Source organism: Psychrobacter arcticus 273-4 (assembly GCF_000012305.1).
Classification (GTDB): Bacteria; Pseudomonadota; Gammaproteobacteria; order Pseudomonadales; family Moraxellaceae; genus Psychrobacter; species Psychrobacter arcticus.
In genome coordinates this window covers 634,388-692,058 of sequence record NC_007204.1, presented here as the reverse complement: position 1 = coordinate 692,058, position 57,671 = coordinate 634,388, and the positions used below count along the sequence as shown (strand labels likewise).

At 42.7% G+C, this 57,671-nt stretch carries 42 protein-coding genes, 4 tRNA genes and 3 rRNA genes (2 of these 49 running past the window's edge); 20 read left to right on the top strand and 29 right to left on the bottom strand.

All coding sequences use genetic code 11. The features are described 5' to 3' along the window. The 4 genes from mgtE to argB all read left to right on the top strand — a co-directional run. On the top strand, nucleotides 1-1,351 hold the 3' portion of the coding sequence (gene mgtE, locus PSYC_RS03060; RefSeq protein WP_011279871.1) for a magnesium transporter. Its footprint begins 53 nt before the window's first position; the window shows 1,351 of its 1,404 coding nt (coding positions 54-1,404); the start codon falls outside the window, past its left edge; it ends in the stop codon at nucleotides 1,349-1,351. Between the two features lie 134 nt (nucleotides 1,352-1,485). Continuing rightward, a complete protein-coding gene (gene dut / locus PSYC_RS03055; protein WP_011279870.1) occupies nucleotides 1,486-1,950 on the top strand; it encodes a dUTP diphosphatase in 465 nt (154 codons plus the stop codon). Nucleotides 1,951-2,071: 121 nt separating this feature from the next. After that, entirely contained in the window at nucleotides 2,072-3,979 is a 1,908-nt protein-coding gene (locus PSYC_RS03050) for a phosphomannomutase (protein WP_041757518.1), read from the top strand. 100 nt (nucleotides 3,980-4,079) lie between these two features. Then, nucleotides 4,080-4,991: an acetylglutamate kinase gene (gene argB, locus PSYC_RS03045; RefSeq protein ID WP_011279869.1), complete on the top strand. Its 912-nt coding sequence runs from the start codon at nucleotides 4,080-4,082 to the stop codon at nucleotides 4,989-4,991. A 76-nt stretch (nucleotides 4,992-5,067) separates the two neighbouring features. On the opposite strand, the gene PSYC_RS03040 is transcribed toward argB, so the two are convergent. Together PSYC_RS03040 and PSYC_RS03035 are read right to left on the bottom strand one after the other, a co-directional pair. Next, a complete protein-coding gene (locus PSYC_RS03040) occupies nucleotides 5,068-5,439 on the bottom strand; it encodes a Spx/MgsR family RNA polymerase-binding regulatory protein (protein ID WP_011279868.1) in 372 nt (123 codons plus the stop codon). After that, nucleotides 5,436-8,321, bottom strand: a complete 2,886-nt coding sequence (locus tag PSYC_RS03035; protein ID WP_011279867.1) for a pentapeptide repeat-containing protein — start codon at nucleotides 8,319-8,321, stop codon at nucleotides 5,436-5,438. Before PSYC_RS03035 ends, PSYC_RS03040 begins: the two co-directional genes overlap by 4 nt. Nucleotides 8,322-8,491: 170 nt before the next feature. Between PSYC_RS03035 and leuS the strand changes: the two genes are divergently transcribed. From leuS to PSYC_RS03000, 7 genes are all read left to right on the top strand, one after another. Beyond that, the gene (leuS, locus tag PSYC_RS03030; RefSeq protein ID WP_227500348.1) at nucleotides 8,492-11,197 is read left to right on the top strand and encodes a leucine--tRNA ligase; all 2,706 of its coding nucleotides are present in this window, start codon (nucleotides 8,492-8,494) and stop codon (nucleotides 11,195-11,197) included. 124 nt (nucleotides 11,198-11,321) lie between these two features. Next, nucleotides 11,322-11,981: a hypothetical protein gene (locus PSYC_RS03025; RefSeq protein ID WP_011279865.1), complete on the top strand. Its 660-nt coding sequence runs from the start codon at nucleotides 11,322-11,324 to the stop codon at nucleotides 11,979-11,981. A gap of 72 nt (nucleotides 11,982-12,053) precedes the next feature. After that, nucleotides 12,054-13,130, top strand: a complete 1,077-nt coding sequence (holA, locus tag PSYC_RS03020) for a DNA polymerase III subunit delta (protein WP_011279864.1) — start codon at nucleotides 12,054-12,056, stop codon at nucleotides 13,128-13,130. Nucleotides 13,131-13,475: 345 nt separating this feature from the next. After that, nucleotides 13,476-14,843 carry an efflux RND transporter periplasmic adaptor subunit gene (locus PSYC_RS03015; protein ID WP_011279863.1) on the top strand — a complete coding sequence of 456 codons (1,368 nt, stop codon included), beginning with the start codon at nucleotides 13,476-13,478 and terminating at the stop codon, nucleotides 14,841-14,843. Nucleotides 14,844-14,937: 94 nt separating this feature from the next. Further along, on the top strand, nucleotides 14,938-16,935 hold the full coding sequence (locus PSYC_RS03010; RefSeq protein ID WP_011279862.1) for a MacB family efflux pump subunit: 1,998 nt from the start codon (nucleotides 14,938-14,940) through the stop codon (nucleotides 16,933-16,935). A 340-nt stretch (nucleotides 16,936-17,275) separates the two neighbouring features. Continuing rightward, nucleotides 17,276-17,351, top strand: a tRNA-Lys gene (locus PSYC_RS03005). A 156-nt stretch (nucleotides 17,352-17,507) separates the two neighbouring features. Further along, nucleotides 17,508-17,583 (top strand) — tRNA-Lys (locus tag PSYC_RS03000). Nucleotides 17,584-17,832: 249 nt separating this feature from the next. On the opposite strand, the gene PSYC_RS02995 is transcribed toward PSYC_RS03000, so the two are convergent. Both PSYC_RS02995 and PSYC_RS02990 read right to left on the bottom strand, forming a co-directional pair. Next, the gene (locus tag PSYC_RS02995) at nucleotides 17,833-18,615 is read right to left on the bottom strand and encodes an MBL fold metallo-hydrolase (RefSeq protein ID WP_011279861.1); all 783 of its coding nucleotides are present in this window, start codon (nucleotides 18,613-18,615) and stop codon (nucleotides 17,833-17,835) included. A gap of 431 nt (nucleotides 18,616-19,046) precedes the next feature. Next, complete coding sequence (locus tag PSYC_RS02990; protein WP_011279860.1) at nucleotides 19,047-21,134, bottom strand: catalase; 2,088 nt, start codon at nucleotides 21,132-21,134, stop codon at nucleotides 19,047-19,049. A 431-nt stretch (nucleotides 21,135-21,565) separates the two neighbouring features. Here PSYC_RS02990 and PSYC_RS02985 point away from each other — a divergent pair, with 431 nt between their 5' ends. After that, on the top strand, nucleotides 21,566-22,369 hold the full coding sequence (locus PSYC_RS02985; RefSeq protein WP_011279859.1) for a dienelactone hydrolase family protein: 804 nt from the start codon (nucleotides 21,566-21,568) through the stop codon (nucleotides 22,367-22,369). 240 nt (nucleotides 22,370-22,609) lie between these two features. Here PSYC_RS02985 and PSYC_RS02980 read toward each other — a convergent pair whose 3' ends face one another. The 11 genes from PSYC_RS02980 to PSYC_RS02930 all read right to left on the bottom strand — a co-directional run bounded on the left by PSYC_RS02980 (nucleotide 22,610) and on the right by PSYC_RS02930 (nucleotide 34,347). Then, nucleotides 22,610-23,260 (bottom strand): DUF938 domain-containing protein, encoded by a 651-nt coding sequence (locus PSYC_RS02980; protein ID WP_011279858.1) that lies wholly within the window; start codon nucleotides 23,258-23,260, stop codon nucleotides 22,610-22,612. Between the two features lie 60 nt (nucleotides 23,261-23,320). Continuing rightward, nucleotides 23,321-23,785, bottom strand: a complete 465-nt coding sequence (locus PSYC_RS02975) for a flavodoxin family protein (protein ID WP_011279857.1) — start codon at nucleotides 23,783-23,785, stop codon at nucleotides 23,321-23,323. A gap of 68 nt (nucleotides 23,786-23,853) precedes the next feature. Then, on the bottom strand, nucleotides 23,854-24,264 hold the full coding sequence (locus tag PSYC_RS02970; protein ID WP_011279856.1) for an OsmC family protein: 411 nt from the start codon (nucleotides 24,262-24,264) through the stop codon (nucleotides 23,854-23,856). Nucleotides 24,265-24,419: 155 nt separating this feature from the next. Then, entirely contained in the window at nucleotides 24,420-26,090 is a 1,671-nt protein-coding gene (locus tag PSYC_RS02965) for an ATP-dependent nuclease (protein WP_011279855.1), read from the bottom strand. A gap of 133 nt (nucleotides 26,091-26,223) precedes the next feature. Further along, nucleotides 26,224-26,337, bottom strand: a 5S ribosomal RNA gene (gene rrf / locus PSYC_RS02960). 182 nt (nucleotides 26,338-26,519) lie between these two features. Then, nucleotides 26,520-29,380: ribosomal RNA gene (locus PSYC_RS02955) — 23S ribosomal RNA — on the bottom strand. A 348-nt stretch (nucleotides 29,381-29,728) separates the two neighbouring features. Further along, a tRNA-Ala gene (locus tag PSYC_RS02950) sits at nucleotides 29,729-29,804 on the bottom strand. Nucleotides 29,805-29,810: 6 nt separating this feature from the next. After that, nucleotides 29,811-29,887 (bottom strand) — tRNA-Ile (locus PSYC_RS02945). An 85-nt stretch (nucleotides 29,888-29,972) separates the two neighbouring features. After that, nucleotides 29,973-31,511, bottom strand: a 16S ribosomal RNA gene (locus PSYC_RS02940). The 16S, 23S and 5S rRNA genes sit together here with 2 tRNA genes alongside, the layout of an rRNA operon. Nucleotides 31,512-32,513: 1,002 nt before the next feature. Beyond that, entirely contained in the window at nucleotides 32,514-33,461 is a 948-nt protein-coding gene (gene pssA, locus PSYC_RS02935) for a CDP-diacylglycerol--serine O-phosphatidyltransferase (RefSeq protein ID WP_011279854.1), read from the bottom strand. Nucleotides 33,462-33,471: 10 nt separating this feature from the next. Continuing rightward, entirely contained in the window at nucleotides 33,472-34,347 is an 876-nt protein-coding gene (locus PSYC_RS02930; RefSeq protein WP_011279853.1) for a 23S rRNA (adenine(2030)-N(6))-methyltransferase RlmJ, read from the bottom strand. A 129-nt stretch (nucleotides 34,348-34,476) separates the two neighbouring features. On the opposite strand from PSYC_RS02930, the gene PSYC_RS02925 reads away from it, so the two are divergent. Next, complete coding sequence (locus PSYC_RS02925) at nucleotides 34,477-35,235, top strand: 2OG-Fe(II) oxygenase (RefSeq protein WP_011279852.1); 759 nt, start codon at nucleotides 34,477-34,479, stop codon at nucleotides 35,233-35,235. A gap of 85 nt (nucleotides 35,236-35,320) precedes the next feature. Continuing rightward, on the top strand, nucleotides 35,321-36,544 hold the full coding sequence (dapE, locus tag PSYC_RS02920) for a succinyl-diaminopimelate desuccinylase (RefSeq protein ID WP_011279851.1): 1,224 nt from the start codon (nucleotides 35,321-35,323) through the stop codon (nucleotides 36,542-36,544). A 308-nt stretch (nucleotides 36,545-36,852) separates the two neighbouring features. On the opposite strand, the gene PSYC_RS02915 is transcribed toward dapE, so the two are convergent. The 6 genes from PSYC_RS02915 to PSYC_RS02890 form a co-directional block, all read right to left on the bottom strand. After that, nucleotides 36,853-37,386, bottom strand: a complete 534-nt coding sequence (locus PSYC_RS02915; RefSeq protein ID WP_011279850.1) for a GyrI-like domain-containing protein — start codon at nucleotides 37,384-37,386, stop codon at nucleotides 36,853-36,855. Nucleotides 37,387-37,469: 83 nt separating this feature from the next. After that, nucleotides 37,470-37,679: a Fe-S cluster assembly protein IscX gene (iscX, locus tag PSYC_RS02910; protein WP_011279849.1), complete on the bottom strand. Its 210-nt coding sequence runs from the start codon at nucleotides 37,677-37,679 to the stop codon at nucleotides 37,470-37,472. A 115-nt stretch (nucleotides 37,680-37,794) separates the two neighbouring features. After that, nucleotides 37,795-38,349 (bottom strand): acyl-CoA thioesterase, encoded by a 555-nt coding sequence (locus PSYC_RS02905; protein ID WP_011279848.1) that lies wholly within the window; start codon nucleotides 38,347-38,349, stop codon nucleotides 37,795-37,797. A gap of 152 nt (nucleotides 38,350-38,501) precedes the next feature. Beyond that, nucleotides 38,502-39,902 (bottom strand): NAD(P)(+) transhydrogenase (Re/Si-specific) subunit beta, encoded by a 1,401-nt coding sequence (locus tag PSYC_RS02900; protein WP_011279847.1) that lies wholly within the window; start codon nucleotides 39,900-39,902, stop codon nucleotides 38,502-38,504. Then, nucleotides 39,899-40,234, bottom strand: a complete 336-nt coding sequence (locus tag PSYC_RS02895; RefSeq protein ID WP_201500644.1) for a proton-translocating transhydrogenase family protein — start codon at nucleotides 40,232-40,234, stop codon at nucleotides 39,899-39,901. The genes PSYC_RS02900 and PSYC_RS02895 overlap by 4 nt, the downstream gene beginning before the upstream one ends. A gap of 108 nt (nucleotides 40,235-40,342) precedes the next feature. Further along, nucleotides 40,343-41,500, bottom strand: coding sequence for a Re/Si-specific NAD(P)(+) transhydrogenase subunit alpha (locus PSYC_RS02890; protein ID WP_011279845.1), 1,158 nt, complete (start codon nucleotides 41,498-41,500; stop codon nucleotides 40,343-40,345). Between the two features lie 473 nt (nucleotides 41,501-41,973). Here PSYC_RS02890 and yaaA point away from each other — a divergent pair, with 473 nt between their 5' ends. Then, nucleotides 41,974-42,786, top strand: a complete 813-nt coding sequence (gene yaaA / locus PSYC_RS02885) for a peroxide stress protein YaaA (RefSeq protein ID WP_011279844.1) — start codon at nucleotides 41,974-41,976, stop codon at nucleotides 42,784-42,786. 343 nt (nucleotides 42,787-43,129) lie between these two features. On the opposite strand, the gene groL is transcribed toward yaaA, so the two are convergent. Next, nucleotides 43,130-44,770 (bottom strand): chaperonin GroEL, encoded by a 1,641-nt coding sequence (gene groL, locus PSYC_RS02880; protein WP_011279843.1) that lies wholly within the window; start codon nucleotides 44,768-44,770, stop codon nucleotides 43,130-43,132. A gap of 95 nt (nucleotides 44,771-44,865) precedes the next feature. Further along, nucleotides 44,866-45,159, bottom strand: coding sequence for a co-chaperone GroES (locus PSYC_RS02875; RefSeq protein WP_041757514.1), 294 nt, complete (start codon nucleotides 45,157-45,159; stop codon nucleotides 44,866-44,868). Nucleotides 45,160-45,698: 539 nt separating this feature from the next. Here PSYC_RS02875 and PSYC_RS02870 point away from each other — a divergent pair. Then, on the top strand, nucleotides 45,699-46,469 hold the full coding sequence (locus tag PSYC_RS02870; RefSeq protein ID WP_011279841.1) for a DUF3108 domain-containing protein: 771 nt from the start codon (nucleotides 45,699-45,701) through the stop codon (nucleotides 46,467-46,469). A gap of 119 nt (nucleotides 46,470-46,588) precedes the next feature. On the opposite strand, the gene PSYC_RS02865 is transcribed toward PSYC_RS02870, so the two are convergent. After that, the gene (locus PSYC_RS02865) at nucleotides 46,589-47,068 is read right to left on the bottom strand and encodes a hypothetical protein (protein WP_011279840.1); all 480 of its coding nucleotides are present in this window, start codon (nucleotides 47,066-47,068) and stop codon (nucleotides 46,589-46,591) included. Nucleotides 47,069-47,139: 71 nt separating this feature from the next. Beyond that, nucleotides 47,140-47,757 carry an NAD(P)H:quinone oxidoreductase gene (wrbA, locus tag PSYC_RS02860; protein WP_011279839.1) on the bottom strand — a complete coding sequence of 206 codons (618 nt, stop codon included), beginning with the start codon at nucleotides 47,755-47,757 and terminating at the stop codon, nucleotides 47,140-47,142. A 336-nt stretch (nucleotides 47,758-48,093) separates the two neighbouring features. Between wrbA and PSYC_RS02855 the strand changes: the two genes are divergently transcribed. The 3 genes from PSYC_RS02855 (at nucleotide 48,094) to PSYC_RS02845 (ending at nucleotide 52,794) form a co-directional block, all read left to right on the top strand. Further along, nucleotides 48,094-49,662, top strand: coding sequence for a YihY family inner membrane protein (locus tag PSYC_RS02855; RefSeq protein WP_041757512.1), 1,569 nt, complete (start codon nucleotides 48,094-48,096; stop codon nucleotides 49,660-49,662). A gap of 191 nt (nucleotides 49,663-49,853) precedes the next feature. Further along, a complete protein-coding gene (locus PSYC_RS02850) occupies nucleotides 49,854-51,479 on the top strand; it encodes a DUF2254 domain-containing protein (protein WP_148201649.1) in 1,626 nt (541 codons plus the stop codon). 40 nt (nucleotides 51,480-51,519) lie between these two features. Further along, the gene (locus tag PSYC_RS02845; protein WP_011279836.1) at nucleotides 51,520-52,794 is read left to right on the top strand and encodes a cation:proton antiporter; all 1,275 of its coding nucleotides are present in this window, start codon (nucleotides 51,520-51,522) and stop codon (nucleotides 52,792-52,794) included. 91 nt (nucleotides 52,795-52,885) lie between these two features. On the opposite strand, the gene PSYC_RS02840 is transcribed toward PSYC_RS02845, so the two are convergent. The 4 genes from PSYC_RS02840 to PSYC_RS02825 all read right to left on the bottom strand — a co-directional run bounded on the left by PSYC_RS02840 (nucleotide 52,886) and on the right by PSYC_RS02825 (nucleotide 56,774). Further along, nucleotides 52,886-53,767 (bottom strand): IS982 family transposase, encoded by an 882-nt coding sequence (locus tag PSYC_RS02840; RefSeq protein WP_011279666.1) that lies wholly within the window; start codon nucleotides 53,765-53,767, stop codon nucleotides 52,886-52,888. A 105-nt stretch (nucleotides 53,768-53,872) separates the two neighbouring features. Beyond that, nucleotides 53,873-54,436 carry a DUF2127 domain-containing protein gene (locus PSYC_RS02835; RefSeq protein ID WP_041757509.1) on the bottom strand — a complete coding sequence of 188 codons (564 nt, stop codon included), beginning with the start codon at nucleotides 54,434-54,436 and terminating at the stop codon, nucleotides 53,873-53,875. Beyond that, entirely contained in the window at nucleotides 54,429-55,640 is a 1,212-nt protein-coding gene (locus PSYC_RS02830; RefSeq protein ID WP_011279834.1) for a dihydroorotase, read from the bottom strand. Before PSYC_RS02830 ends, PSYC_RS02835 begins: the two co-directional genes overlap by 8 nt. Before the next feature lie 60 nt (nucleotides 55,641-55,700). Then, the gene (locus tag PSYC_RS02825) at nucleotides 55,701-56,774 is read right to left on the bottom strand and encodes an aspartate carbamoyltransferase catalytic subunit (RefSeq protein WP_011279833.1); all 1,074 of its coding nucleotides are present in this window, start codon (nucleotides 56,772-56,774) and stop codon (nucleotides 55,701-55,703) included. Nucleotides 56,775-57,199: 425 nt separating this feature from the next. Here PSYC_RS02825 and PSYC_RS02820 point away from each other — a divergent pair, with 425 nt between their 5' ends. Further along, nucleotides 57,200-57,671 carry the 5' end (the start) of a class 1 fructose-bisphosphatase gene (locus PSYC_RS02820; RefSeq protein WP_011279832.1) on the top strand. Its footprint extends 512 nt past the window's final position, so the window shows 472 of its 984 coding nt (coding positions 1-472); the start codon lies at nucleotides 57,200-57,202; the stop codon falls past the right edge of the window.

Here is a 57,671-nt window from a genome sequence, read left to right as displayed (position 1 = left end):
TAATCCGGCTGAATCTAACGCTGAGTATAAACTACTCTACTTGCAACAGTTGGTGGCAGATAAAGCGTACGAGGCGATTACTGAGTTTTTAGGGAGGCAGTCAGAATATGAGATTGCCAACTTATTAGAGTCATTCCCGACTCAGAGCCGACTACTGATTTGGGCGCAAGTACCAGACAACATCAAAGGTGAAGTGCTAGCTGAGCTAGAGTTTGATACACGCCAGCCATTGATGGAAAATATCTCTTCCAAAGAGATATCGCTGTTTACCCAAGATCTTGATGCGCAAGATATCTCAGAGATTCTAGACACGGTCACCGAAAGTGTGCGTACTTCGGTGATGGCGACTTTGGATGAAGATATACGCATTCAGGTCAATAAACTCGATACCTATGCCGACTGGGAAGTTGGCAGCTATATGGATCCTGAGCTTATTCAGGTGCGAGAAGATATGACGCTGGCTGACGTGCAGAAATGGTTGCGAGAAAATATTGATTTACTGGATGATGAAAGCCAAGAGCTATTGGTCGTCGATCAAAGCCAGCAATTACTCGGCTTATTAAGTCTGGTTGATTTGATTAAACATAAGCAGAGCACCCTAGTTGCGGATTTGATTGATACCGCAATTACCATCAATGATCGCTTGGACATTCAGGATGCCGCGGCGATTTTTCGCTCAGAGGATATTCGTTTTGCCCCAGTGATTAACAGTCATGGCGAGCTGGTTGGTCAACTAAACGGTGAGGACATCATGGAGATTATCCAAGATGATGTCGACAGCACCATGAAAAACTTGGCTGGCGTCAGTCAAGATGAAGAGCTGTTTGCGCCTATTTTGACCAGCGCCAAAAGCCGTAGTATTTGGCTCGGTATCAATTTATGCACCGCGCTGTTAGCCGCGGCTGTGATTGGACAGTTTGAGGCAGTACTGGCAAAAGTGGTGGCGCTGGCGATACTGATGCCCGTGGTGGCCAGTATGGGCGGTATTGCAGGCTCGCAGACACTTACCGTCGTCATTCGCGGTATGGCAATGGGACAAATCGGTGGCTCTAACCGCGTATGGTTATTAAATAAAGAGCTGTGGGTTGGGGCGATAAACGGTATCATATGGGCGATAATCATGGCGTTTATTGCGCAATTGTGGTTTCATAACATAAAAATCAGTGCAGTTATTGGTCTGGCGATTGCGATTAATATGACTGCCGCCAATGTCTCGGGCATTAGTATTCCGCTGATGCTGAAACGCATGAATATCGATCCGGCATTATCTGCTTCCGTTATCCTGACTACGGTAACGGATATTGTCGGCTTTATGTCATTCTTGGGCTTGGCGAGCGTACTGATTCTTTAGTCAATCGCCTGTTAAAATTTAGAAACTAAAAGTTAAAAACCATCAGTTATTCATTATAATAATTGCTGTTAAGTATATTTAAAAATGTGATTCATTCTGTTTAAAAAACCATTAAATCGTTAAGTGAGTGCGTTATGCAAGCTGTACAAGTTAAAGTATTAAACCCTAAAATTACTGAAGATAAAGCGTTTTCTTTGCCAACTCGTGCTACTGATGGCAGTGCTGGTATTGATTTGCGCGCTTGTATTGATGAGCCTTTGACGATTAAAGCTGGGACAACGCATTTGATTGGTACTGGTCTGGCGATTTATATCCAAGATCCTAACTTTGCAGGGATGATTTTACCGCGTTCAGGTCTTGGTCATAAGCATGGTATTGTTTTAGGTAATTTAGTCGGCTTGATTGATGCGGATTATCAAGGTGAGCTGATGGTCAGTATTTGGAATCGTAGCCTGGAAGACTTTGTCCTCAATCCAGCAGAACGCATGGCACAATATGTGGTTGTCCCTGTTGCCCGTCCTGAATTTGAAGTCGTGACAGAGTTTAGCGATACCAGTGCCCGCGGTGCTGGTGGTTTTGGACATTCCGGTCGTCAATAACCATCATTCAATTTCTATTCACCATGAATAGTCATTTATCATAAATTGCATAAATAATAGTCAGCGATTTATTTTTTATCAACCATTACCATGTTAATCACGACAATAAGGAAAGTAAGCAATGCCGTATTTTGCTGCGCAGCACTCCTTATTTCGTGCTTATGATATTCGCGGTTCGCGCCAGCATTTCACTACTGATTTTATTCAAGCCTTAGGGCATGCTTTTGCTCATCTTTATAATGTGACACATCCCTCTCCAGTAAAGTATAATTTTAATAACAGCAAACTTGCGCCCAGTTTATCTCAGCACACGCCTAGCGAAAAAACGATCGTCGTGATTGGCTATGATGTACGTCGCGATAGTGACGTTATTGCTCAAAAGCTTGCCACTATACTAAGCCAACACGGTCTACAAGTTATCCAGTTGGGACTGATTACCACTCCTATGATGGTTTTTTGGGCTGAGCAATATTATGGTCACGGTATCATTGTGACTGCCAGTCATTCTGCCAAAGATGTTTTAGGCATTAAGTGGTTGGTTAATCATCAATCTCCTAGCGTTGAAGAGATTCAGGCGCTTTATCAGCAAGTAGCCTATCAGCAGTTAACTGAACGTTCTTTAGACAACGGCATGCTTGAGAAAAGTGGCTTGCATAAAAGCTGCCTCCAAAAAACCGATTTTGAAACAATCAATTTTCGAAAAGCGATTGTTAAAGAAGACAATCAAAAAGACTATAAAGCGTCAAACATTTCACTGAATGTAGTGGATAATCATACTAGTAATCAGCAAACGTCTTTATCGCCTGAGCATGTAGCAGCGCATTATATCGATGCTATTGTGCAAGTATTCAAAGAATTCTATCCGCACAACAACCAACCGCATACTAATATTTTCGGTCATAAAAACAATCAATCACTTCTTACAAAGCTGGATTTGGTGGTTGTTATCGATTGTATGCATGGTGCCACCAGTCATATCGCGCCGCCCTTATTTGAGCGTTTTTGCCACCATGTCATCATACTTAATGACACCCCAAATGGAGATTTTCCGGCGGGAAATCCTGATCCTACTGAACCACATCGGCTCAAACAATTGCAGCAAAGCGTACTCAATCATCAAGCAGATATAGGTATCGCCTTTGATGGTGATGGCGACCGATTAATGATTGTCGATAATATGGGCAAAGTGGTCACGCCCGATCACTTGCTTTACTTATTGGCAAAGGTAACACTGACTGAGCGTCCAGTCGCTTTCACCCAGTTACAATCTCCGCCGCAAATTCTCTTTGATATTAAATGCTCGCATCATTTGCCACCGTTACTGACTGAGCTTGGCGCAGAACCTATCATGAGCAAAACTGGTAGCAGTCTAATGCGCCAACAGATGCAGGACTCTGCTGGGAAAATCGTATTTGCTGGCGAGTTATCAGGGCATTTTATCTTTAACGACAGTCGCTTTATTATCTATGATGATGCCATATATGCAGCCTTAAGGCTGCTACATTGGCTAGCGGCTGATACTGCAAGTAGTCTAAATGTTACGACAAATCTTGCTGATATTATTTATAGCTTGCCGGATATAGTCAGTACTGCTGACCATTATTTGCCGCTCCCAGTAAGCGCGTTAACCGATTGCTCAATCGTTGAGCAGCTGACCCGCCTGTGCTTGTATTTGCAACAACTTATTAAAGCAACTGCTGCACCGTCGCCTTACTCTGACCATCAAGTACTCAGCACCTGTCAGCGGGCGCTTTGTAGTTGCTCTACGAAAAACCCACCTATCAGCATAGAGCAAGCCAAACACTTATTGCCAATTGGCACCAAACTGAGCTGTATCGATGGGGTGCGCTTGGATTTTGCCCATGGTTTTGGGGTGCTGCGCCAATCGAATACTAGCCACAATTTAACGGTACGCTTTGCAGGAGATAGCATGGCACATCTACAAGACATTCAAGCAAAATTTGCCGCGCTATGCCGTCCATTTGATGAAAATCTAGCCGCGCAGATTGTGGCGATTTCTCCTCAGTAGCCAGTTATCAAAACTACTTTTTATCACAAGCACAGCTTTGTTATCCATGATTTTTTATAGCAACAACCAACCGCTTAATACCGTATTTTAGGAGTTTATAATGACATTGAATTTAGATGACGCCAAAATCACCGCTGAAGTCTTGACCACCGCCCTGCCCTATATTCAACGCTTTGTCGATAAACTCATCGTGGTCAAATACGGCGGCAATGCCATGACCGATCCTGCGCTTGAAAGCTCGTTTGCCCGCGATATCGTCTTACTCAAAACCGTTGGTATGCACCCTGTCGTCGTACACGGCGGCGGTCCACAAGTGGATAACTTGTTAAAAGAGCTTGGGCGACACTCAGACCGTATCGATGGGATGCGTGTCACTGACAAAAGCACCATGGATATCGTTGAGATGGTGCTGGGTGGTAGCGTCAACAAATCGATTGTCAGCTTAATTAATAAGCATGGTGGCTGTGCCATTGGTTTGACCGGTAAGGATGCCAATTTGATATTGGCCAAGAAACTGATGATGGAAAAAATTGGCACAGACGGTGTTGCTGTGCCAGTAGATTTAGGCTTTGTCGGAGATGTGGTCAGCGTCAATAAAGACGTGATTAATATGCTGATTGCCTCTGACTTTATTCCTGTTATCGCCCCACTTGGCGTCGATGAAGAAGGCAATACTTATAATATCAATGCGGATTTGGTCGCTGGTAAAGTCGCAGAATTCTTGCAGGCAGAGAAACTTATGCTACTAACCAATATCAAAGGGGTATTGGGTCGTGATGGTGAAGTAGTCACTGGCTTGACGCCTAAGACTGTGGACAGTTTAATTGAAGATGGTACGATTTCAGGCGGTATGATTCCTAAAATTCAGTGTGCGCTTGATGCCGTTCGTAGCGGGGTAAAAAGTGCCGTTATTGTCGATGGTCGCGTGCCGCATGCGACGCTCTTAGAGATTTTCACCAACGAAGGCGTGGGTACTTTGATTAGTCGTGATTTAGATTTGCGCTCAAATTAGCCGCTATAATAATTGCTTTAAAAGCCCGAGCTTGCTATTCAAGCTCGGGCTTTTTTAATTCACAAAACAGCTTTTTTTAAGCGAAATTTGTATCGAACTCGGCTTCATCATAACCGCATAATAGTATCGGCTTATTTTTGTTAGTTAGCTCACCTTCAACTATTGGACGCTTAATCATACTGGTGTTTTCGATCAGTAAGTCAATGGCTTTATCCACGTCGCTATCCGCCACTTGCTTTTGCTCATCAGTCAGCTTGCGCCACGTTGTGCCACGCTTGTTTAACACTTTATCAATACCAACATCCTTGACCCAGCGCTGAACGCTCTCTTTATCGACACCTTGTTTTTTATAATCATGAAAATCATAATTGACACCCAGCTCATCAAGCTTAGCAAATGCCTTTTTCATAGTACTACAAGATTTGATACCGTAAATGGTGATGGTCATAATGTCTCCTCTAGCTTATCTTCTGATGAGTATAAACCTTCTAGAATAGTGCCTTTTAAATTTGATCCAGTGAAAATAGCATCCTCATGGTTAGTGCCTTCAAAGTTTGCATTTTCAAGGTTTGAATTAGTAAAATCAGTGCCATTAAGATTAGCCTTTTTAAAATTAGCACCTACGAAATTAGTATTCGTAAAATTTGCTTCACTCAAATTAGCATCCTCAAGGTTGGCAATCATGAAGTCCGCGCCTTCAGCTTGGACTTTAGTAAAATTCGTTCTTTCTAAGTTAGCACCTGAAAGACACACATTTTTTATATTAGCACCTTTCAAGGAAGACTCTATAAGTTTTGCGTTTTCAAAATTTACACCTTCAAAGTCTACATTTTCAAAATTAGTAACGTATAGTTTGGCATTTTTAAGACTTGCATTTTTAAATGTTGACATAAAAAAAGAGGAAAAAATCGAGTTACCATCATCTAGTATTGTGGAGTCAAAATTACAACCTAAAAATATATTTCTTAAGTCACACTTTCTAAGATCTAGATGATTGAATTGCCCTTCAATATTATAATCTAGCCTATGTATCCAGCTATCAAAGGCTTTTTCATCATTATATTTAACGTTTTTAATCACATTATTAGTATATCTGGCACATAGTGAATGTATTATTAACATATCAATTTCAGCTATATTGCTATATGTTAAATCCTCTTTAAAAGAGCTTAAACTAAGGTTTTTTATAGGTGATTGCCCATTTACTGACATTTGTATCAATTCGATCATTAAACTCTGATATTTTTTTATTTTTTCTAGTCCGTTCTGTTTTAACATCATTATTTTAAACTCACCATCTATAAATCGGTTTAATTCATAGGAGATATATTGAGCACCGCAAATTTTTATCCATTTTTCAAATGCATACTCTACTGTCCAGCCAGAGCCTGCACGACTTCTACCACGCTCAACTTCCTCTAGCATTATTTCTAATTCCAGCATTATCCGTTTTGCTGTTAAATACTCTCCAAAACTTTTATGCGTAAATTCAAAAGTTTTTTCACCTTGACTACCGTCAAATTCTCTAAAGTAAAACGCCATTAATAGACGAATAACACCTGATTCTGCATCGCCTTTAAATTCTTCAAAGTAGCTTGCAATTCCAGCCTCTTTACATCGTTCCATGATCTTATCAATACTAGCGGTTCTACCATTCTCATGCCAAACTACTAATGCAATTTCCTCAAGAATTCGTATAAAGTTTTCTTTCTCAATATTGCTTATTCCAGTATGAGTACGGCTACCCGTATACTTCCGTTCATGGACTGAATCTAGTAAATCTGCATATATCTGATTGAGGTTGGTATCTGTCGTAAATTTTATATCTTGTCTCAAATAGCTCAATGATAAAAGATAATTTAGCAAAGGCTCTTTTGTTATAGGCTCCAAATGTTCAGTTGCTAGTATCTCAGGTAATCCATCAAAGCCCTCACTTTTTAGCTCACCAAATTTCTGCCACCAATCATTACGTTGATCTTCCACTAACAAATTACTGGGATCATCAAAACCATCCCTATCATCTTCGTTAATAAAGTATGGTAATAAATGTAGAATAGTCTTCTGCTTTTTTAACTTGTTTTGCTGTTGCTGGATAGACAGCTCTCGACCAGTGATAATGGATTTCCAGTTTAAACTTCTTTTTTCTCTCAATACTTCCTTTAATTCTTCTGTGAAATTGTTCGCTATATCTTTTGAATTAGTACCCTGCATTGACAGTTCATCCAAACCGTCGAATATGAGAAGAAGATTTAATTCATTTAATAGATTCTCTTGACTTAATATATGGTGATTGTCAAGAAACTGCCTAATAGCATCAGGTAGATAACCATTAATTTTAAAACGATGTAAAGGTATAAACAAAACTGGTATATCGGATTTTTCAGCTAATTCTGCCGCTAAAATCTTAGCAAAAGACGATTTACCTGATCCAGGTCCACCACTAATAACTTTCAAGCTATCTTCTACATCAGTCTGATTAAGCCATTTATTAATTTCTTCATACAGATTGCAGACTTTTTTATTGATATTTTTATTATTAAGGTTAAGCACTTCACTACCTTCAGCCTCTATGTTACTTTCATCGACTTTAATACCATCATTATCTGTTTTTTGTGTGTAATAAGCTCTTAAAGGTACATATACTTGTCTAAGTCCAAAGGCTTCTTCGAAGATACGTTCATTAACTTGCTGCTGGAGCCAGTAGCGATATTCGGATGCCTGTCTTTGCAGTCTATTGACAGTGTTAAACGGTGTATCTAGCTTCTCAACTATCAGGGCGTAATAAGATGAATTTGTACCCCATTCATAATGTAATGACATCGGAAATTGAGATTTAAACTGATAAATAAATGACTTAGTTTGACTATCATTTAATCCTAGCTGCTGTAGCCAACTAACTAAAATAAGAGAGAAGTCTTCTAAAAATGCTAATTTATGCGGTTTGCTAAAAAACTCATTTGTTAGCGTAATTTCAACTTCATTGATTTGGTTAGTGATTTGCTCGCTAACTGTATTCAGTTGAGAAGATTCGATACTATTTTCAAATAAATCATTAAAATCTTCTAATATCTTGGCGATAGCATGAGTTAAAGAACTCACAACAAGCAACCAAGCCCTCTCTTCTACTGGAACTTCTTCTAAGTATATTGATTTAGAGGTACTCGCTAAGCCTTTAACGATACTGGTCAACGCACCTACAGGATTTGCAGTAGCGACTTGAATTGCAGTGCCTGCTACAGTGGACGATGCTTGAAGAAAAAAGTCCTTCAAATCGAATTTGACGTTACGGTTAAGTACGTTGACTGGTTTCTTAAGAATAATTTCACTCATGCTTTATCTACTTTATGATTAATAGGATTATCATCTATTTATAACGATTAACCTACTATTTTCGACTATAACAAACCTACAATCAATCGCAATTTTCGCCAAATTACGCTATGCTATGGCATTATAAAATTTCACCCCATTTATCTGTAATAACCAATTCCGAGCCAACTATGAGCAACGCCGTGACAGCAGAAACTGCTAATACTAATAATACTTCTATCGAAAATGCCCAATATCAGCCGCAACTTATCGAAGCCGCGCAGCAAGCCAAATGGGCAACTGACAAACGTTTTGAAGTGAGTAATGAGCCAAGCGATAAGCCTAGTCGTTATATGCTGTCTATGTTCCCTTACCCAAGCGGAAAGCTGCACATGGGTCATGTGCGTAACTATACCATCTCTGATGTGCTGAGCCGTTATTATCGCCTCAAAGGTTATGAAGTCATGCAGCCAATGGGCTGGGACGGTTTTGGCTTGCCAGCAGAAAATGCGGCAATTGCCAATCAGACGCCGCCTGCCAAGTGGACGTTTGAGAACATTGACAGCATGCGCGCCCAGCTAAAACTGCTTGGCTTGTCTATTGATTGGTCACGTGAATTTGCCACTTGTAGCCCTGAATATTATCAGTGGGAACAGTGGTTGTTTTTGCAGTTATATAAAAAAGGTTTGGTCTATAAAAAGCTTGCGACCGTCAACTGGGATCCGATTGACAATACCGTCCTAGCCAATGAGCAAGTCATCGATGGTAAAGGCTGGCGTAGTGGCGCTATGGTCGAAAAGCGCGACATTCCGATGTATTATTTTAATATCACGGATTATGCTGATGAGTTGTTGGATGATTTGGATCAGCTAGAGGGTCACTGGCCATCTGAAGTTATCACCATGCAGCGCAATTGGATTGGTCGTAGCTCAGGTATGGAAGTGCATTTCCCTTATGAGCTTGCTGGCGAAAGCAATAGCTTGGATGTGTTCACTACCCGTCCTGATACTTTGATGGGCGTCACCTATGTGGCAGTTGCCGCAGAGCATCCGCTAGCCCAATATGCTTCTGAGCATAATGAAGCGATTGCGGCGTTTTGTGCCCTTTGTAAAAAAGGCTCTGTCGCTGAAGCAGATTTGGCTAAAGCCGAAAAAGTCGGTATAGATACTGGTCTGACCGTGACCCATCCATTGACTGGCGAAGAAGTACCTGTTTGGGTTGCCAACTACGTGCTCATGAGCTATGGCTCTGGCGCTGTGATGGCAGTACCAGCGCACGATGAGCGTGATTATGAGTTTGCTACTAAGTACAGCCTGCCTATTAAGCAAGTGATTGATATTCCTGCAAGGTATTTCGATGATATAGAAGAAGGTAATGACAATCGTGCTTATACCGAGCGTAATACCTTAGTCAATTCAGGTGAGTTTGATGGCATGGATTTTGAGCAAGCGTTTGCAGCCATGCTTGCTAAGCTTGAGCCACAATCTCTTGCTAAGAAAAAAATTCAATACCGTCTACGTGATTGGGGTGTCTCGCGCCAGCGTTATTGGGGCTGTCCTATCCCAATGGTTAACTGTGAGCATTGCGGCACCGTGCCAGTTGAAGAACAAGATTTGCCGGTTATCCTACCAACTGATGTCGTCCCTGACGGTCGCGGCAATCCGTTAAAAAACATTCCAGAATTTGTAAATACTACTTGTCCTAAATGTGGCAATCCTGCTGAGCGCGAAACCGATACCTTTGATACCTTTGTGGAATCAAGCTGGTACTATGCCCGCTTTGCCAGCCCAAATGATACGACCAATATGGTCAATAAGTCTGCGGCGAATAAATGGTTACCAGTTGACCAATATATCGGCGGTGTAGAGCACGCCGTCATGCATCTTCTTTATGCACGCTTCTTTCATAAGTTGATGCGTGATGAAAACTTGGTATCAGGTGATGAGCCATTTGCCAATTTAATGACCCAAGGTATGGTACTTGCCGGCACTTTTTACCGTGTTAATCCTGATGGCAGTACTACCTATTACTTCACTAAAGACATCGATATTGACTTTAACGAGCGCGGTCAGCCCATTAAAGCCATCTTAAAATCAGATGGTCAGCCAGTGACGATTGGCAAAATCGAAAAAATGTCTAAGTCAAAAAACAATGGCGTCGATCCACAGATAACCATCGATAAATATGGCGCTGATACCGTTCGTCTTTATACCTTATTTACTGCCCCTGCTGACCAAACGCTTGAATGGTCAGATGACGCACTCAAAGGCCCTTATAACTTTGTTAAAAAGGTCTGGCGCATTGCTTCTGAGCATATGCAAGCGTTAACCGCTGCCAATTTAAGCCTTGATACTCTGAATAATGGCACGCTCAACAATGACGCTTTAAATACAGAGGGTTTAAGCAAAGAAGCCAAAGCCTTGCGCCGTAAGACGCATGAAACCATTGGCAAGATTGATAGTGACTTGGGTAAACGCCTAGCACTAAATACCCCTGTCTCTAGCCTGATGGAACTTGCTAATGAGCTGAGTAACTTTAAAGCTAATAGCGAACAAGAGCTACAAGTACAGCATGAAGCCTTGATTGATTTATTGATTATGCTGTCGGTATATGCGCCGCACATTGGCGAGCACTTACTTGAGCAATTAGGACTTGATACCGTCACCTTAAATTACCCTGCGGTCGATGAAAGCGCACTGGTACAAGACATGATTACCATGGTGATTCAGGTCAATGGTAAAATGCGCGGTAAGATGGATGTAGCACCAAATAGCGACCCTGAGGCTCTTAAGGCACAGGCACGCGCGATTGAAGGTGTGGCAAAGTTCCTGACCGGCGAGATCAAAAAAGAGATCGTCGTACCTAATAAACTGGTCAATATTGTGGTTGCAGGCTAGGGCTACAAACAGCTAATGAAACACTGATGTTTTAGGTTTTCTTATCACAATAAGAATGGCGATTATGACGGATAAGCACCGTGCTATGCCGTCATATCAAACAACATGTAAGGAAAAAAAGCACATGCCTAATAAGTCGAATAGACAGAAACTAGCGACCGCATTACTTGCATCTTTGCCAATGCTTGCCATAGTTGGTGCGACTGCCAGTCTGAGCGGTTGCGGCTTTCAGCTACGTGGTTATGATGCGCCAATGCTGTCTAATGTGGCGAAGACCGCGGTAATTACCGAAGACAATCGCACCGCATTCCCACTGAAGCTGCCACTCACAAAGCGCCTAGAGGCATTGGGCGTTGATGTGATTACTAACATGACCTTGGCTGATGTCGCGAATAACAACCAACAGGTTGGTGCTGAAACCATCGCTGCCATTACTGTCAATAACGTACGTTTTAAGCGTTATGAATTGGTCGGCGTATTGACAGAAATTCGCTTGGTGATATCAGCTGATGTCAGCTATCAAAGCATGGATAACGGTAAGCCTGTGACGCTTACCAATCCTATTCAAGTTGAACGTAGCTATCAGTATAACGAAGCCTCAGTGAGTACCGACGATCAGCAAGGCGATCAAATTCGTGAGTGGCTCTATGACAGTTTAGCGCGACGTATCACCGATCAATATGTGGCAATTGCACTGCCAAAAGTAACACCTGCCAGCGCTACCACCTCTGCTCAAATCGGCAAAGGTACAGGCGCTACGGCGATTCTCGTGCCCAAACCTTAATATAGCTCAAATGTAGCTTAGTAAATTTTTAACTTTGCTTTTTTATTCACAACTTTGTGTGCGTCAGCCTTTATGCAAGATACTTTTATACAAGCCTATCCAAAACTACGCCAATCTTCGATCGCAGTAGCAGGCTTGTGGCTGGCACATGGTGATGAGCCATTATTAAGTCAATGGCTCATCGATGCACTGCGACCGCATTGGCGTGCGCAGAATTACGCCATTAAGCGTATAGAGCTTATATCAATTAAGAGCTGGCAAGAAGTATTGTCAGAGCTTGGTAGTCAGTCTTTATTTGATGATGCCAGTGCCTTGATCGTGACCGGCAATCATAAGCCTGATAAAGCAGTCATTACAGAGCTAGAACGCTTTGCCCAAGACGCTCAAACCGGTGCGCACAGTCATAGCTTATTGTGGTTGACCCCAAAACAAGATAAGCGCGCCCAAAGCAGCAAATGGTTTGCGCCATTTGCTCAATACGGGCACCTCATTGATTGTAATTTATATAATGAGCAGCAGCGCCAACAGTTATTGCAAATACAAGCGCAGCAGTTTGGCTTAAAGCTATCGCAAGAAGCTTGGCAGCTGCTAATGTCACATACCGAACATCATTTGCTCAGTGCCTATCAGACCTTATGGCGTTTATCCTATTTGTTTGCGCCGCAGCTAATGGCGAATAATGATGCTGCTATTCAAGAAAATGGAAACTCTAGCGCGCACCTATTACAGGTCGCACTAGATATTAATGACTTACAAGCAGCACTGGTCAGTGACGCGCAATTTAGTGTGTTTGATTTATCCGACGCGATGCTTGCTGGTAATATTGCCCAAGTCGCCAAAATCATATTTCAGCTCAAAGCCACGGATGAGCCAACGACACTGGTGTTATGGGCAATTAGCAAAGACATGCGACAAGTGATGCAACTAATGGACGGGCAAGACCCGCAAGCTCTTGGTATTTGGCGCAGCAAACAAGGCCTATATCAGCAAGCGTGTCGCCGTCAGTCAAAAGCGCAAGTAGCAGCGTGGCCTGCTCTGCTTTATCGCTGTGACCAAGCGATAAAAGGGTTGATTATTCAGCCAGCGTGGGAGCTATTATTACAAGCTGCGTTAGAGTTATCAGGAAAGCGTTTGTTCCCTACGAAATAAGCAGAGTGATGAGTTATTTATCAGTCAATAATAAACACTACCTTTAACCTGCTTTTTCATCGATAAACTTCCTGCACAAATCCAAATCTCCTCTGCAAAACCTGCATCAATATCTGTGCTTAACCTTTCGCAAACTAACTCCCATTCCCTTTTGTCCATTGAGCCTCTATTATAGAGTCGGTGAAAAGCAATATCGATACAACACGTACTACTGGTGCAAATTTTTCTTGCTTGCTGTGCCTACGCAGACAGAGGCTGCAAAAAATTTACACCAGCAATACGGTAGCGACTTTAAAGTATTTCAACTATAGTTACATTTGATTTTATTGTTATTGGATTGTCGTCATGCGCAAAATCAGCAAAAAGCCTGCTATCAAATGGGGCATTATTGCCTTAGTCATTATCGCCTTAGGCGTTTTAGCCTATCAAACCTTAAAACCAAAAGAAGCCACACCCAACTATCTGACAGCGACTGCTGAGATTGGCGATATCGAAAATAACGTTATGGCATCGGGTAAAGTTAAAGCGCTTAATACCGTCGATGTCGGTGCGCAAGTATCTGGTGAGGTGACACGGCTGTTCGTTGAAGTCGGTGATGAAGTGCAAAAAGGCGATTTAATTGCGCAGATTGACCAAGTGACGCAAAAGAATAATTTGAGCAATGAGCAAGCCAGCCTTGAACAAAGCGAAGCGGGTTTACAAAGCGCACGAGCTGAGTCGTTAAGTCGTCAAGCAGGTCTCAAAAGTGCGCAAGCGGATCTTGCCAGCCGTCAAGCTGAGTTAAGACAAGCGCAAGCAGACTTTTCACGCTTGCAAGGTTTACTCGCTATCGATGCGATATCACAGCAAGATTATGATACACAAGGGACAAAGGTACAAACCGCGCAGGCAGCAGTCGCCAATGCACGTGCCTCTATCGACACGGCCAAAGCCGCTATTGCCACTACTGCAGCGAATATTAACAGTCAGCAGGCGGCGTTACGTAAATCTCAGACCAACGTCAGTACTGCGCAGGAAGATTTAAGCTACACTACCATTCGTGCACCGATGTCAGGCACCGTGGTATCTGTAACCACTGAGCAAGGGACGACGGTCAACGCCAATCAAACCGCGCCAACTATTGTCACATTAGCTGATTTATCTACCGTTCGCATCAATGCCCAAATCTCTGAAGCCGACGTCATTAACGTTAAAGCAGGCTTGCCAGTCTATTTTAATATCATCGGTAATCCTGATCAAAAATATGATTCGATCCTTAAAGCGATTGAACCGGCTCCTGAAAAAATCAGCGATACCAGCTCGACCGATGCTGCCATTTATTATGTCGGTTATATCGAAGTGCCCAATATCGAGCGCCGCTTTCGTATCGATATGACCGCGCAAGTTTATATCGTTATTAATCAAGCAAAAGACGCGCTACTTATTCCATCTGCCGCACTGCAACCTGCCGGTCAATCTAAAAAATCTGGAAATGATAAAACAGCGTCTGCCACTTCAGCTAATCCTCATGGCGATTTTGGCACAACTATGGCGAATGTTCGCGTTCTTAAAGCTGATGGCACAGTGGTTGAACAAGCGGTCAAAGTCGGTATCAATAATCGCGTCAATGCTGAGATATTGAGCGGTCTCAAAAAAGGTGATGAGGTTATCTTAAGCGAAGAAGGACCAGATAGTGGCAGTAAAGGCGGTGGCAGAGGCGGTCGACCGTTCTAGCCCTAACTCCGGAATCAAACATAATAAGACTTAAATGAAATTTACAATAGTCACAAATCAGCTTTGATATTGATTGAGATAAGCAGGATAGTAAATGAGCAGCCAAGACCTTTATGCTAACGCCGCCACTGATAAGCCTTTGATGCAAGTCAAAGGCTTGATCAGAGAGTTTAAAGCGGGCGAGCAGACCATTCGTGTATTGCACGATATCAATCTAACCATCCATCAAGGCGAGATGGTGGCTATTATTGGGCAATCAGGCTCAGGCAAGTCAACCTTGATGAATATTTTGGGCTGCTTGGACCAAGCGACTGCCGGTGATTATCAAGTATTTGGGCAATCCGTGAACCGTTTAGCCCCTGATGAGCTGGCAAAACTGCGCCGTGAGCACTTTGGTTTTATTTTTCAGCGTTACCATTTATTGGGTGATATCAGTGCACGTGACAATGTCTCTGTGCCTGCCGTCTATGCAGGGATGGACGGGCAAGCACGTAATGAGCGTGCCGAACAGCTCTTATCAGACTTGGGACTGGCGGACAAAGTCAATAATCGTCCAAGCCAGCTATCGGGTGGTCAGCAGCAGCGTGTGTCTATCGCAAGGGCGCTGATGAATGGCGGCGATATCATCTTAGCCGATGAGCCGACAGGCGCGCTTGATAGCAAATCAGGTAAAGATGTCGTACAAATCTTAAAAAATCTAAATGCGCAAGGTCATACCATTATTATGGTGACGCATGACCCCGGTCTTGCTGCCCAAGCTGAGCGCGTGATTGAAATCAAAGACGGTTATATCATTGCCGATTATAAAAACGAAGACTATCAGCGCCCAGTAGCACAATTTTCGTCGATAATAGACAAGCACCGTAAGAGTGCTTTTGGCAGCTTTATCGACCGCTTGCTTGAATCGTTTAAAATGTCTTTACTTGCCATGCGTGCTCACAAAATGCGCACCCTGCTGACAATGTTGGGTATCATCATTGGTATTGCCTCTGTGGTATCAGTTGTCGGGCTCGGTAAAGGCTCACAAGAGCAGATATTGTCCAATATTAGCTCGCTAGGCACCAATACTATTACCATTACTGACGGCTACCCTTACGGCGATCCTAGACGTCAGTACAATGATGACAATTTGACCCCACAGGATGCCCAAGCGGTTGCTGACCAGCCTTATGTACTCAGTGTCAGTCCGCAGCTTAATAGCAATATGAGCGTCCGCTATCGTAATGTTCAAGAAGCCGCGAGTATCAGCGGGGTTGGTAAAGATTATCTCGATGTCAGTGGTGAAACACTGGCAATGGGTCAAGGCTTTGATGAACAAAGCATCTTACGCCGCACCCAAGATATTATTATCGACAGCAATGCGCATAAAACCTTCTTTCCTACTACAGCAAACCCTATCGGTGAGGTACTGCTGATAGGTAGCGTTCCTGGGCGCGTGATTGGCGTTTTAGAGCCAAACGAGGGCGGCTTTAGTAGAAGTGTCGACTCCCCTACTTTATATATGCCTTACACCACCATGATGTCACGTCTCATAGGTAGCGCTTATATTGAAAGTTTTGTGGCGCTGATTGACAACAATATATCCTCTTCTGCCGCTGAGTCTGCCATCTCAAATCTGATGAAAAGCCGCCACGGTACCGATGACTTTCGTATACGTAATTCTGACTCTATCCGTCAAACCATTGAGTCTACTACGGCAGCAATGACCTTGCTGATTTCATCTATCGCCATTATCTCGCTTATCGTAGGTGGTATTGGCGTCATGAATATCATGCTGGTATCGGTGACCGAACGTACCAATGAGATTGGCGTACGTATGGCTGTCGGCGCACGCCAAAGCGATATCATGCAGCAGTTTTTGATTGAAGCGGTGTTGGTCTGTATATTAGGGGGACTGCTGGGTATTGGCATGGCATTTGCCATTGGTGAGCTAATTAACCGTGTGGGCGGCGACAGTTTTAAAGTCATTTATTCATCGACGTCTATTATTGCCGCCTTTGTGTGCTCAACGCTTATCGGCGTGGTATTTGGTTTTTTACCAGCACGCAATGCTGCCAAACTTGACCCTGTCGAAGCGCTGTCTAGAGATTAGTAAGAGTCTAAGCAGAAAATTTTAAATTATCCTTTTCAAAATAAAAAACTGACTGTGATAATAAGTTACTCGACATCCAAATAAGGCTTAAATTTAAAAATTGCTCATTATTATCTAAGATTTTTCACTTTTTTGCTCATTCGGGGTTGTATTTGTCTTAATTATATATATAATGTGCTCTCACGTTTAGAGATACAAATTATCTAAATATGAAACAAGCTTGATGCCTCTTTTTGATATTGACCAGTCGATAAATAAAGAAGTTAAGCTTACCGAAAATTCTTCTAATAGAATTTTCTCTTGTAGAGTTAAAAAGCACTGCTTTTTAATACACTCTTCAGGGCCGATAGCTCAGTTGGTAGAGCAGTTGACTTTTAATCAATTGGTCCCGCGTTCGAGTCGCGGTCGGCCCACCATTTTTAGTATTATCCTTGTTATGTATGCTACCCTATCCAGTAGTGGCGTAATAAGTTTAAAGACATGCTTTTTGATGTCTAGTTTTAATAAGTTTCCCTTTAAGGAAATTTATCTTGCGAAGCTAAAATTGTAATACAATTTTTTAACGCTTCTCAGGGCCGATAGCTCAGTTGGTAGAGCAGTTGACTTTTAATCAATTGGTCCCGCGTTCGAGTCGCGGTCGGCCCACCATATTTAGGAAAGCCCAATCATTTAATGATTGGGCTTTTTTTTGTTCATATTATTTAATATCTATTTATAGTCAGTGAAAAGTAATATCGATACAACACGTACTATAGTCGATTCCAAATAAAGTAGATACATCATGTTTTGACGCGGCACTGGTATAAATTTTTCTGGCGTGCTGTGCCTGCGCAGACAGAGGCTGCAAAAAATTTACACCAGCAATACTGTCGCGACTTTAAAGTATTTCAACTATAGTTAAGGGATATCCACTCTTCTTCGAGCAAACTTAACTTGTGAAAACATGAGTTTAAAACTATTTTGTAGTGTTGTTTTGCATGGTTCGTTTGGTGTCCGTTTTATTAGTTTTTCAAAGTCTTCTTTACTAATTTCAGCCCTTTTGCCGTGCGCTAGTAACAAAATATCTGGTTGCAGTGCTTTAACTTTGTTCAATGATGCACGGTAAGCATCAGGCAACGTAATCAAATAAGGCGACACAAATTTATTTTTGATGAGTAATATCAGATCTGCGGTATACGCTTGCTTACTTTGCGGATGCCATAAGGACAAGTCTCGATCGGTATGCCCTGGGGTCTCCAAGACGATCCAGTCGTCAAAATTTGGCACACGGTCGCCATCTTGAACATTGATATCCGCTTTTAAAATAGGGTGGTACCAGACGTTGGTGATCGACTTGCCTTGGCGACTGGCGACATAATAAGTCAATCCTAAATCATTCAAATGAGCGATTCTACCCAAAACACCATGATACCAAGGCTTATCAGACATCGCAGTAACTATTTGACAGCCAGTTTTTTGCTGCAACAGCTTAGCACCGCCCGCATGATCGGGATGCATATGCGTGACCATGACTGTCTTAAGTTGCTCAACCGGACGTTTTAGAGTATCGGTAATATACGCTAAAATTTTATCGACATCACATCGACACCCTGAATCTAGCAATAATAACTTGTCAGGATAAACCGCCATATACGTTGTCTGAATATATCCCTCTATTGCAACGATATCTACTAAACTCATAATATCCCTTTATCTAATATAACGCTTATATTAGCCATTTAAATATCCATGTATGAAAGCAAAGGCTATATTTAACCAGCTTATTCATTGCCGTATTCTTGATTTTATTAAGCAATATAGTCGGTGAAAAGTAATATCGATACAACACGTACTACTGGTGCAAATTTTTCTTGCTTGCTGTGCCTACGCAGACAGAGGCTGCAAAAAATTTACACCAGTAGTACTGTAGCGACTTTAAAGTATTTCAACTATATGATTAGTCATTATACCGTTCAATACGGGTTTAAAAGTGATATTAAGTGAACGCTTGTGACTAAAGATTATTTTGATCAAAAAATAAAATTTCTCATAAAAAAACCCAGCACAGTGGCTGAGTTCTTTATTAGAGATTTAAATACGAATATATTAAGCCATATTAGGATTAAGCCATATTAGGCAAGGTCACGAACCTTTGGCTCACGCTCCCATAGACGCGATTTGGCATTTTCAATAAAGACATCCAAATCAGATAATGGCGTGACGAACGCATCTTTTTCAATTGGTAGCTTACTTAAGATAAACTCATCCGTTGCCCCGCAATAAGAAATCGCTTTACAGTGTACATAGGCGTCCGTAAACCAATCTAACGTGGCACTGTCTTTAGCCAGCTTTTTAGCTTGGTCTGGCATAATGATACTGACGACCGCATCGAACATCACGGACGGACCCCCTGCTACGCGCTCATCAGCTTGTATGATAGTATCATCGTCTAATGTGACTTCTTTATTCGGTGCAATAATTTTGACACTGGCACCTTGCGCTTGCGCCGCCTTCTCATACTTTTCTATTTCACTATGCTTTGAGCCTTCCGCCACTAGAATACCAATCATGCGACCCTTTAAGCTCTTAGGTGACAGACCAATCGTTCTTACGGCAGGAGATATTTCCATATCTTGGATAGGTGCGGCAGCATCAGCAGCTTCCGGCAACTCCATACCCAACGCTTTTGCCACACGACTTGCTAAATCTTCATCGATATTACGTAGATGACCGAGCGTACGACTGCGTACATGCGCCGTATCTACTTTACCTAGCTCAAAGGCATAAGCTGAGGCAATGTGTGCTTGCTCAATTGTCGTTTGGCTACGATAGAACATACGCGGCTGACTATAATGATCAGCGAAGCTCTCCGCGCGTATGCGACCTTTAACACCATCATCTAGCGTCTCGGCAAAAGACGCAAAGCCTCTTTTAACACTCTCACGTGGTCTGGTTGGATCTAGACTTTGTGGCTCGTATAGGACACGAGTCTTTGGCACTTGCATCTGCATATGACCATCTTGCTGATTATTGGCAAATGGACATTTCGGTGCATTGATTGGAATCTGAGCAAAGTTCGGTGAGCCCAAACGTGACAGCTGGGTATCTAAGTAGCTGAATAGGCGACCTTGTAATAAGGGGTCGTTACTAAAATCGATACCCGGTGGTACATGCGATGGACAGAAAGCTACTTGCTCCGTTTCAGCAAAGAAATTATCAGGATAACGATTTAACACCATTTTTCCAACGATTTTGACTGGTACCATTTCTTCTGGAATCATCTTGGTGGCATCTAAATGGTCAAACGGAAATTTGCTTGCTTCTTCTTCAGTGAATAATTGCACGCCAAATTCCCATTCAGGAAAATCGCCATTATTAATCGACTCAAACAAGTCGCGGCGATGATAATCTGGATCGGCACCAGAGATTTTTACTGCTTCATCCCATGTCGTTGATTGCACACCAAGCACCGGTTTCCAGTGAAAACGCATAAAGGTACTTTTGCCCGCTTTATTAATCAGACGATAGCTATGAATACCAAAACCTTCGATCATGCGTAAGCTACGCGGTATCCCACGATCACTCATTAACCAAATAACGTTGTGCATGGTTTCAGGACTTAATGACACGAAATCCCAAAAAGTATCGTGAGCAGAAGCGGCTTGCGGGAAACCGCGATCCGGTTCAGGTTTAACCGCATGGACAAGATCTGGGAATTTCATCGCATCTTGGATAAAGAAAATAGGCATGTCATTACCGACCAAATCCCAGTTTCCTTCTTCGGTATAGATTTTGACTGCAAAGCCACGTACATCACGTGGCGTATCTTTTGAGCCTTTACTACCAGCAACAGTCGAAAAACGCGTAAATAAAGGCGTCTGCTTACCGGTCTCAGTCAAAATTTTAGCCGTAGTATATTCTTCTAGTGATTCGGTCAGCTCAAAATAACCGTGTGCAGCACTACCACGCGCATGCACAATACGCTCAGGAATACGCTCATGGTCAAAGTGATGAATCTTTTCACGTAAGACGAAATCCTCTAATAGCGTTGGACCGCGCGGTCCTGCTTTGAGTGAGTTTTGATTGTCCGAAATTGGCACACCCTGCTGGGTAGTCAGTATTTTGGTGTCGTCACCGGCACGTTGATGGGTTTCACCACCATTGCCACGTTCCATATTCATGTCTTTAGCGGGGTCAGTATGATCAATATTCTTATTCATAAAATATCCTAGCTAGCTGATGAGTAAAAATGGGCTATCAATAGACCATTTAATAAGTGCTAACACAGTGTTTATATCCGTAGAGATAATGGCCATTGCAAATGTCCGTTTATTTTCTGTGTTGTAGCACGGTTAAAGATAGAACTTGACTCAAGCAATGATGAGATCAACAATTATCTTACTCAAAAATCTTGGTCAGGTATGTCAACTATATCGTTAAGCGTGTTGATGTTTGGTTAAGAAAAATAGGCATTAGTTAAGCTTAAAAACGATTGTAACACCTATTATTTTTAACAATATAGCGTTGTCATGTAGTTATTCTTTACGCTATTCTGTAATAGGTGTCTGCTCATTTGTGTTGAAAGGGTGGATCGGTTTTGAAATACGCTATTTTTCACTGAAATTTTTTAACTAACATAATGAGGCTACCCATGACCATGACATTTACTTCTATTAAATCATCTAAGCGCTATGGCGAAAAGTTATTGTACAGCGCCTCTTTGGGCTTAGCGGCATTAGCATTACTGCTGAGTCAAACAGCGGCAGCCATTACAACTAAAAACGTCACTTATACGGTAGATAACCAGCCATATGAAGGTTATTACGCCAAAGCTGACAAAGTTAATGCGCCATTTATCTTACTGATTCATGATTGGGATGGGCTAACAGACTATGAGCGTAAGCGAGCTGATATGTTGGCAAGTGAGGGCTATAACGTACTGGCTGCTGATATGTTTGGGCAAGGCATCCGCCCGACGAATATTGAAGACAATAAACGCTTAACCGCAGCACTATATGACGATCGCAGCAAAATGCGCCGCTTACTTCAAGGCGCATTGAGCGCCGGTCAAGAGCAAGGCAATGATGCACGCAAAGGCGTAACGATGGGATACTGTTTTGGCGGTACGGTTGCTTTAGAGCTAGCACGCTCAGGCTTTCCGCAAAAAGCGTTTGTGCCCTTCCATGGTGCCTTTGATACCCCCACGGGTCAAAGTTATGATAAGACTACTGGAGAGATATTGGTATTTCACGGGTCTGCGGATGAATCTGTCTCCCTTGAAAGCTTTGCCACTTTGGGTAAGACGTTAGAAGCTGCCAAGGTACCACATGAGATGCTAACCTATAGTGGTGCACCACATGCCTTTAGCGTGTTCGGCAGCGATAGATATGATGCTCGCGCTGATGAGCGTTCTTGGAAACGTTATTTAGATTTTTTAGCAGAAGCCTATAAATAATCTGACTATATGCAAACCATCTATAGTTGAAATACTTTAAAGTCGCTACCGTATTGCTGGTGTAAATTTTTTGCAGCCTCTGTCTGCGTAGGCACAGCAAGCAAGAAAAATTTGCACCAGTAGTACCTGTTGTATCGATATTACTTTTCACCGACTATAAATAACTTTAAATAAAAAAACCTCTCAATCGATCGTTGTAAGATCTTGATTAAGAGGTCTTTTTTTCAAATATTCGCCGATCTATTGTTTTTGGAATACCAATAGCTGGTTATTAGCCGGCATCGCATACTGAACAGATAGTCTTAGATGATGTGTCTTCGCCAAGGCTATTATATCTTCTAAATGACGAATACCGCTCTTTGGGTCGCGTTGTTGTAGACTGATATCAAACTGCTGATTACCCGCACTGGTGTAATGCCCATTTTCGTTAAACGGTCCATAAACGATTAATTTTCCATTGATAGGTAAAGCATTACCCACTAGTGAAAATAATTGTTCAACCAAAAGCCATGAGATGATATGCAGGGTGTTGGCGGTAAATATCGCATCATAGGGCTGATTGCTAGCAAGACTAATCGGTAATGGATCGACTGCCAGATCAAAAGCCAGTGGCGCATATAGATTGGACGCAGGATAAGCAGTATGCCAAGCATTGATAGTGGCATGATGAGCAACCACATCACTGGTCTGCCATGTTAAATGGGCCAATCTCGGTGCAAAATACACACTATGCTGACCCGTCCCTGAACCCACTTCTAATACACGAGTAAAATCTTGCAACTCTTGCTGTAAAACGTCCAAAATCGGCTGTTTATTATTTTCACACGCTTGAGAAAACGGCAAGGTTGAAGCATCAAAGAGATGATTGCTTGTTGCAGCGTTTTTATTCATAGGCTTTTCTCTCCTCTTTCATCTGACAATAAATATCCCAAATAGCTGATAAATAAACAATTAATAAATACCCGCTTCTAGCCCAGCTGCCAAGGTCATCGCCAGCTCTTCGACTTGTTCGGTAAACGCTTCTTGCCAATCACCTTGTAAAATCAGCGCTTCTTGAATCCATTGCCAACGCAGTCCTGTCGTAATCGTCTTCATAGCAAGCTTGGTGCCCGTACCATCATGCCCTGCACGTATGTATAAGGCAAATGGCATGCCCTGCTTCTCTTCTAGTACAGGATAATAGCAACGATCAAAAAAGTCTTTGGTCAGCCCTGCCATATAAGCCAAGTTCTCAGTCGTGCCTAATAATAATGCATCGGCTGCCAATACATCTTCAGGCTGAGTATCTTGCGGCGACTTTAGCACCACATTGATATCTATATCAGGATGATTGGCACCGTCATAAGCCGCTTGGGCTAATTTTTTGGTATTAGGCGACGGCGCATGGGCAACAATAAGTAAGGTTTTGCTAGCCATATCAATCACCCTTATAGAGGTTACTAGTTTTTGGAATTAGTAATCCTTGGAATCAATAGCTCTCAGAATTAATAGCTCTTAGAATGAATAATCACTTTTTGAAAAATATCAGGATGGATACTTTTCGCAACCGGACAAGTGAGCGCGGTGTTATAGAATATTTTTTGCGTCTTGTCATCTAACTCTTGATTGAAAGTAATAGCGATATGTACTTCACTGACACGTCTTGGATCAGCTGCCATAACTTTCGTCACTTCAGCGGTAGTACCTGCGATATCAATTTCCATATCACGTGCTTTTATGCCGATAATGGTCAACATGCAACTTGCTAAGCTGGTCGCCAATAAATCAGTCGGTGAAAAAGCTTCGCCCTTACCTTGATTATCAACTGGTGCATCAGTAATGATTTCATTGTTTGATTGCAAATGAATAGCGCTAGTGCGCAAATCGCCTTGGTAGGTTACTTTTGAGGTTGTCATAGAGCTCTCTTTGGTATTTAGAACGTAAGTTCTTAGGCTTAGAAATCCTTAGAAAAAAATTCCTGTATTTAGTTAAACGGCTTGAACTAATTGGTTAAATTGACATTGAGAAAGCCAATCTAGCTGTTTTTTATTTTTTAAAGATCTGTTAGCTGCTATTTAGGTATGCCTTTTCTTCTAGGATTCAAAAACCAAGTTGAGATTAAATCAATAAATTGCCAAACATCGTCATCCTTAGGCTTTAAATAGCTTTCTGAATTAGGGTCTTCACCCATTTTCTCAAAAATTTCGACAAGCCAATTAGGACCATGTCCTGAAGCAGACAACTCTGTTAACCATGACTCTAGTTCACCATTAGGGACAACAAATAAACCATAATCTGCTAGTTTATCAAAAAAGTTTTGCAGTGCTTCTTTATCTTCTCCAGAAAAAATTTGAATTCCTCCGTCCAGTTTCATATTCTTCCCTGAATCTTCAAATTTTTTCTTTAAGGCTTGTCTTAAAGTAGCCAAAGATGATCTTTCTAACTCAGGTATAGAGCCACTGTCAAGAAACCCTGTCCATACACTACCACCATCTTTAACAACATCTATATCAACTATTCCTGCAACAGGAATACCCAGCTCACGCAAAGGTTTTATTATAGTTTTAACCGTTTGCTTATTTTGGGCATGAAGAAATAGACAATTAGGTATTCCTCTCTGACCATCACTTTTTAAAAGGCGATCATTAATTTCTTGATAAAATGCTCGGTCAGCATCTGATTCTGTGACTACAACAAACTCATAAAAAAGTCCACTTAAAACGCCAGTTGAGCGTAATAGAGGATTTCTCATAAGCTTCAAGATATCTTCGTTAGGAAGGATCCTAGCTGTGGCAACATCATTTCTATAGGTTAACCTTACAATATTTACGGGAGCACCCGACTGGATACATCCCATAACAAAATTAGGGCTATGAGTTGCTACAAATAATCTTTTATCAGTCCCTGACATTATTTGGGAGACTTCTTTTCCAAGTTTAAAAGAGAGTGAGGGGTGTAGAAAAGCTTCAGGTTCATCCATCAATAGTACTGAGGGATCACCAGCGATCATTTCAGTTACCATTCCAGTAAAAGCTTTTACACCATCACTTGCTAAAGATATAGGTAGGGCTTTAGCATGAAAATCAACGGCTTCCTGATGGATTCCTCTTTCTTCCATAGTATCTTTGGGAGGAACTTTTGAAAGACGAAGATTCAGTTGCCCTAGATTTGTAGGATCTATAACTAGATATTTTCCAAAAGCTTCATAAATTATTCGACTAACTTCCTTTCTTTTATCATCATCCCTGAATAGTACTTGAAAACTCGAGTGAGGTGGTTGTTGAAGATTTCCAGCATCTTGCTGGTTAACTAAATTAATTCTATTACTACCATTAAGTATTAGAGTATTGTAAGAAAGAAACCATGTACAAGTATGATTGGGTTGTAAATTAGGAGTAAGTAAAGCTTCCCTAAATTGAGCTTCAGGAACTTGATGTCTAGTATGCCCTTTTCCAACAAAAATATAACCGGGATGAATAGCTTCATTAGGATTAGGTTCAAGAATTAATGATTTAATTTTCGATTCAAGTAGAAGTTCATCAATTCCCTCTAACTCGATATCCTCAATAATTACATCGCTAGCAAACTTATTCCCACTCATACAGAATTGTTGAATTTCCGATAGTATTTTACTTTTGCCTGAATTATTCGGACCAACAAACACTGTTATAGGCATAGCTTTTATTATTTGAGGTTCTAAATCTTCTGCACGCCCAAATTTCAACTTTATATCTTTTAACATTTATAACTCCATTATTGATATAGTTCTAATAGAGTATTGTCCTACAAATGTAGCAATTAAAGCTATTAATAAATCCCCAGCCAAAGAAAAACCCCCTTCGACATAAGTCGAAGGGGGTTTTTCAGGAATAGAGAGCTGACGATGACCTACTCTCACATGGGCGAACCACACTACCATTGGCGCGACGATGTTTCACTTCTGAGTTCGGTAAGGGATCAGGTGGGGCCATCGTGCTATTGTCGTCAGCAAAGGGGGTTAGATATGAGTCTGTTATTATTGTTTTGACGTCAAGATATTATCTATTGGTCGACCAACTTGTAACCTAACTGAATCAAGGTTAAAGGTGATATCGAAATATATATATTCTATAAGCAATGCTTATACAAGATAGATTAATTAGAGCTTTCATACAAACCACTTGGGTGTTGTATGGTCAAGCCAAACGAGCAATTAGTACAGGTTAGCTACATGCATCGCTGCACTTCCACACCCTGCCTATCAACGTCGTAGTCTTCAACGGCTCTTTAGGGAAATCTTATCTTGAGGTGGGCTTCTCGCTTAGATGCTTTCAGCGATTATCCCATCCGAACGTAGCTACCGGGCAATGCCACTGGCGTGACAACCCGAACACCAGAGGTTCGTCCACTCTGGTCCTCTCGTACTAGGAGCAGATCCTCTCAAATTTCCAACGCCCACGGTAGATAGGGACCGAACTGTCTCACGACGTTCTAAACCCAGCTCGCGTACCTCTTTAAATGGCGAACAGCCATACCCTTAGGACCTGCTTCAGCCCTAGGATGAGATGAGCCGACATCGAGGTGCCAAACACCGCCGTCGATATGAACTCTTGGGCGGTATCAGCCTGTTATCCCCAGAGTACCTTTTATCCGTTGAGCGATGGCCCTTCCATACAGAACCACCGGATCACTAAGACCTACTTTCGTACCTGCTCGACTTGTGGGTCTCGCAGTTAAGCGCGCTTTTGCCTTTATACTCTACGACCGATTTCCGACCGGTCTGAGCGCACCTTCGTACTCCTCCGTTACTCTTTAGGAGGAGACCGCCCCAGTCAAACTACCCACCATACATTGTCCTCGGTATTGTTATACCTGAGTTAGAACCCCAACATGACCAGGGTGGTATTTCAAGATTGGCTCCACAAACACTAGCGTGTCTGCTTCAAAGCCTCCCACCTATCCTGCACAAGTCAGGTCAAAGTTCAATGTAAAGCTGTAGTAAAGGTTCACGGGGTCTTTCCGTCTAGCCGCGGGTACACAGCATCTTCACTGCGATTTCGATTTCACTGAGTCTCTGCTGGAGACAGCGCTGCCATCATTATGTCATTCGTGCAGGTCGGAACTTACCCGACAAGGAATTTCGCTACCTTAGGACCGTTATAGTTACGGCCGCCGTTTACTGGGGCTTCGATCAAGAGCTTCGCTTACGCTAACCCCATCAATTAACCTTCCAGCACCGGGCAGACATCACACCCTATACGTCCACTTTCGTGTTTGCAGAGTGCTGTGTTTTTAATAAACAGTTGCAGCAGCCTGGTATCTGCGACTGCCAATAGCTTACACCGCAAGGGTTTCACCATCGGCAGCGTACCTTCTCCCGAAGTTACGGTACCATTTTGCCTAGTTCCTTCAGCAGAGTTCTCTCAAGCGCCTTGGTATTCTCTACCTGATCACCTGTGTCGGTTTAGGGTACGATTCGTTTATAACTATTGCTTAGAAGCTTTTCCTGGAAGCATGGTATTTGCCACTTCGCTGTACAAGTACAGCTTGCTATCAGATCTCAGCATAGTGACAGTCCGGATTTGCCTAAACTGTCTGCCTACATCCTTCCACCTGGACAACCAACGCCAGGCTGGCATAACCTACTCCGTCCCTCCATCGCATTATAAACAAGTATTGGAATATTAACCAATTTCCCATCGACTACGCCTTTCGGCCTCGCCTTAGGGGTCGACTCACCCAGCCCCGATTAACGTTGGACTGGAACCCTTGATCTTCCGGCGTGCGAGCTTTTCACTCGCATTATCGTTACTCACGTCAGCATTCGCTCTTGTGATACCTCCAGCATGCCTTACGACACACCTTCACAGGCTTACACAACGCTCCCCTACCACTTGAAAACAAATTCAAATCCGCAGCTTCGGCTCCTAGTTTGAGCCCCGTTACATCTTCCGCGCGGGCCGACTCGACTAGTGAGCTATTACGCTTTCTTTAAAGGATGGCTGCTTCTAAGCCAACCTCCTAGCTGTCTATGCCTTCCCACCTCGTTTCCCACTTAACTAGGAATTTGGGGCCTTAGCTGGCGGTCTGGGTTGTTTCCCTCTCCACAATGGACGTTAGCACCCACTGTGTGTCTCCCGGATATCACTCATCGGTATTCGGAGTTTGCATCGGTTTGGTAAGTCGGTATGACCCCCTAGCCGAAACAGTGCTCTACCCCCAATGGTGTTCGTCCGAGGCGCTACCTAAATAGCTTTCGGGGAGAACCAGCTATCACCGAGTTTGATTAGCCTTTCACCCCTATCCACAAGTCATCCCCTAGCTTTTCAACGATAGTGGGTTCGGTCCTCCGGTGCCTGTTACGGCACTTTCAACCTGCTCATGGATAGATCACTCGGTTTCGGGTCTATGCCCTGCAACTAAACGCCCTATTAAGACTCGGTTTCCCTACGGCTCCCCTAAACGGTTAACCTTGCTACAGAACATAAGTCGCTGACCCATTATACAAAAGGTACGCGGTCACCCTAATAAATTAAGGCTCCCACTGCTTGTACGCACACGGTTTCAGGTTCTATTTCACTCCCCTCACAGGGGTTCTTTTCGCCTTTCCCTCACGGTACTGGTTCACTATCGGTCAGTCAGGAGTATTTAGCCTTGGAGGATGGTCCCCCCATCTTCAAACAGGATTTCTCGTGTCCCGCCCTACTTAATATGTTAACTCTAATGTTTCGAATACAGGACTATCACCTACTACGGTCAGCTTTCCCACGCTGTTCTTCTACATTAGAATTAATCGGCTTCTCCCCGTTCGCTCGCCGCTACTTGGGGAATCTCATTTGATGTCTTTTCCTAAGGGTACTGAGATGTTTCACTTCCCCTCGTTTGCCTCTTGTACAAGTACAAGATACCTACCTTATGGTAGGTGGGTTTCCCCATTCAGAAATCTCCGGATCACAGGATATTGCCGCCTCCCCGAAGCTTATCGCAGGCTGTCACGTCTTTCATCGCCTCTGACTGCCAAGGCATCCACCATGTGCGCTTCATTACTTGACCATACAACCCCAAGTAGTCTTTCGACTGCTAAGTGCTATATAAGTCTAATTATGATAACGATATCACCTAATTTTATACGCTTGATTCAGTTCTCTTTACTTTTTTAGTAATCAACTCCTGGGATAACAACTGATGTCGTTAAGGAGCTGATTACTAAGGTTAGAACAACACGTGAACATGTTGTTCTAACCCAGACTCATATCTATGTTTTTAAATAGTCTCTATGCTCTCGTCGAGTCACAGATTCTGTATAAAACAGAAAGAAGTAATCTTGCCAATGTCTCGGCGAATCACTTGTTTCTATTTGATACCTATTTATTTATTAGCATCTAAAGAAAGTTTATTATGTGGTGGAGCCAAACGGAGTCGAACCGTTGACCTCCTGCGTGCAAGGCAGGCGCTCTACCAACTGAGCTATGGCCCCTAATAATGGTAGGCCTGGGCAGACTTGAACTGCCGACCCCCGCGTTATCAACACGGTGCTCTAACCAGCTGAGCTACAGGCCTGTACGAGGCATATACCTCTAGCTAATAAACTAGCTTAAACTAAAGAACAACTTGTTGTGAATTCTTGCTGACCGAATGCCATCTATAAGGAGGTGATCCAGCCGCAGGTTCCCCTACGGCTACCTTGTTACGACTTCACCCCAGTCATCAACCACACCGTGGTGAACGCCTTCCCGAAGGTTAAGCTATCCACTTCTGGTGCAATCAACTCCCATGGTGTGACGGGCGGTGTGTACAAGGCCCGGGAACGTATTCACCGCGGCATTCTGATCCGCGATTACTAGCGATTCCTACTTCATGGAGTCGAGTTGCAGACTCCAATCTGGACTACGATAGGCTTTTTGAGATTCGCATCACATCGCTGTGTAGCTGCCCTCTGTACCTACCATTGTAGCACGTGTGTAGCCCTGGTCGTAAGGGCCATGATGACTTGACGTCGTCCCCGCCTTCCTCCAGTTTGTCACTGGCAGTATCCTTAGAGTTCCCGGCTTAACCCGCTGGTAACTAAGGACAAGGGTTGCGCTCGTTGCGGGACTTAACCCAACATCTCACGACACGAGCTGACGACAGCCATGCAGCACCTGTATTCTAATTCCCGAAGGCACTCCCGCATCTCTGCAGGATTCTAGATATGTCAAGACCAGGTAAGGTTCTTCGCGTTGCATCGAATTAAACCACATGCTCCACCGCTTGTGCGGGCCCCCGTCAATTCATTTGAGTTTTAACCTTGCGGCCGTACTCCCCAGGCGGTCTACTTATTGCGTTAGCTGCGTCACTAAGTCCTCAAGGGACCCAACGACTAGTAGACATCGTTTACGGCGTGGACTACCAGGGTATCTAATCCTGTTTGCTACCCACGCTTTCGAGCCTCAGTGTCAGTATTATGCCAGAAGGCTGCCTTCGCCATCGGTATTCCTCCAGATCTCTACGCATTTCACCGCTACACCTGGAATTCTACCTTCCTCTCACATACTCTAGCTCAACAGTATCAGATGCAGTTCCCAGGTTGAGCCCGGGGATTTCACATCTGACTTATCGAGCCACCTACGCTCCCTTTACGCCCAGTAATTCCGATTAACGCTTGCACCCTCTGTATTACCGCGGCTGCTGGCACAGAGTTAGCCGGTGCTTATTCTGCAGCTAATGTCATCGTCCATGGGTATTAACCATGGAGTCTTCTTCACTGCTTAAAGTGCTTTACAACCAAAAGGCCTTCTTCACACACGCGGCATGGCTGGATCAGGGTTTCCCCCATTGTCCAATATTCCCCACTGCTGCCTCCCGTAGGAGTCCGGGCCGTGTCTCAGTCCCGGTGTGGCTGATCATCCTCTCAGACCAGCTACAGATCGTCGCCATGGTAGGCCTTTACCCCACCATCTAGCTAATCCGACTTAGGCTCATCTAATAGCGAGAGCAGTAAACTGCCCCCTTTCTCCCGTAGGTCGTATGCGGTATTAATACGAGTTTCCCCGTGCTATCCCCCACTACTAGGTAGATTCCTAAGTATTACTCACCCGTCCGCCGCTCGACGCCTGGTAGCAAGCTACCATCGTTTCCGCTCGACTTGCATGTGTTAAGCCTGCCGCCAGCGTTCAATCTGAGCCATGATCAAACTCTTCAGTTTAATCTTGCTATGTAACCCTTTAAAGAGGCTACTAAACTTGGCTCATTTAATCTGGCAAATCGCTCTAAATTATGTTCGTAATGAATTAACTTTGAGTTTTTTTACTGTCTTAAATGATAATTTTTATAGTTAGTATTCTCTCGAAAAGAGAGTCAACCAACTTTATTTTTTAGCATTCTGAATCAGCAAAAATCCACACAAGTTGTTCTTTAGTTATGCTTTTAAATAATGTCTCACCACTGTCGTCCAGTAGGAGTATTCAACTAAATATCCTAAACCAATTTGGTTTATCCTATTTAGCGAGCTGACCATCATATCATGTTTTAATAGTCTGTCAACTTCTTTCTTTAATTTGTTTCGTTAAGTTAACTGGTTAGTTATTGTGTAATCACACCCTAACTGCTTCCGGTTTGTCTTAATGAGGTGCGTATTATAGACGCTTAAATTATTAAGTCAAGGTTTAAATTATTTTGATTTAAAAGTAATTTATTTGGCTAGATCATCTAAGTGGTAATCCACTCTCAACCCGCCTTCCCTTTCGACTGGAGGGCAGTATACGCTGTTTGGGAAGGGGGTCAAGAGGGTTTTAAGGTTTATTTTTGGCTAGTTGAAAATACTAGGCTTGCCTTTCAAGGTAAAACTAATACGGTAACGTTCTGCACTCACACTATCATCCATTAGAAAGGCGATAGACGATTAAAACTAGGTAAGTTCAGCATAATAACCTTGGCTTTGTTATCAAATAGCGTTATAGGAAGGATAATCGGATAATGTTATTATAGTTTCCATACAATAGCATTGTATAAGTCGCTAATATTGCACCCAATCAACGGCTATTTGTGTTATTTTAATTTTTCAATTGTTATGGTTATCTGTATCGGAGCCATATTTCAATATTTAACACACTCAAAACCTAACACGCAAATAAAAACCGCTTATTGAAATATAGGCGGTTTTTATTTGCGTGTCTTAAGTTAGTATCTACTATAAAAAGCTATAGCGTTAACTGGTGGCTTTGGCTTGTAAGGTACTAACAATACCTGACAAAGCATAAATAACACCAATCGCTAAGATGCCGACTGGAATATCGTATAAAACGATACTCATGACCAATACACCAACGATAAGCACCACAAAAGGAACTTTCTTCTTATCAAACTCTTTAAAGCTATAGTATTTGACGTTGCTGACCATAAGCAGACCGCAAATAACGACCCAAGCGGCAAATAAGAACATCACAGGCGTATCGTATTGTCCGATCCATTGATTGTGATCGACGGCAACCATGACAGCAGCCGTTACCAAAATGGCGGCAAGTGGACTTGCTAAACCAACAAAGTATTTTTTGTCGACTTCACCAATCTGAACGTTAAAGCGTGCCAAACGGAAAGCGGCACAGGCAGTAAAGACAAACGCACAACCTAACCCAATACGACCTAATGGCTGCAAAGCAAAGCTATAAATTAGAATTGCCGGTGCAACACCAAAGGCTAGCATATCGGCAAGCGAATCATACTGCTCGCCAAAGGGGCTTTGCGCATTCAGCATACGCGCCACCCGCCCATCTGCACCATCCAGAATAGCCGATAAGAAAATCGCTAAAGAGGCCTTATAAAACTCGCCTTGGGTACTGGCTAAAATAGAATAAAAGCCTGACAGCAGCGATAATGTGGTAATCAAGTTGGGTGCTAAATAAACACCGCGACTGACCACACGCTTACCTTCCGCGACTTCTGCTTCAATCACCTCAAACGTCAACCCATCATAGTTCTCATTATCCGCCAAGCGAATATCGAAATCATGCTCGTCGATAAAAGGCGGTTGAGTGGCGGCGCTATCTTGTAATAAAGGCTCTTTGATCAAACCGTCATTCATCACTTTATCAGTGACCAGACCGCCCTTTGCAAGACTGTTTTTTTCAAGGCTACGTGATGATTGATCAGTCGTCATAACACTATCCTTATTCGCCAACCAACCAGCGGACGGTGGTTGCACTATCAGGCGTTAAATCTGGTGCATCAGCAACTTTTAGTACAGGCTGTAAGAAGCGCAGTATCTCACGCGCATGGTTATCAAACTGCCATGGCGGATTGATCACAAGTAGCCCTGTACCATTAAGACCGACCGCAATATCTTTAGGATAAATATTTAGTTCACAGACCAGCTGACGTCTCATCTCAGTACGCTTGAGTTTTTTATAGAACAGCTCAACCGCATCGATGTTTTTAATCGGGAACCATAACGCATAAGTGCCTTGTGGCCACTTGTTATAAGAATGCACCAATAAATCGATCAGACGGGTAAAATCTTTATGCTCCTGCTCGTAAGGAGGATCTAAAAATATCAAGCCACGCTTTTCTTTTGGCGGAATCACTGCAGCGATACCTTCAAAAGCATTGCGATGATGAATACCGATTGGCAATTTATGCAGCTGATAATTCAGTGCATCATATTCACTGGCTTTGGCTTCAAATGCTTCACCGCGCACGCCAGCATCTGGATTTTTTTCAACATGATGAGCAATCCACCACGGCGAACCCGGATAGACCTTTTTATCATAGGTAAAACGGGCTTGCTTAATGCCTTCCATATAGTCTTTGATTGCAGCTGGCGCTTTTTCAACATCGGCTTTTACCAACGCTTGGATACCACCTTTGGCTTCACCAGTCTTGCGAGCCTCTTCACTGCCAAGCGAATACAGTCCACGACCGCCATAAGCATCAAGCACATAAAAAGGTTTGTTTTTTTGCCCCATTTGATTCAGCAGTTGTACCAATAGAATGTGTTTAACAACATCGGCAAAGTTACCAGCATGATAGGCGTGTTTATAATTCATAAGTTCAAAAGTTTAAATAAGAAAAATTGCATCTATGGTAGCATAGGATGGGCAAAAGATAACGATGGTTTTGGTAAAAAGGCATAGATTGGCAGTGTATTGATAGATGATGGACAATAGCGAGTCAAAATGACAAAAATTATTAGCAATCTTGATGTGACAAAGTTGGTGGTTGATAATCCGATAGGCAAGGATAATCCGCCACTGCTGTCTGTACATCTTAGTACCCATGATGATCAGCCACTGCCGACCCAACACCTATTACAATCCTCTGATTTTGAGGTTAATTGGGAAAACAAGCTGACGGACAGTCAACTTGATAAGCTCGTCGATAGTGGTTGGCTGATTATTGATAATGTCTTTGAGCAAAAAGCATTATTAGCACTGCAAGCGGAAAGTGGCTTTATTAAGTATCGTGATGCCCAGCTAACGGCGGGTATTCGTATCAGTGATATTCGCGGTGATAAAATACGCTGGATTACCAAGGATTTTTTTGCAGGGTTTTATTACTTACAAAGTATTAATGCGCTTGCCACTTTATTCAATCAAAGCTTGTTTACTGGTATTCGTCATAGTGAAGCGCATTATGCTTACTATCCAGTTGGTTTCGGCTATCAATGGCATAGTGATAATCCAGCTGGGCGTGATGAGCGCGTCATCTCGGCAGTGTTTTACCTCAATGATGAATGGACACCAAGTGATGGCGGCACATTAGAAATCGTTGATAAATATGGTGTCCATCATAATGTGATGCCTGTTGCCAATAGGCTGGTGATATTTGATAGTGACTTACAACATCAAGTACAAATTGCCCATCGTCAACGTTATTCTATCGCTACCTGGATGCGCCGTGATGGCTTAGTGCCTTTTATTGAAGATATTATTTAAGTGCTGTAACATTCATAAAGATTCCCTCACGAGCTACATCTCTCTAATTATTCTATCTATCACTTCATAATAAAAAAGGCTTCTCATGTCAGATATTGATAACAACCTAACTTCTCAAACCCATCAACAAGCAACCCATCAGCAAGAAACACTGGATTTAAGTATTGCCCTACTTGAACGTCCTTCTGTCACCCCAAATGATGATGGCTGCCAAGACATCTTATCTGAGCGGCTGACGCAAGCAGGCTTTGACTGCGAGTTTATGTATTATGGTGATAGACAAGCAAAAGGCGAACACGCTGAGGTTAAAAACTTATGGGCACGGCGCGGCACATCCAATCCAGTCATTTGCTTTGCCGGTCATACTGACGTCGTCCCAACAGGTGATGAAAAAAACTGGACCTATCCACCATTTACCCCAACCATTGCAGACGGATATCTCTGGGCGCGCGGTGCCGCTGACATGAAAACAGGAATTGCTGCCTTTACCATCGCCGCCGAGCGTTTCGTAGCCAATCATCCTCAACACAACGGCTCAATTGCCTTTTTAATCACCTCAGATGAAGAAGGTCCGTCCATCAATGGTACGGTCAAAGTAATTGAAACCTTAGAAGCACGACAAGAAAAAATCACTTATTGCTTAGTTGGTGAACCATCCAGTACCGATACCCTAGGCGACATTATTAAGAATGGTCGTCGTGGCTCGCTGGGCGCAGTACTCACTGTCACCGGTAAACAAGGGCACGTCGCCTACCCGCACCTTGCCTCAAACCCTATTCATGCTGCTATGTCGGCACTCTCAGAATTGACCAATGCCAGTTGGGATAATGGTAATGATTACTTCCCTGCGACTTCACTGCAAATATCTAATATCAATGGTGGCACGGGCGCGACTAATGTCATACCGGAAACGCTGGAAGTCGTTTTTAATTTCCGCTTTTCGACTGAAACCACCGAAGATGAGCTAAAAGCGAAAACACATGCCATCTTTGATAAATACTTTAAAGACAGTAAAGCCAAATATGATATTCATTGGAAACTATCTGGGCAGCCATTCTTAACGCCTGAAGGTAAATTGGTCTCGGCATGCCAGCAAGCGATTAAATCTGTAACCGGTACTGATACGACATTGTCAACTTCTGGCGGTACATCAGATGGACGCTTTATCGCCCCAACCGGTGCACAAGTCGTTGAGCTTGGCGTACGTAATGCCACAATTCATCAGGTTGATGAAAAAGTTGAGGTTGATGACTTGGGCAGATTGGCGCAGATTTATGAAAGGATTTTAGAGAATTTACTATTGGATTAGTCAGCATTAATAAAAGCAAAAAGCGCCATCTCCTTTAGATTTGGCGCTTTTTGCTATTTTTGAGTTTGTTATTGATTTATTATTTTTGCTTATGCATTCTCATACTTAATAGAACTATAGTCGGTGAGAAGTACTATCGATACAACACGTACTGCTGGTGCAAATTTTTCTTGCTTGCTGTGCCTACGCAGACAGAGGCTGCAAAAAATTTACACCAGCAATACGGTAGCGACTTTAAAGTATTTCAACTATAGTTCCGCAATATGGCCAATCTTTTTTCATAGTTATTCTATAATCTAACAATGGCTTTATTCGATACCAATATACAATTCGACTTGACCATATTCTAATTTACCCTCAACATAACGCTCAAAGTCGACATTATAAGTTCGAGTGTGCTCACAGCTTGGATCATTGAAATACGTCCATGCTTTTTCCCACGCATTCATCACGGTATTAGGCATATTACCGTATTCAGAAAACACCATGTATTTTCCTGCAGGGATGCTAACCGTTGTTAGGTTGCTTGAATTTTTATTCTTAGTAGCTTTGACAGTATTAGCCGTATCGTCATTGTCTGACTTTTCTTGCCCATCTTGTTGACTGCTCACCTTCCAACTAGCGACAACATCAAAAGCGCCTACATCATCACTCTCATAGTTATGATAAACACCATAGATATCTTCACCCTTTTCAAGTTGGCTCACATGGTTTTTGTAAAAACTTTGCCATAGCTTGCCTAACTTTGCCGTTTCATGGCTAATTTCATCGGTGTTAGTGGTGCGGATGCTGATGCCTGTGCAAGTTTGTACGTCAGTTAGCTCTTGAATTTGTGCAGTCATGAGACGGTTTGTCCTGTTTTCATTTGAAGTTATGTTTGTTATTAAAGCTATGTTTGTTATTAAAAAATAGTAAAAAGGTCAATCTAGTCAGCTTCATCAATCCAATTCATCTGAATCGCTTCTAAGATACCTTCATTGGAGCGTTGTGGATCATCATCAAAGCCTTCAAGCTCAGTCACCCAGCGATGCAAATCAGTAAAGCGGATGTACTGCGGATCGGTCTCTGGGAATTTTTCATAAAGCTCAATAGCGATATCTAAGCTGTCTGTCCATTTTAACTTCTGCGGGGTCATAGTGGCTCCTTATTTTTTAATTATTTTCATAAAATAGCATTATAGAATATATAGCATTATAGAATACATAAGCACTATCCTACCAAAATTCATCATATGATTATAGCCAAGTTCGTTATGCAGCCTTTGTTGACTCAGTAGATTTGGCAGATTTAATCGCTACTTGATGCTGACTCCAAGTGTCAATGACTTCATTTAGCTGCTCACCAGTCATATCCAACACCTCAGTTGCGCACTTACCTTGCTTATTGGTTAAAACAAACTTGGTCATGCCCATTGCCATTAACTGATTTTTAACAAAAAACTGATGCTCAAAATAGACGTATTTTTTGTCCCAACCGACAACTCTACTATTCACTGTCATTTTATCTAAGAATTTAATCTGCTTCAGATAGACCATCTCTTGCATGGCAATAATCCAACCTAGGTTTTTAATACCTTTTTGATGACAGCACGCCATGAGCCAGTTGGTGATGTTTAGCTCAATGAAAGACAAATAGCGGTAATTAGGCAGATGATCTCGAAAGCCCATGTCATGTGGTAATACTCGATAGTGGCGCACAACTGGTGCCATCAATCTTTCGACACTCAGATATTCGGTCGCCAACTGCTTATTAAGTTGCTGTTTTAATAGGCTTACCATAATAAAAAATCGTACCAACATATTCATAACTGACTCTCTTAATTGTTATTTTCTATCAATAATAAGTGGATATAATTGAATGTAAATACTGCCTACTTTAACGCAAAAAAAGCCACCTCAGTGACTTTTATATGTGGAAGCTGCTAGGTAAAAACTGTATTGAAAACCGATTTTAAAGATTAGTGACCAGCGCCATTGATACTACGAACCATCTCTTCAACCATCTTCTTAGCATCACCAAAGATCATCATGGTTTTATCCATATAGAATAAGCTGTTATCTAGACCTGCATAACCGGTACTCATTGAACGCTTGATAACCATAATCGTTTGAGCTTTGGTAACTTCTAGAATCGGCATACCAAAGATTGGTGACGTTGGATCGTCTTTTGCTGAAGGATTGACCACGTCATTAGCACCGATGACCAGCACCACATCAGTACTGGCGAAGTCGGAGTTAATCTCGTCCATTTCAAGAATATCATCATAAGGGACATCCGCTTCAGCTAATAGGACGTTCATATGTCCTGGCATACGACCTGCGACCGGATGGATAGCAAAGCGCACATTGACGCCTTCTTCTTTTAACAGCTCATACAATTCTTTCACGGCGTTTTGTGCACGACCTTGCGCCATCCCGTAACCTGGGACAATCACCACACTACTAGCATTTGCCATAAGAAAACCTGCATCTTCTGCTGAGCCTGCTTTATAATTTTTCGGCGCGCCATCATCGCTGCCTGCCGACACTGCTGACGTACCCATACCACCAAATAATACGTTAAGTAATGAGCGGTTCATGGCTTTGCACATGATGTAAGACAAGATTGCACCTGATGAACCGACTAGCGAACCTGCGATAATCAACATTGAGTTGCCAAGGGTAAAACCAATTCCTGCTGCCGCCCAACCTGAAAATGAGTTCAATAGCGACACGACTACTGGCATATCACCGCCACCGATTGGGGCAATCCACATCCAACCAAAGATGACCGCAATCACTGCCATAGCATAGAAGGCAGGTAATGAATTTGTGACGAAATACACAGCACCAAAAGCAATCATAGCGATGAAAAGTAGTGCTTGTACCGGTTTTACCCAGCCGCCCACTAAGGTTTTCGCCCAGCTTTTTGCAGCCAATTTACCGAAAGCAAAGACTGATGCAGAAAAAGTAATCGCACCGATAAAACAACCGATAAATAATTCGACACGAGCAACTGCACCATGCTGTTGTTCAGTATGCAATACCGTTGCTAACGCAATCGCAACCGCTGCCAAACCAACAAACGAGTGCATCAAGGCAACCGTTTCCGGCATTTGAGTCATCGCAACCGTTTTTGCTTTCCACATACCGACGATAGCACCCAATACCATGGCGCCAATAATCAACCAAAGTACTGGACCTTCTGCTAGGAAGAATGTTGTCACAACGGCAATCGCCATGGCAACCATGCCAAAGCGATTACCACGAATCGCTGTTTTTGGGCTAGATAAACCACGTAACGTCAAAACAAAAAGAATGGCACCGACTAGATAAAACCAGTCCGCATTAGCAGCAATCATATTTGATAAGTCACTCATGCGTCACCCCCAGTATCTGTTGTTACTACTGTTTTTTTCACTTTTGGCTTAAACATCGACAGCATACGCTCAGTCACGGCAAAACCACCAAAAATATTGATACTGGCTAAAAATACCGCAAAAGCCCCAAGCAAACTGGTTGGCGTAAATATCGAACCATCAATGGTAACGGTCTGTAGCATCGCACCGACAATCACAATACTTGATAAAGCATTGGTCACGGCCATCAATGGTGTATGCAAGGCAGGCGTGACGCCCCAAACGACGTAATATCCGACAAAAATAGCAAGCACAAATACGGTAAAAATCGCTACGAATGGCGTGCTACTCATGGCCGCACCGGCTGGCGCTGCCGCTAAAATAGTGGCAATCATCTTATCCTCCTAAAATTATTTCTTGTCTGGCAAATGTACGATAATGAAAATATCAAGACTTGAGACTTAGCGTTTAGCAAGACGCACTTGATGCTCATGTGTCACGGCCAATGCGCCTTGAATCTCATCTTCCATGTCTAAGTTGAGTGCCAGTGTGTTTGCTGTAGCGTCATCTGTAGCGGCAGGCGCAATTAAAGTGGTGATAAAGTTAACGAGGTTATTGGCATATAAGTCTGAAGACTGTGCCGCCAGCTGCGATGGAATATTAGCCGCACCGACAATACGCACGCCATTTGGCGTAGTAATGGTTTCATCAGGGACACTGCCTTCAACGTTTCCGCCAGTGCCGGCAGCCATATCAATCAGCACCGAACCAGCTTTCATCTTAGCAATGGTTGCTTGGTGTACCAAACGCGGAGCTTGACGACCCGGAATCTGTGCAGTCGTAATGACGATGTCAGCATTGCTCAAGGCTTTATCAACAATAGCGGCTTGGTCTTTGATATATTGCTCAGATGGCGTCCACGCATAGCCACCTGTAGACTTAGCTGTCTCAGCCTCCTCCGCACTCATCGGCACATCAAGCCATTTACCACCTAATGACTCTACTTGCTCGCGAGCAGTCGGACGTAAATCACTGGCTTCAACGACGGCGCCTAAACGCTTGGCCGTTGCAATAGCCTGCAAACCCGCAACACCGACTCCTAAGATCACCACCTTGGCAGGCTTAACCGTACCCGCTGAAGTCATAAACATCGGAAACGGACGTGAGTATTCATTGGCGGCGAGCAATACCGCTTTATAACCGGCAAGGTTGGCTTGCGATGACAAGACATCCATATTTTGCGCACGTGACAATGTGCGTGGCAGCAGCTCCATGGCAAAAGCAGTTGCCCCTTTAGCAGCATAAGTATCAAGTTGGCTATTGCGATATGGATCAAGCATACCGATGACGATCTGACCAGACGTTAAGCGATCAGTGGCCGTCGCTGGCAAGTCGTTGACGGTGGTAATAATCTGAGACTGTGTGACGACGTCAATGCTACTATTGGCAATATCAGCACCAGCAGCCTGATACAATTCATCAGCATAATAAGAGGCTTGACCCGCACCTGACTGGATGACAACCTCAAACCCAAGTTTGCGTAATTTTTTTACCGCGTCTGGGGTTAATGCTACCCGACACTCGCTTGCGCTATCTGCACTAATAACACCGATTTTCATACCGTCTCCTTACGTCTAATGACTACTTTTAATACCCTAACGCACCTCTAAAAAGCACAGGGGACAAAAAATCTTTGGTCAGGGTTGGTTTAGCACTTAAGACCAAAGATTATCAATTTAATAAATGATAGCTCATTTGCCATCATGCCGTTTTATTATAGATATATCATCTGCTAACTTTCATTGTCTAATGATGACCAGCAAGTAAAATAAAAGTTAGCTATTTATAACATCACCATAACTTTTATTGTTATATTAAAAAATTTTATTTTTCCCTGAACCGCTTAAAGCCTTTATGTTATTGGCTTACACGAGTCATCACAATAACTATAATATTTGACATATGTCTATGATGACGCTTAAAAGTACAAAACAGCTACGAGTAAGTCAAGTTAAACCTGTAGGTATCGTATAATGAGAAAGCTTGATACGTTAATGGAGTGTTTATCACTTCACTATAATAAGGAATAACTATGTATTTTTTACTCTCTCCTGCCAAATCTTTGAATGAAACAGACGCTGTCCCAGTGCATATTAGTAACTACTATAGTCAGCCTGAGCTTATTGAACACTCACAAGCGCTGATGAAAATACTGAAATCGAAAGAGCCTATTGACTTACAAGAGCTGATGAGTATTTCTGATGATTTGTCGCAGCTAAATGCTAAACGCAATCAAGAATGGAACTGGAGTGTAGAGCAGCCATTTACTGATAGCGCTTCTGGTAATTTAGCTAAGCCTGCTGGTTATTTGTTCGATGGTGATGTCTATACTGGACTTGATATGTATGCCATGGATAAAGAGTCGGCTATTTACGTCAATGAACATCTAGGTATCTTATCTGGCTTATATGGCGTGCTAAAACCGCTCGATTTGATTCAACCGTATCGACTTGAGATGGGTACCAAGCTTAAAAATGAGTGTGGTGATAATTTATACGAGTTTTGGGGTGAAGAAGTCACTAACACTATCAATGCGCGTATGGTAGATAGCGATGACACAGTATTGATTAATTTAGCCTCAAATGAATATTTTAAATCTGTGAAAAAAAAGGCGCTGGCTGCCGAGATTGTCACGCCAAGATTTGAAGACGAAAAGAATGGTCAATATAAAGTGATTAGCTTTTATGCCAAAAAAGCTCGAGGCCTAATGGTGAAATATGCTGCGGATAATAAACTGACCAATGCTGAGCAGCTTAAGCAGTTTAACTTGGCGGGATATTATTATGTCGATGAGCTATCTGATGATAAGACGTGGGTGTTTAGACGAGATGCTGCGGATCAGTAGTTTTTAAAGAAGATACCTAATTTGTATAGTTGAAATACTTTAAAATCGCTACAGTACTACTGGTGTAAATTTTTTGCAGCCTCTGTCTGCGTAGGCACAGCAAGCAAGAAAAATTTGCACCAGTAGTACGTGTTGTATTGATATTACTTTTCACCGACTATATAAAGAAACCCCGATAAGCTTAGCCTATCGGGGTTTTATTTGAACTAGATTTAACAAGTACGTTATGACCAATTCATACTTCTAGCGAAAAGCGATTATTCAAGGAAGACGTGCGAAAATAGTACTTATCGTACATTGAGCACGTCTGACAAAGAAAAATCGCTTTGTAGCAGAAGTAAAATTACATCATGCCGCCCATACCGCCCATACCACCGCCAGCACCCATGCCAGCCATACCATCATCACCTTGTGGTAAATCAGTAATCATGACTTCAGTTGTTAGCATGAGGCCTGCAACAGATGCCGCATTTTCTAGTGCTGAACGTGCTACTTTAGCTGGGTCAAGAATACCCATCTCTAGCATATCGCCGTATTCGCCAGAAGCCGCATTGTAACCGTAGTTACCACTGCCACTCTTCACTTCGTTCACTACCACTGACGCTTCTTCGCCTGAGTTAGTAACGATTTGACGTAATGGAGCTTCCATTGCGCGACGTAAGATATTGATACCAGCATTTTGGTCATCGTTATCACCACGTAGCTCAGACAATGCATTCATCGCACGAACTAAGGCAACACCGCCACCAGGGACAACGCCTTCTTCAACCGCTGCACGAGTGGCATGTAGCGCATCATCAACGCGATCTTTCTTCTCTTTCATTTCAGTTTCAGTCGCAGCGCCAACTTTGATAACGGCAACGCCGCCAGCCAGTTTAGCCATACGCTCTTGAAGCTTTTCTTTATCATAGTCAGACGTTGATTCTTCAACTTGACGACGGATAGATTCAACGCGGTTTTCGATATCAGCAGAGTGACCAGCGCCATCAACGATTACGGTATTTTCTTTACCAACAGTGACTTTCTTAGCCGTACCCAATTGCTCAAGAGTTGCAGTCTCAAGGCTTAAACCAATCTCTTCAGAGATAACGGTACCGCCAGTTAAAGTTGCGATATCTTCTAGCATTGCTTTACGACGATCGCCAAAACCTGGTGCTTTTACCGCACAAGTTTTTAAGCCGCCACGCATGTTGTTTACAACCAAGGTAGCCAATGCTTCGTTTTCTACGTCTTCAGCGATGATTAGCAATGGCTTGCTCTGCTGCATGACTTGCTCAAGTAATGGCACGATTTCGCGAATATTGCTGATTTTTTTGTCAACCAACAAGATATATGGGTTTTCAAACTCAGCGGTCAAGCTGTCTTGCTTATTAGCAAAATACGGGCTGATATAACCACGGTCAAACTGCATACCTTCCACAACTTCCAAGGTATCTTCAAAGCTTGAACCTTCTTCAACCGTTATAACACCTTGCTTACCGACTTTTTCCATCGCTTGAGCAATCAATTCACCAATTTTGGTGTCTGAGTTAGCAGAGATAGAGCCAACTTGAGCAATCGCTTTTGAATCATCAGCTGGTGTTGATAGCAAATGGATTTGCTCAACAGCAGCACGCACGGCTTTATCAATACCGCGTTTCAGATCCATTGGGTTCATGCCAGCGGCAACTGATTTCATGCCTTCTTGCAAGATTGACTGAGCCAATACGGTCGCAGTGGTTGTACCATCACCAGCAACATCATTAGTGCGGCTAGCAACTTCACGTACAAGTTGTGCACCCATGTTTTCAAATTTGTTTTCAAGCTCGATTTCTTTGGCAACCGAAACACCATCTTTAGTGATGGTAGGCGCGCCAAATGATTTATCGATAACCACGTTACGACCTTTAGGTCCTAAGGTTACACGTACTGCATTTGCTAGAATGTTTACGCCGTCCATCATTTGTTTACGGGCATCAATGCCGAATTTTACGTCTTTTGCCATGTTAAATTACTCCACTATTATAAGTATGAGAATGCAATTAAATATTTCAATGATATTGTCAAAAATGCGCTGAGTATAAAAATACTCAAAAAGGACTAGCCTTCTAACACACCCAATACATCAGATTCTTTCATAATAAGTAGCTCTTCGCCGTCAACTTTTACGGTTTGACCAGCATATTGACCGAACAATACTTTGTCGCCAGTTTTTACATCTAACGCGCGAGTTTCGCCGTTGTCACGAATCTGACCGTTACCAGTTGCTAGCACTTCACCTTGTGAAGGCTTTTCTTGCGCTGAACCAGGAAGCAAGATACCACCAGCCGTTTTTGTTTCTTCTTCTATGCGGCGGACAACAATACGATCATGTAAAGGACGAATATTCATCAATATGTCTCCAATAAGTTGGTTGTTTAAGTTAAGAATTTATTTGGTTTGTTAGTCTCAATACTCTATCTTCAAATGCCATTTTTTTAAAATTAGCATAATAAAGATAAGCGTTAAGCTTGTTTCAAAAAGTGGGGGCATGGACAGTGGGCTTCAAGTGTAAAGACCAAAAATTTACAAGAATTTCTTAATTAGTGCAGCGTTTGTCGATAAGCAATACTGAATTGCTTAGAATATTGTGTAATAAAGACATTAGTATAAAGCTGGCGATTATTATGAAAGCATTAAATGATTACTGCATTTCATAGAAACAATCATTGTTTTATACGCCTATTCTTACTAAATTTACAGCAAGTTACTCATAGTCTTAGCATCACCTAGGATAGTAACATCAACTACAAGAGCCAAACGTTAGCGTAAGTTTCTCCTCTTGAAAATGTAACAGAGTATGATCATTATAGACATTGTAAATACAATATTAGTTAGCAGTAAGGTCGAATCGACTTATAAGTTATCTGATATCACTCTATTAAGGACTATCTATGAATTTTTCATCTACTAATAAAAAACCATCCATAAGCGATTATAATGACAAAAATAACGGTAAAACTAAATTCTTAACCGCATTAACCACTGGAGCCAGTATAGCGGCTATCGGAGCTTTAAGTATGGCTGCACCTACTTTTGCCAGCGCAAAAAACATTCAACCTTCGAGCGCTAGTTATACCTTTACGGTTGAGGACAAATATAAAGGTACCGCAACTCGTGCTTTAGATAAGTCAGGCAACACTTGGAAGTACAATGTCAATGCACGGGTTGCTGGTATCGCAAGCGCTGCACAACATAGTACCTTTACCATTAACGGTAATACGGTCATTCCAACCCAAGCCAGCACCACTTATAAACTACTGGGTATCGGTCGTACGCATAAACTGGATTTCAATCCAAGCAGCAAAAAGGTAGTTAGTAACTATAGAGGCAAGTCGACCACTTTAAATATGGCGCAGCAAGCTTTTGACGATTTGAGCCTTGAGGTGCAAATCCGACAAGACTTATTAAATGGTAAGTTCTCCGGCAATTACTACATGGCAAAACACGATAAGATAGAAAAAACCCCATTTAAAAAATCTGGTAAGACTAAAATCACCGTGCCTGCTGGCACCTTTGATACGGTGCGTGTAGATCGTATTCATGACGATAACAATCGCTCAACCAGTTTTTGGTTGGCACCAAGTTTAGATTACTTACCAGTAAAAGTAAGCCAGATGAATGATGGTAAGAAGATAGACTTAGAATTGTCCAAGGTTAATTAATACCTCTAGCTGTAATCGTTAATATCTTAATGAATGCATATCTTAATAAAAAAACGGCGCTCCAAATAGAGCGCCGTTTTTTTATGGTTGAACTGTTTACACTAAGACAGATTCAGTAACTAGCGTGGTTGTTTAACCACATTATTCATTGATGGTAAGCGCTTCAATAAGATAAACAGCCAGATATTAATCGCAAATAGCAGGACGAAATCAATGAAATAGACCGCTATTTCTGCCCAACTACTGCCATAAGCACGTGTGAATAATACGACCCCACTGGCGCCTAAATACACCAAGGTAAACATACTGTCTATTAATAGCGCATAAGGTGAGCGCCCACGCAGTATCGATGGCGTTAAGACAAATGCCGGTACCAGCCATAGCGCTTGCCATGCAATACCGCCGACAATATCAGGGCGACTAGGATTAAAGACATTTATCAAAAGAGGCAAAGCGAGCAATCTAAAGGTTAGCCAAATCAGCCAAGTCACCATTAGGCGCTGACGAATAGGCGTAATCGGTTTTAGCGGCTGGGTTGTTTGACTGCTTTTTTTGGATGTTTGCTTATGACTGTCGTCATGAGAAGGGTTAGTAGCCATTAGAGATATGTATTTCCTAATTGTTCATGCCAAACAGTATTGTTCATGCCAAACAGTGACAGACGAGCGCATTAACGACTCCAGTTGGCTTGCGCTAATGCGGATGCCGTAATCGCTAAACGACGCCCTTGAGCGATGCCAAGCTCACGCTCATCAGCAGATACAGGCTGGTCATGGGATGCACCGCTAACATGACTGGCACCATACGGTGAGCCGCCACGCGTGGTACGATTTAAAGCAGGCTCAGCATAAGGCACGCCCACAATCATCATGCCATGATGTAACAGTGGTAACATCATCGTCAGTAAGGTCGTCTCTTGACCGCCATGCATAGAGCCAGTCGCCGTAAAGACAGCAGCTGGTTTATTTTGTAAATTTCCCGCCAGCCAAATGGTAACGGTATTGTCCCAAAAATACTTCATGGGCGCTGCCATATTACCAAAGTGCGTTGGACTACCAAGCGCAAGACCGCTGCAATTTTTTAGATCATCCATGGTGCAATACAAATCACCTTCATCGGGAATTGCAGGTTTGCTTGCCGTGGTTTCAGGTGCGACTGTCGGCACGGTGCGGATACGCGCGGTCATGCCTGCCTCTTCGATACCCTGAGCGATAGCATAGGCTAATGTCTTAGTCGTACCATAATTTGAATAATAGAGCACCAAAACATAAGGGGCGGTCTGACTCATTAGCAAAACTTCCTTATAAAATCGTTGGCAGTAATTTGGCAGTAATATAGATACTGCCCATTATGCCCGAGTCATTCACTGACATGCAAACAAACCCTGCTACTTAGCAATATACTTAACCTAATAGCCAAGTAAATTAGCTCATACTTGCCTTGCGTCTTGTCTATAATAGTTTTAGCCATCAGCAATGTCCCGCTCAACTGCTCAACTGCTCAACTGCTCAACTGCTCAACTGCTCAACTGCTCAACTGCATATTGACACAATTAATGCGCAGATTCAGACAGCCCATGTTTGTTACACTATTCGCACTCTATTATCCCTGCTAGATGGTCGTTATGGAAAATCTATTAAAAAAAATACCTTTTTTACACCAACGTTGGTTTCAGTTCTTACGTTTTTTGACACGGCACTTTTTTGAGGATAATTGTCAGCAAAAAGCTGCATCACTGACCTATACGACTTTGTTGTCGATTGTGCCTATCTTAACCGTACTGTTGATGATTTTGTCTTCAGTACCAGCACTTGCTTCTGTTAGAGCGCAGATTTATGAAGTCATTTATAGCAACTTGCTGCCACAATCGAGCTTACAAGTCAGTAAATACATCAATAATTTTGCTGAAAAATCATCAAACCTAACTATCATCGGGGCGATGTTCTTACTTTTTACTACCATCATGACTTTGACCACCATTGAGCGCGCTTTTAACCAAATATGGCGCGTAGAAGATCGTTCTGGCGGTATGAGAAGTATGCTGCGCTATTGGACCATCGTCACGTTGGGACCCTTGGTATTGGGTACGGCATTTATCGCCTCAAGTGCTGTACAAAGCCTGAATTTGTTAAATAGGCAAATTGGCGGCTATGGTATTGACTGGTCGTTTTGGGTACAGATAGTGTCGATTGCTGTTACGATCGCTGGTTTCATCAGTATGTATTGGTTTATTCCAAAAGCGCGAGTACCGGCAAAAAACGCCGCGATTGCGGGTGTTTTTGTGGCGATTGTCTTTGAGCTGATGAAGCACTTATTTGGTACAGTGATGGCAAATTTTACCAGTTATGAGGCGATTTATGGCGCATTTGCGGCGCTGCCGATTTTCTTATTATGGATATATCTGTCATGGAATCTAATTTTATTAGGAGTTGAGATTAGCTATACCTTAACCATATTTGAGACAGAAGAGGTCTATCCGCGCCATCCGTTTTTAAGCTTGCTTGATATGTTAAACCTAGTTTATACCTATCATTTAAAAGGCGAAGCGGTGAGCGAGCAAGCGCTACGCAATGTTCTTGGACGTAAGGAGCTGCCAAAATGGTATACCTATATCAACTACCTGCAAGACAGCAACTTGATTACCATGACAGAAGATGAGCACTACGTACTCAAAAGAGATTTGAGCAAAATAACCTTGTGGGATTTTTATCGTACCCTGCCTTATCCATTGCCTATCAAAGATGAGCTTGATGAGATGAGCCTAAAAGACCAAAAACCTTGGCTTAGCTTATTGGTCAATCGCTTTGAAAATACCGAAGCCTATGCCAAAGCACAATTGAATGTGCCACTCGGTGCTATTTTTGCTCATAGTGAACCACGCAAAAAATCTGCTAATGACAAATCGACTAATCATAAAAATGAAAAGCTTCAGAAAGAGAAAAATGAATTCTTTAGAAAATCTAGCGCGGCTACCTCCAGTTATTTATTACAAGAGCCTCTAGATAATAAGGATGATATACCGAAGTTTGAACCGGTCGCCTATGACAAGGATAGCGACATAGAACGTGATGAACATAATCGTGAAATTCTTATTCCACAAGACAGCGATGATGATAAAAACCAAGTAGACGCTAATCACTTCAATGCTAAAGGCGATATTATTACAGAAGCTGATAATCCAAGCTCGATTTGACTGTTGAAATAATAAAACCATTCTACAAAAATCAAGTTCCAACTGGAGCTTATTTTTTCATCCTATTTTTAATGGATTATTTGCAGTGAATCAGGTAATTTGTTTTTAAGACCTTTTATCGTCAGCAGTACTATTCTATGGAACTGCTGACGATAAAAGAAATACTACGATCATTTTTGGAGCTGCTCACGTTGACTAAACATGCTAAAGACAGCTTATTTAACCGTCTATCAACGTCAAGTCTCAAAAGACTGCGGCAGTTTTTTCAGTTATGGTCGCTAAAAACGCTCACCAATTTACCCGATCGCCTAACAAATTTGTGGCAACAGCTGATTGGTTCCTACTGGTTCATACCGACTGCCTGTGTGCTGGTAGGCATCTTGCTCGCTCCTATACTCGTGACTATCGATGAGCATTTTGATCGTGACATGGTCAAAGAGATCACCTTTGCCTTCACTGGCGATGATGATGCCGCGCGCGCTATCATGACCACTATTGCCGGCGCGGTACTGGGAGTGGCAGGTACGACTTTCTCGATTACGATTGCTGTATTGTCGATGGCATCTTCGCAATTTGGACCCCGATTACTGCGTAATTTTTTGACCGATACACCCAATCAGTTCGTTTTAGGCGCGTTTATCGGTACGTTTAGCTATAGTTTACTAGTGTTAAAAGCCATTCATAAATACGATGTCGGTTTTGGTGTGCCGCAATTATCGGTGACTTTTGCCATTATTATGGCGATTATTTGCGCCTTATTACTGGTCTACTTTGTGCAGCATATGGTACATGCCATTCAGGCATCGCATGTGATCCAAGGTGCCAGCAATGAGGCGATTAAAAACATTCATTATTGGTATAACGACCGCTGCGATATCGAGCACCAACGTAATATTGAGCATCATGATATCAAGCAATTTCATCACTGGTCTGCTACGCCTATTTATCCACCACATTCAGGTTATTTGCAGCAGATTTATTTTGAATCGCTCATTACCCTATCGCAAGATTATGGTGGTGTGGTACAAATAAATAGCAGTCTCGGTCACTTTGTCACCGACAAAAATGTGATTGGCTATTTTTATCAGCGTCCGGCAGACCATCCAATCAACCTACAAAAAACCAAAACGCCGCATTTGGCGCTTGTGCCGCGTTCGCCTGACGGGCTATTTTGGCAACGCTTTGCGGGCTGTATACGTCTTGAACAGCGCTTAACGCAATCTAATGATATTGCTTATAGCTTAGGACAAATGACTGAGATTGCTGTACGCGCATTGTCGACAGGTATCAATGACCCAAAAACAGCGGTTAACTGTGTCCAATCGCTGACCAGCTGTCTGAGCATTATGATGCGTTGTCAGCCGCCGACGCCTTATCATTTTTATAAACCAATGAATGAGACAGACACAGCAAACAGTGTCAGCTATCAGAGCCAACAACCTTCAGCCATTCTTGCCGTCGTTACTCATATGCCTAAAATATCAGATTTTATTGATAGCTCACTTGGTGAGATACGGCGTTATGCGGCAGCAGATTTGATGGTATTAAAGGCGCTATGTCAGGCAATGATTGATCTGAATTATGCTAGGGTTAATGATGCACAGCAGCAAACGCTCATACATGAGATAAAACTGATTGAGCGTGCCGGCGCGGACAATTTAAATTATCATCAGCTCGCTGATGATCTGACTGCGATGTGTCAACAAGCAGAGAAGTTTATTATGAGTGAAAATGCCCAGCATCACTATTTCCATTATGTCAGTGATTTTGATGCCCATATTCGTCAGGCACTACAAACCCAATCCAAACAAGTTTGAGCATAATTGCTACTTTTTATTACCCACTTGAGAATTTTTTATGGACCCTACGAGCAGCCTGACCATACTCGAAATCAGCGCGATATTTTTATCCATCACTGCCCTATTGACTTACGTTAATCATCGATTTATTGGACTACCGACGACCATTGGTGTGATGGTTATCTCTATATTATTGTCTATTGGGGCGATATTTTTAGGGTTGTTAGGGTTTGATCAGCTCATTGATTATGAGATCAGTTTATTAGGGCAGCTTGATTTTACTGAAGTCTTACTAGATGGCATGCTCTCTATGCTTTTATTTGCTGCCGCTTTGCACGTCAATATTGGTGATCTAAAACGTTATAAGCTGCCCATTGGTATTCTAGCCTTTATCGGTACCTTAGTGTCAGCGCTGCTGATTGCCGTCGCTCTATATCTGATGTTGCCATTATTTGGTTTTGAGCTCTCTTTTTTGTGGTGCTTACTGTTTGGCGCTTTGATATCTCCAACCGACCCTATTGCAGTGATGGGCATTTTAGCGTCTGCTGGCGCACCAAAAAGCATAGAAACGGTCATCGCTGGCGAATCGCTATTTAACGATGGTATCGGCGTCGTCATCTTTGTACTGCTGCTCGGTATTTTATCGAGCGGTGATATTCCCACCGCTAATTATGTGGCGCATACCTTGGCAGTTGAAGCTGGTGGCGGTATTGTCTTTGGTTTAGTACTTGGCGCAATTTTATATTACATGCTCAAAAGCATTGATAGCTATCAAGAAGAGGTTTTGCTGACACTTGCAGGGGTGATAGGCGGCTATGAGCTAGCCAGTCATTGGCATTTATCAGGACCACTAGCAATGGTAATGATGGGGCTGATGCTGGGCAATCGAGGACGAGCACTAGCGATGAGTGATAAGACGCGCCATTATGTCGATTTGTTTTGGGAATTGATCGATGAGATTTTAAACGCAATTTTATTTGTATTAATCGGTCTTGAAGTGGTAATGATTGCTTATTCAGCCAATTTATTTATCGCTGGAGCTTTAACGATTGTTATTGCCCTACTTGCTCGATTTATTGTGGTCGGCATGACCACCAAGACCTTTCATCGGCAGCTTGACTTGCCAGCAGGCGCTTGGAAGGTGCTAACATGGGGTGGACTACGAGGCGGCATTTCGGTCGCTTTAGTATTGCAACTGCCTACAGGATCAGAGCGCGATATACTATTGGCGCTGACTTATGCGGTGGTTATATTCTCTATCTTGGTACAAGGGTTAAGTGTAGGTAAAGTCGCTAAAAGCATTGGTACGGATAAAAAAACAGTAGAGATATAAGTCCTCAGTCATTTGAGTCAAAGAAAGCCAGTATAAGAACATCTCTTATACTGGCTTTCTTTATACGCATTTACATATTGTAACCCCACTCTCAACTTGAAATAAGCAATTCAAACTGAAGTGGCGGGTTACCAAGTTTTTTGTTGAGTACAAAGCATAGATTATGTGACAGAATTTTACGAATCAATCGATGAGACAAATGCCATAAATCTCTTGCTCGTACCCTTTGTATATTAAATCGTTCTGATAGCTGACCAATGACTGTTTCAACGATACGGCGGGCTTTCATTAGCCGTTTTACCACAGGTTTGGGTCTATCCTCTTTCATGTTAGCTCTGAGTGGCGTTTGTAAATCCACTCCTTGAGCGTCGTAGTACTGAGTGAGACTAGGGCTGATATACCCTTTATCAGCGCCGAGCAAACCATAGATATTGTCAGTAATATCAGGCGCAACCGCTCTTTCATCAACATTGGCAGGAGCAAAGGTAAAGCCTTTAATCATGCCCGATAAGTTAACAAGCAAATGTCCTTCAAAGCCATAGTACCTCTCTTGCTTAGCCGCACAGTAGCTAAAAGCCGCTAAGTCTTGATAGTTTTTATGCCGATAAGCGCGTCCATAATGACAGACGGGTATCGGAAAACCATCCATAAAATGGATGTTGTCACGGCCCTCAAGTTGACTGACGTTATCTTGTATCCGCTGTTTGACTTGCCACAGATTCGCGCAATGCTTTGCGAAGTTAGGATATGAGCCTATGGCTGGAAACCAGGCTTGCCAGTGCTGGGTAAAATATTGCCAAATCTGTTTGTCTTGATCAAGGTTTAAAAATTCACCGACCAGTTCCATGCAAATGATCTCAGGATCACTCAGCTTTGGCGCGTAACCTGCACCTCGCAAGGGTTCAGTAACGACTATTTTGTAATATTGCTCTACCATTAAATAGATATTGATGATAAATTCGTCTATGGGCATCTCATGACTCCGTTGTATTCTTGGTCGAAAACAATAGATTAGTGAGATGCTCTTCTTTTTTCAATCACTTTCGAAGTTGAGAGTGGGGTATATTGTATTAAGTCTTTATATCAACCCTTTTCGTTTCATATTACGATATACCACCATCACGATAATGATATTCAATACTAATATGGCAAGTTTAAACCAGTCAAATGGGCTCACAATCAGGTAATAAAGCTCAAGAGGAATAAATATCCCATAACCAAACACCCCAAACCAGTATGCCCACGTTTTATCTTGCCACAAGCCATAGGCTTCAAGAAAACGTAAGCTGGCATAAGCAAAAATTAATAATAAAAACAGTGGCCAGTTCTTGCTCGCTTGCTGCGCAATTTCTACCGCACTATCAACCTGCGGTGCCAATAGCTGACCAAATACTTGTTGCCAAGAAGCCGTCGCCATAATAAGCCAACGCTCAAGGTCAGTATGCCACGACCATAAAGCCACTGCTCCTAATAGCGCACCAACACCCTTCACTACTTCATAGATTGCCACTGCTTTGATAGATTCACTTGAAGTCGTGCGTGGCTCACTGTGTCGTTGGCTTGAAAACGGATGGCGGTCTTTTGATGACTTGTCTTTTGACGAAGACTGTAGACTATCATCCTGCCTAGGCAAATTAGCCAAAGAAAGTCTCCACAACGCGCCCTTGCAGCTTTTGATTAAAGAATGGCGTGTTCTTACCATTCGATAGCATGGATTCGCTAGTCACTTGCCATTCAAGATTGGGGTCGACCAGTACTGCGCCACCGATGTTTTCATATTGCTCGCTGATACCAGCAATTTTTGCTGGGTTCAGACAGATTTTATCGACTAGCTGCGCTAAAGTTAATACCTCATCCTTTACCAGCTGACACGCCAGCGCCATAAAGGTATCAAAATTTGAGATACCTGGAGTGCTCTCCGCAAATGGGGCTTTTTTGGCGGTACTGTTTAATGGCTCGTGATGACTACAAATCGCATCGATGGTGCCATCCTTTAAGCCGCGGCGAATGGCTTGCTGATCGGTATTACTACGTAATGGTGGCAGGACATAAGCTTGAGCATTAAAGCCTTCTAAATTATCATCAGTCAAGTACAGCTGATGCATTGCCACATCACAGGTCACTGGCAAACCTTTATCTTTTGCCCAGCGCATCAGCTCGATGGAAGACTTACAGGATAATTGGCTAAAGTGAGCGGCAATAGCGGTCTCCTCCACCATCAGTAGCTGCGTTGATAAGGCGACTGTTTCTGCAATCCAAGGAATACCTTGCAAGCCATGATACGAAGCAATATAACCTTCATGCGCAACGCCATCTCCAGACAGACTTGGCTCATCAGGATAAAAGAATACTTTCATACCAAAGGTTGCTGCATACTCCAAGGTACGCAGGAGCACTAAATCATTACGAAAAGGTCTGCGAGCATTGGAAACCGCAATACAGCCACCTTTTTTAAGACCTGCGATATTAGACGGGCGCTCACCCTCTAGACCTGCGGTCAGTGCGCCCAAAACATGCAAATAAATGCCGCCATCATCGAGCGCCCGCTCACGTAAGCCTTTTAACAATGAACCGTTCTCTAAAATAGGGTTGGTATCTGGTGGAATCACCACATGCAAAAAACCATTGCCACGTGCCGCACGTCCTTCTGACTCTAACGTACCATGCTGCTGTTGCCCCGGCTCACGTAAGCGGGCGCATAAATCCACCAAGGGTGGTAGCAACCACATCTCGCTCCCTGCTTCAAGATTAGCTATTTTGTCAGCTACTGCACTTGGCAATGTATTTTGAAAACTTTGTGGCAGATGGTTAAGTATCGTGGCGTCGGTGTTTATCATATGAGACATGAGCGTTATTACCGTATCAATAAAATGGGATAAATAAGAATAAAACAGTATAGCGAGATATTAATTGCCAGCCGCTTGATGCGCGCGTTGACCTTCCATCGCTAGTGACAGTACCGCCATACGAATAGCAATGCCGTTATTTACCTGTTTCAAAATCACAGATTGCGCGCCATCGGCAACGCTTGAGGCAATTTCAACTCCGCGATTCATCGGTCCTGGGTGCATGACGAAGGCATCAGGCTTAGCCAACGCCATGCGCTCAGGGGTAATGCCATAGTGCTTATAGTACTCACTCGATGATGCCAAAAGTGGCGAGCCGATACGTTCGTTTTGGATTCTTAAACCCATAATGACATCGCAGTCGGTCACGCACTCATTCATGTTTTCATATACTTGCACACCAAAACGCTCAATCCCTTTGGGCAGTAACGTACGAGGTGCACAGACACGGATGTCTTTTACGCCTAATGTTTGTAGCGCACTGATATCAGAGCGTGCTACCCGAGAGTGTTTGATATCACCAACGATTGCAACCGACAGCTCTTCAAATGGACGCGGTGCTTCACGGTGAATGGTCAGCATATCAAGCATGCCTTGGGTTGGATGGGCATGCCAGCCATCACCGCCATTAATAATCGCAATATCTGGTGTCACTTCGGTCGCCATAAAATGTGCCGCACCTGATGCTGAATGGCGTACCACAAAGATATCTGCCGTCATCGCTTGCAGATTCCATAATGTATCGCGTAAGCTCTCTCCCTTCTTGGTACTAGAGCGCTCAATATCGATATTGAGTACATTGGCACCCAAGCGTTTTTCTGCTACTTCAAAGGTAGTACGCGTACGAGTTGACGGCTCAAAAAACAGATTCATCACCGTATAACCTTCGAGCTCAGGACGGTTAATCAGCTGTCCCTTGTCATCAAAAAAGGTCTCAGCTTTGGCAATAATCGCCCGTAACTGGGCTTTATTAAGACCTTCAATACCCAAAAAATGACGAATACTACCGTCAGTATTGAGCTGCGGACGACTTAACGACGCATCAAGTTTCTCATGAATGGTATCAGGATCAAATTTTGTATAGTCTGTTGGCGAGATAGTTGGTATTGATTGGCTATCGATAGAATTTGACATAAGGACACGTCTTTATTAAGGGTTTATATGATTTAACAATATGTTTTCATTGATTTTTTTAACAATTCTGCCTCGATAATAACGTAGACAGGCATAGAGACAAGGACATTTTGCTGCTTATTTGCTACAATTTACCTCAGGTATTTTGCTACAATTTACCTCAGTTATATAGGTAATTGGAAAATAGATGCCGTCATTATTATTGATAATCACAGCGCATCATTTGGCAGCCGTATCAAACGTTAGCCCTTTAAACCGTAAATGAATAATAGTGTTAGTGTAGCTGATTTTGAGGTCAGGACAAAGATGCCTTAGCCAGTATTTAAACATTTACCCCATATCGATACCACATAACCCAATCTTAAGCACTCATTCTCCCTTTAGCTTGTATCACTCTTTATCAGAATAATTTATTAGGAAACACTATGACAACCTTAGCACAGTATCTGAACACTAACGCCGCCAGTCCTGCCCTCAATGACGTTATTACGACGGTCACCGATGTTGGTAAAACCATCTCACAACTGCTCAGAAAAGGCGCTTTGGCAGATATCCTTGGCGAAGCAGGCAATCAAAACGTCCAGGGTGAAGATCAGAAGAAATTAGACGTGCTGGCCAATGATTTATTGTTAGATGCTTTAGCAAAAAACACCCATTGTGCCGGTGTTGCTTCAGAAGAGCTCGATGATGCCATCCCTGCCAATGCTGAGGGCAGTCTTTTGGTATTATTTGACCCACTTGATGGCTCATCCAATATCGATATTAATATGGCAGTTGGCACTATCTTTTCTATTTTACCGTACCAACACCAAGGTAAAGTCAGCGAAAATAGCGATTTCTTGCAAGCGGGCAATCAGCAGCTGGCAGCTGGTTATTTACTATATGGCACCTCTACCG

Bases quoted from the DNA above. Each gene is read 5' to 3' on its own strand.
- dut (WP_011279870.1), top strand. From the start codon at position 1,486: ATGCAAGCTGTACAAGTTAAAGTATTAAACCCTAAAATTACTGAAGAT.
- PSYC_RS03050 (WP_041757518.1), top strand. From the start codon at position 2,072: ATGCCGTATTTTGCTGCGCAGCACTCCTTATTTCGTGCTTATGATATT.
- argB (WP_011279869.1), top strand. From the start codon at position 4,080: ATGACATTGAATTTAGATGACGCCAAAATCACCGCTGAAGTCTTGACC.
- PSYC_RS03040 (WP_011279868.1), bottom strand. From the start codon at position 5,439: ATGACCATCACCATTTACGGTATCAAATCTTGTAGTACTATGAAAAAG.
- PSYC_RS03035 (WP_011279867.1), bottom strand. From the start codon at position 8,321: ATGAGTGAAATTATTCTTAAGAAACCAGTCAACGTACTTAACCGTAAC.
- leuS (WP_227500348.1), top strand. From the start codon at position 8,492: ATGAGCAACGCCGTGACAGCAGAAACTGCTAATACTAATAATACTTCT.
- PSYC_RS03025 (WP_011279865.1), top strand. From the start codon at position 11,322: ATGCCTAATAAGTCGAATAGACAGAAACTAGCGACCGCATTACTTGCA.
- holA (WP_011279864.1), top strand. From the start codon at position 12,054: ATGCAAGATACTTTTATACAAGCCTATCCAAAACTACGCCAATCTTCG.
- PSYC_RS03015 (WP_011279863.1), top strand. From the start codon at position 13,476: ATGCGCAAAATCAGCAAAAAGCCTGCTATCAAATGGGGCATTATTGCC.
- PSYC_RS03010 (WP_011279862.1), top strand. From the start codon at position 14,938: ATGAGCAGCCAAGACCTTTATGCTAACGCCGCCACTGATAAGCCTTTG.
- PSYC_RS02995 (WP_011279861.1), bottom strand. From the start codon at position 18,615: ATGAGTTTAGTAGATATCGTTGCAATAGAGGGATATATTCAGACAACG.
- PSYC_RS02990 (WP_011279860.1), bottom strand. From the start codon at position 21,134: ATGAATAAGAATATTGATCATACTGACCCCGCTAAAGACATGAATATG.
- PSYC_RS02985 (WP_011279859.1), top strand. From the start codon at position 21,566: ATGACCATGACATTTACTTCTATTAAATCATCTAAGCGCTATGGCGAA.
- PSYC_RS02980 (WP_011279858.1), bottom strand. From the start codon at position 23,260: ATGAATAAAAACGCTGCAACAAGCAATCATCTCTTTGATGCTTCAACC.
- PSYC_RS02975 (WP_011279857.1), bottom strand. From the start codon at position 23,785: ATGGCTAGCAAAACCTTACTTATTGTTGCCCATGCGCCGTCGCCTAAT.
- PSYC_RS02970 (WP_011279856.1), bottom strand. From the start codon at position 24,264: ATGACAACCTCAAAAGTAACCTACCAAGGCGATTTGCGCACTAGCGCT.
- PSYC_RS02965 (WP_011279855.1), bottom strand. From the start codon at position 26,090: ATGTTAAAAGATATAAAGTTGAAATTTGGGCGTGCAGAAGATTTAGAA.
- pssA (WP_011279854.1), bottom strand. From the start codon at position 33,461: ATGACGACTGATCAATCATCACGTAGCCTTGAAAAAAACAGTCTTGCA.
- PSYC_RS02930 (WP_011279853.1), bottom strand. From the start codon at position 34,347: ATGAATTATAAACACGCCTATCATGCTGGTAACTTTGCCGATGTTGTT.
- PSYC_RS02925 (WP_011279852.1), top strand. From the start codon at position 34,477: ATGACAAAAATTATTAGCAATCTTGATGTGACAAAGTTGGTGGTTGAT.
- dapE (WP_011279851.1), top strand. From the start codon at position 35,321: ATGTCAGATATTGATAACAACCTAACTTCTCAAACCCATCAACAAGCA.
- PSYC_RS02915 (WP_011279850.1), bottom strand. From the start codon at position 37,386: ATGACTGCACAAATTCAAGAGCTAACTGACGTACAAACTTGCACAGGC.
- iscX (WP_011279849.1), bottom strand. From the start codon at position 37,679: ATGACCCCGCAGAAGTTAAAATGGACAGACAGCTTAGATATCGCTATT.
- PSYC_RS02905 (WP_011279848.1), bottom strand. From the start codon at position 38,349: ATGAATATGTTGGTACGATTTTTTATTATGGTAAGCCTATTAAAACAG.
- PSYC_RS02900 (WP_011279847.1), bottom strand. From the start codon at position 39,902: ATGAGTGACTTATCAAATATGATTGCTGCTAATGCGGACTGGTTTTAT.
- PSYC_RS02895 (WP_201500644.1), bottom strand. From the start codon at position 40,234: ATGAGTAGCACGCCATTCGTAGCGATTTTTACCGTATTTGTGCTTGCT.
- PSYC_RS02890 (WP_011279845.1), bottom strand. From the start codon at position 41,500: ATGAAAATCGGTGTTATTAGTGCAGATAGCGCAAGCGAGTGTCGGGTA.
- yaaA (WP_011279844.1), top strand. From the start codon at position 41,974: ATGTATTTTTTACTCTCTCCTGCCAAATCTTTGAATGAAACAGACGCT.
- groL (WP_011279843.1), bottom strand. From the start codon at position 44,770: ATGGCAAAAGACGTAAAATTCGGCATTGATGCCCGTAAACAAATGATG.
- PSYC_RS02870 (WP_011279841.1), top strand. From the start codon at position 45,699: ATGAATTTTTCATCTACTAATAAAAAACCATCCATAAGCGATTATAAT.
- PSYC_RS02865 (WP_011279840.1), bottom strand. From the start codon at position 47,068: ATGGCTACTAACCCTTCTCATGACGACAGTCATAAGCAAACATCCAAA.
- wrbA (WP_011279839.1), bottom strand. From the start codon at position 47,757: ATGAGTCAGACCGCCCCTTATGTTTTGGTGCTCTATTATTCAAATTAT.
- PSYC_RS02855 (WP_041757512.1), top strand. From the start codon at position 48,094: ATGGAAAATCTATTAAAAAAAATACCTTTTTTACACCAACGTTGGTTT.
- PSYC_RS02845 (WP_011279836.1), top strand. From the start codon at position 51,520: ATGGACCCTACGAGCAGCCTGACCATACTCGAAATCAGCGCGATATTT.
- PSYC_RS02840 (WP_011279666.1), bottom strand. From the start codon at position 53,767: ATGCCCATAGACGAATTTATCATCAATATCTATTTAATGGTAGAGCAA.
- PSYC_RS02830 (WP_011279834.1), bottom strand. From the start codon at position 55,640: ATGTCTCATATGATAAACACCGACGCCACGATACTTAACCATCTGCCA.
- PSYC_RS02825 (WP_011279833.1), bottom strand. From the start codon at position 56,774: ATGTCAAATTCTATCGATAGCCAATCAATACCAACTATCTCGCCAACA.